Here is a 56361-nt window from a genome sequence, read left to right as displayed (position 1 = left end):
TGATGGGCACCGGCCGCGCCTCGCGGTCGATCAGCCAGGCCTCCAGCTCCAGCCCGATCACCCGGTCACGGGTGGAAAAGGCTCCCTCCCGGAACCATTGCGCCAGCTGGCGGGTCTCGTCCTGCATGCGGGTACGGAAGCTGTCGAAATCGGCCGCGGTGAAGTGGTACTGCTGAATCTCCTGGCCCATGTCAGTCCCGCTCCCCCGCCGTTCCGGTCAACTCACGATCCAGCTCGCGCAGCCGTTGCGGGGTGCCGATATCGAACCAGCGGCCGGCGAAGTGTTCACCACTGACCCGTCCGGCGGCAATGGCCCGGCGCAGCAGCGGCGCCAGCGGGAAACGGCCGGGCTCGCAACCGGTAAACAGTTCCAGATGATAGACGCCGATGCCGCTGAAGGTCAGACGCTCGCCACCGGCTTCATGCACCCGGCCGTCCGAGTGGAGATGGAAGTCGCCGTCGGGGTGCTGCGGCGGGTTGTCCACCAGTACCAGGTGCGCCAGCCCCTCGAGCGTCTGCGGCAGCCGGGCATAGTCGTAGTCGGTCCAGATGTCGCCGTTGATGACCACGAACGGCTCCGGCCCGAGCTTGGGCAGCGCCTGCAGGATCCCGCCGCCGGTCTCCAGCGCCCCCTCGGGCTCCGGTGAATAACTGATGCGCAACCCGTGCCGGCTGCCGCTGCCGATTGCGGCCTCGATCTGTGTACCCAGGTGGGCATGATTGATCACCACCTCATGCAGCCCGGCCCGGGCCAGCGCCTCGAGGTGATAGTCGATCAGCGCCCTGCCGGCAACCGGCAGCAACGGCTTGGGGGTGTGGTCGGTCAACGGCCGCATGCGCTCGCCGCGGCCGGCGGCCAGGATCATGGCTTTCATGGGGTCAACTTAACCACAAAACGGGGGGGCAGGACAAAGGCATGGTGGTATTCGAGCCACGGGTGGACACAGACATGAAAAAGCCTTGAACCGCAAAGGCGAATAAGGCGCGCGAAGAAATGATGGAATTTGCTGTTTGTGTCGCGCAGACCGGAATAACGGCCACGAGGCCCGTTTCCGGCGTAAACTGAATTGCCGGGAACACTGCGCTTATCCCGGCCTACGAGCTCATCCCGTTTATAACCTTTGCGCGCCTTTGGCGCCTTTGCGGTTCAAAGCTTTTTATATATCCGTGTTCATCCGTGTTCATCCGCGGCTGAAATTCCACCCAATCCCGGCAATACCCGCTCGCGGATGAACTCGCCCAGAGGCCGAAGCTCGTCGTAATCCGGTGCCACCTCGACGATATAGCCCAGGGTACGGGGAATATCCTGCAGATAGCCCGGTTTGCGGTCGCGCAGGTTGAGGCGGGCGAAGATGCCGGCAGCCTTGAGGGTGGCTGCACCCCCATCCAGTCGAACCAGCGCAGGAAGTCCCGCTCGGCCGCCGTGTCAGCCGCCAGCACGCCGGCGCGGATGGCGAGATCGCGATAGCCCAGCGCCCAGGCATTGACGCGCTCGCGCGGCCAGGCGATGTAGCAGTCACGCAGCAGCGAGACCAGGTCGTAGGTCAGCGGGCCGCGCACGGCGTCCTGGAAATCGATGATGCCCGGGTTGTGGGTGGGTTGCAGCATCAGGTTGCGCGAGTGGTAGTCCCGGTGCACGAACACCTGCGGCTGTTCCAGCGCAGTACCGATCAGGCGGCCGAAGGCGGTCTCCAGCAGGTCGCGCTCGGCAGCGGTCAGTTCGAGGCCGAGCTGGCGCTGCACCAGCCAGTCCGTGAACAGGCGCATCTCCCGCTCCAGCAGTTCGGCGTCGTAGGGCGGCAGCCCCGCGGTATCACCGCGGGCCTGCATGGCCACCAGGGCCTCGAGGGCGTCGCCGTACAGCCGCTCGACGGTGTCCGCGTCCAGGGCGTCGAGATACAGGGTATGGCCCAGATCGGCCAGCAGCACGAAGCCCTGGGCCAGATCCTGCGCCAGCACCCCGGGCACGCTGACCCCGGCCTCCTGCAACCGGGCGGCGATATCGACAAAGGGCGCGCTGTCCTCCTTCTCGGGCGGGGCGTCCATGACGACGCGGGTGGACTCACCGTCGGTCAGGCGGAAATAACGGCGGAAGCTGGCATCGCCCGAGGCCGGCTCGATGGCGTCGAAGGGCTGGCCGATGTCGGCCAGCCATTGTTTGAGTTGTTCGAGGCGTTCGTCCATTCAGATAAAGCACTCTTGTTTGAGCGACACTGACTTAACCCGGAGGATTCCGTCATTGCGAGGATGCCTTGACCCGCAGGGTAAGGTACCCATGATGAACCCCGCAGGGGTTCTATGGGGGAAGTGACGCGGCAATCTCCAACCGGTTGATTCAGCAGTACGAGATTGCCACGGCGCTATCGCGCCTCGCAATGACGGTGATATTCAAGCTTTCGCCGGCAGCCACCGCCCCCTGACCCTGGCGCGCAGGTCATCGGCAATGAGATAGAAACAGGGCACGCCGACCAGGATCAGCGCCGTAGCAAACATTAACCCGAATCCCAGGCTCACCGCCATGGGCGAGAGGAAGGCGGTCTGGCCACTGGCGAAGAAGATCAGCGGCGAGATACCCAGGAAGGTGGTCACACTGGTGAGCAGGATGGGCCGGATGCGCACCCGGCCGGCCTCGACCAGCGCCTGGATGCGGTCCAGCCCGGCGGCGCGGCGTTTCTTGGCGAAGTCCACCAGGATGAGCGAGTCATTGACCACGATACCGGTCAGCGCCAGGAAGCCGATCACTGACAGGAACTGCAGGTTGTAGTCGAACAGGGCGTGCCCGAACACCACCCCGACCAGACCAAAGGGGATCGCGAACATCACCACCAGCGGGTCCAGGATGGAATTGAACAGGGCGGCCAGGATCAGAAAGATGATGAACAGCGAGATGATCAACGCCCGCCGGGCGTCGGCCATGGAATCGGCCGCCTCCTTCTTCTCACCCAGGAACAGCAGCCGGTAATCGCTGTCGGCGCGGTCCAGTTCCGGGAAGGCCGCGCGCAGGCCGTCTGCCACCTCCAGCGAGGTATTGATCCGGCTGTCGACCTCGGCGGTGATGGTGGCCAGGCGCTGGCCGTCGCGGCGGTGAATGGTACTCAGGCCGCGGTCCAGCTCCAGGCTGGCGACATCGCCCAGGTAGACCAGCCGGCCGTCGGCCAGCACCACCGGCAGCGCCTCCAGCTGCGCCTGCTCACGCACAGCCTCGGTATAGATGACCCGCGCCGGGATACGCTCCTCGCGGTGGGTGACCTGCACCACTTCCTGGCCCAGGTAGCCGGTGCGCACCGCCTGCGCCAGCTGCTCCTGGGCGATACCCAGCTCGCGCCCGCGCGCGTTCAGCCGGTACAGGTATTCCAGCTTGCCGGTCTCCAGGTCCTGCTGCACGTCATACACGCCGGGCTGACGGCGCAGCCAGTCCATAACACGCTCGGCCTCGACCCGCAGCCGGTCGATGTCGCGCCCCACCACCCCGACCTCGATGTCGGCGCCGGCCGGACCGCCCTGCGGACGCAGGATGGACATGCGCTGCAGCCCCGGCAGACGCTGCAGGCGCTGGCGGATGTCGTTGATGATGGCCTCGGTCCGGCGCTCGCGTTCACCCTCCCAGCTGAAGCTGAGATTCACCACCGGATTGACGAAACGTTCAATGAAACCGCGCGGCCGGGGCTTTTTCAGGTCAATGATGAGCTGGATGTAATGACTGCCCATTTTCGAGCGGTTGAAATCGATCAGGCTCACGCCGACGTTGGTGAGCAGGGTGTCCAGTTCATGCTCGTCCAGGGTCTCGAACACCACCCGCTCCATGTCGCGCGCCAGCCGTTCGGAGTCCTCCAGACTATAGGTGTTGGGGGCCTCGGCGTTGACGAAGAACTGGCCGATATCGACATTGCCGAACTGTTCGTAGGGCAGGCGCGTCAGCGCATAAATGAGCGCCACCACCAGCACCAGAACAGCGAACAGAGTGACGAAGTAGCGGTTGCGCAGGCTCCAGTCCAGCACCCCGAGATAACGTCGCAGCCAGGCCTGCCAGTCGACACGGCGACGCCGCCCGCCCGGGGGGCTGACTCTGAGCAGTTCATTGGCATGCGAGGGCAGTACGCCGAAGGCCTCCCACAGCGAGCCGATCAGGGCGGCGCTGACCACCACCGGGATGACCTGGATGAAGGCGCCCATGGTGCCGCCGATGGCGAACATGGGAATGAAGGCGGCCACGGTGGTGGCGGTGGCGGCCATCACCGGCCAGAACACCTCGCGCGCGCCCATCTCGGCCGCTTGCCGGGCGGGCCGGCCCTCCTCCATGTGGCGATAGATGTTCTCGTTGACGATGATGGCATCATCGACGATCAGGCCCAGGGCGATCAGGAAGGCGAACAGGGACACCATGTTGATGGTGAAGCCCAGGTAGTGGATGGCGGCCACCGCCACCAGGAAGGAGATCGGGATGCCCAGCGCCGTGATGAGCGCGATGCGGAAATTGAGCAACAGGTACAGCGACAGCAACAGCAGCACCAGACCCACGGCGCCGGAGGATTTGACCGTGTCCAGGCGGTTCTTCACATACACCGAGAGATCGCTGAACAGGCCGGTGCGGATGCTGGGCGGCAGTTCGCGGTCGAGCTGCGCGGCCAGGGCACGGATGCGTTCGGAGACATCGATGGTGGAGGCGTCGGCGGTCTTGGTCACCGTCAGGTTGACCGAGGGCTTGCCGTTGAAGCGGCCCAGTGTCAACGGCTCCTCCAGCCGCAGTCCGACCTCGGCCAGCATGCCCAGGGTGAGCTGGCCACCGCCGGTGCGCGAGCGCACCACGATCTGCGCCACCTCGTCCGGCGTCGGCCGGGCGCCCTTGCCGCGCAGCAGGATGTCGCCCTCGGCGGCCTCGATCGAGCCGCCCGGCAGATCGCGCAGGTTCTCGCGCACCGCCCGCACCACGTCGGTGACCGCCACCCGGTAGGCGGCCAGCACATGCGGGTCGATCTCGATCCACAGCTCCCACTCGCGGTCGCCGGCCACGCCCACCGCCGCCACGCCCGGCACGTTGAGCATGCGCCGCTTGACGTCCTCGGCCGCGTCGTAGAGGTAGCCGCGCGCCACCTCGCCGTACAGGCTCATGCTGATGACGGGGAAGCGCGTCTCCAGGCGGCGCAGTTCCGGCTCTTCGGCCTCTTCCGGCAGGTCGTCGATCTGGTCCAGCGCGGTCTGGGCATCGCGCATGAACTGGTCCACGTCGGCCGTGGGCTTGAGCTCGATGGTGACGGTCGACATGCCCTCGTTGCTGGTCGAGGTCAGGGTCTCGATGTCGGACATGCCGTCGAAGGCGTCCTCGATGGGCAGGGTCACCTGCTGCTCGACCTCCTCCGGCGAGGCACCCTCGAAGATGGTGTCGATGCGCACCATGTCCTTTTCCACCACCGGGAACATCTCCTGGGGCATGGCCAGCCAGGAGGTCACCCCGATGATCACCAACACGGCCAGCAGCAGGTTGATGATCAGAGGATGATCGATGGCGTAACGGATCATGGGCGGCGATTACCGGTCGGTGGCGCCGATGATCTCGACCGACTGGCCGTCGCTCAGCGCAGCCACGTCGCGGGCCACGATGAGCTGGCCCGCCGCCAGTCCGGCGGTGACGATATAGCGCGCCTCCAGGCGCAGCCCCAGCTCGACCCGGATCCGCTCCAGTCGTCCGTCGCGGACCCGGAACACGTAGCTGCGGCCCTCGTCACGCAGGACCGCGGTCACAGGGATGAGCAGGGCGGCTTCGCGCCGGCGCAGGGGGAACGCCGCCGTGGCCACCTGGCCGGGGGCTGCCTGGCCGCCGTCCAGACGCACCCGCACGGCATGGGTGAAGGTGGTCTCGTCCGGCTGCTCCTGCAGGGCCAGAATACGGCCTTCCAGGGGCCGGCCGTCAACACTGACCACCACGGTCTGGCCGCGCTCCAGGGCGCGGGCCACCTCGCCGCGCAGCTCGACATAGAAATCCAGCTGCGCGGGATCGATCAGCACCGCCGCCTCCCCCCCGGGGGCGACATAGTCGCCGGGCTCCAGCATGACCGCGTTGACCATCCCGGCGAAGGGCGCCTGCAGCACGCTGCGCGCGAGATCGCGCTCGGCCCGTTCCAGCGCGGCCCGGCGCAGCGCCAGGCGCGCCTCGGCGCTGTCCACGCCGGCCTGCAGCTGGGCCAGTTCCGATTCGAGCTGCAGCAGACGACCCCGGGCCGCATCCAGCTGACTGGCAGAGCCGAGGGAGCGCGAACTCAGCGACTCCAGTCGCTGCACTTCGGCGCGCTGCAGCGCCGCATTGTCACGCGCCAGCGCCAGCAGCCGCCGGTCGCGGGTCAGCTGGGTCTGCTCCTGGGACAACTGCGCCTCGGCCTCGACCACGGCGGTGCGGAAATCGCCGTCATCCAGCCGCAGCAGGACCTGTCCGGCGTCCACCTGCATGCCCGGCTCCACCTCGCGCGCCACCACCCGGCCGCCGACTTCGAACCGCAGCTGACTGCGCCGCGCCGCCTGCAGCCGGCCGGTGACCGTTTCCACCGGCGCCACGTCGACCTGATCGACCCTGACCACCTGTACCCGCAGCGGCGGTGGCTCACCGGCGGCCGGCGGCGGCTCCGGCCGGGTCAGCACCAGTGCGGCCGCGACCGCGACCAGGGCAAGCAGCGACAGGGGCTTGTACGGGAACTTGAATTTCGTCACGAAGCGGGAACCGGGCGGCACGAAAGCGGGCAGGATTTGAAGGAAACCTCATTCTATGCGATTTTACGGGGCGCCCGCCAGGAACCTTTGCAAACATAAAGATACAAGCCAACCGTGACCCGACCCCAGTTTCTGATCCTGCTGGCCTGTGCCGCCTGCAGCCCCCGCCTGCTGGCCGCCAGCCTCCCTGCCGACACCTGGCAGTGCCTGCCCGCAACCGACGGCGGTGGCTGGGACTGCCGGCCCGCCGGCTCGCCGGCAGGTACGGCCGGCGCCACGGCGCAGCCGGAGACCCCCGAGCCCCCGCCCATCGCGGCAGGCGAGTCCAGCCCCCGGACGCCGGCGGCCGCGGATGGCGCACGCCCGGCGCCGATTACGCCACCGCCCGACAGCGATCCCACCTGGCGCCTGTGCCGCCCCGCGCCGCGGCCTTCGGCGCCCCTGCCGGCGTCCGGTCAGACCCACACCTACCTGGAAGGCGACACCGCCGAGATCCGCCAGCAGGAGGTCTACATCCTCACCGGCAATGCCCTGGCCGAAAGCGGCGGTGAACGCATCCTGGCCGAGCGGCTGACCTACCGCGATGCCGACGGCCGGCTCGACGCCGAAGGCAGTCTGCGCATCGAACAGCCCGACATCCTGGTCCAGGGCGAATGGGGTCACCTCAACCTGGCCGAGGACACGGGCGAGATCCATCGGATCACTTACCAGATGCCGCAGCGCCACGGCCGCGGCGTGGCCGAAGTCGCCCACCAGGACTCGGACATACTCAAGCGTCTGGAAGATGCCACCTACACCACCTGCGACCCCGGCCGCGACGACTGGCACATCCAGGCCCGCGAGGTCTACCTGCACACCGACAAGGGCGAGGGCCGTGCCTGGCACGCCACCCTGCGTATCAAGGACGTACCGATCCTGTACACGCCCTACCTGAGCTTCCCGCTGGACGACCGGCGCAAGTCCGGCTTCCTGGTGCCCAGCCTGGGCGCCTCGGAGGAAACCGGGGCCGACATCTCCGTCCCCTATTACTGGAACATCGCACCGAACCATGACGCCACCATCACGCCGCGCCTGATGAGCAAGCGCGGCGTGCAGCTGATCGGCGAGTACCGTTTCCTGCAGCCGAACCATTCCGGTCAGCTTGACCTGGAAGGACTGCCCTCGGACCAGGAATTCGACGACAACCGCTACCTCATCGGCTTCGAGCACCAGGCCCGGCTGAGCCCGCGCCTGAGCACCCAGGTCGATTTCCTCGATATCTCCGACCGGCATTATTTCGAGGACCTGGGCAGCAACCTGGACGACACCAGCCGCACCTACATCCGCCGTTACGCCCAGGCCCGTTACCTGGGCACCGGTTGGAGCCTCACCGGCCGGGTCGATGATTATGTGATCACCGACCCCAGCATCAGCACTGAACCGTTCCAACGCCTGCCGCAGCTGCTGTTCAGAGCCCGCCCGGCCCCGGGCTGGAACCCCTGGGGACTGGATCTGCATTTCAACAGCGAACTGGTGCGTTTCGAGCATGACAGCCGTATCACCGGAACACGGGCCCACCTGGACCCGGTGCTGGAACTGCCCTGGCTGCGCAACGCCTATCACCTCACCCCCGGTGTGGGCGTGAGCCATACCCGTTACCAGCTCGACAACACCGCCACGGGCGACCCGGACGAGCCCGACCTGACCGTGCCCTATGGCTATCTGGATGCCAGCCTGTTCCTGGAGCGCGATATGCGCTGGGGTGAGGACGCGTATCTGCACACCCTGGAACCGCGGCTGTTCTATCTCTACGCACCCCATGAGAATCAGGACGACATTCCGCGCTTCGACACCGGCCTGTCGGACTTCCGCTTCTCGCAACTGTTCGCCGTCAACCGTTTCACCGGCCACGACCGCTTCGGCGACGCCAACCAGCTCGCCGCCGCCGTCACCTCCCGCATCCTGGATCCGCGTACCGGCTACGAGCAGCTGCGCTTCGGCATCGGCCAGCTCTATTATTTCCGCGACCGCAAGGTCACCCTCAACCCGGGCCAGGCCCCCGAGACGCGCGACAGTTCCAACATCGTCGCCGATCTCAACTGGAATCTGACCCGGGCCCTGTCCTTCAATGCCGGCATCCAGTACGACCCCGAGGCCGAAGGGATTGACCGCCAGAGCTACCGCCTGCAATACCGCCCGGATCCCCGCCACATCCTCAATCTGTCCCACCGCTTCCGCGAGGGCAGCCTGGAGCAGATCGACATCAACGGCTTCTGGTACCTGAACGAGCGCTGGCACGTCGTGGGCCGCTGGTACTATTCGCTGGAGGAGGACCAGCTGCTCGAGGCCCTGGCCGGAGTGGAATACGAAAGCTGCTGCTGGATCGCCCGGCTGGCGGTACGCGACTTCATCAACTCGGTCACCAGCGGCACCGCCGGCAGCACCGGCGAACGCAACCTGGCGATCATGCTGCAGTTCGAGCTCAAGGGCCTGACCAGCCTGGGCCAGCCGGTCCAGGAGCTGATCGAGCAGAGCGTGCTCGGCTATCGCCCCTGAGCCTATCCGAACGGATCACATCTGATATCATGGCCACCATGCATACGAGATTCCTGCCGATATTCCTGTTCCTGGGCCTGCTGCTGGGCCTGCCCGTCCAGGCCGCCGCCCAGGCCCTCAACCGGATCGTGGCCGTGGTCAATGACGACGTCATCCTCGCCAGCGAGCTGGAGGACAAGGTCCGGCTGGTGCGTTCCCAGCTGGCCCAGCAGGACACCCAGGCGCCCGACCCGGCCCAGCTGGAGCGCCAGGTGCTGGAGCGCCTGATCATGGAACGGCTGCAGCTGCAGGTGGCCGAGCGCAACAACATCGAGGTCGATGACGAAACCCTCAACGCCAATCTGCGCAATATCGCCGCCCAGAACGGCGTCAGCCTGACCGAATTCCGCCAGACCCTGGAAAGCGAGGGCATGGACTACGCGGCCTTTCGCGAGGAGCTGCGCAACCAGATCATGATCAACCGGCTGCGCCAGCAGACGGTGATCAACCGCATCGACATCAGCGACCAGGAGGTCGACAACCTGCTGGCCAGCCAGACCGCCTGGAGCGACCAGACCCGGGACTATCACCTGGGCCATATCCTGATCGCCACCCCCGAGGCCGCTGCGCCGGAACAGATCCAGGCCGCCGAGCGCGAGGCCGGCGAGGTGCTGGAACGGCTGCGCGGCGGGGCCGATTTTAGCGAAACCGCCGTGGCCGTCTCGGAAAGCGAAACCGCGCTGGAAGGCGGCGATCTGGGCTGGCGCAAGGCCGCCCAGCTGCCCAGCCTGTTCGCCGACGTGGTGCGGGACATGCAGCCGGGCGAGATCAGCGATCTGATCCGCAGCCCCAGCGGCTTTCACATCATCAAGCTGATCGAGGTGCGCGGTGACGAACGCCACGTCATCACCCAGAGCCGGGTGCGCCATATCCTGCTCCAGCCCGACGAGATGCTGAGCGAATCCGGGGTCCGGCTGCGCATCGAACAGCTGCGCGACCGGCTGGAGACCGGCGCAGATTTCGCCGACCTGGCCCGCTCGCACTCCACCGACAAGGTCTCGGCCTCCAACGGCGGCGATCTGGGCTGGGTCAATCCGGGCGACATGGTGCCCGAGTTCGAGGAGGCCATGAACCGGCTCGAACCCGGTGAAATCAGCGAGCCGGTCCAGACCCGCTTCGGTTGGCACCTGATCCAGGTGCTGGAGCGGCGCGAGCGTGACAGCACGGACGACTATCAGCGCTCCCGCGCCCGGGAAATGATCCGCCAGCGCAAGACCGACGAGGAGATGGAGCTGTGGCTGCGCCGGTTGCGTGACGAATCCTATATCGAATACCGGCTGGAGCCCTCCGCCGGCTGAGCCCACGCCATGACCAGCCCCGTCCACCTGGCCCTGACCGCCGGCGAACCCGCTGGCATCGGTCCCGACCTGTGCCTGGCCCTGGCCGCCTCCGAGCTGCCCTGCGCGCTTACGGTGATCGCCGATCCCAACCTGCTGGCACAGCGGGCGGACGAACTCGGCCTGGCGGTCGAACTCGCTACGGGCCCGGCCACCGAGACCCACCGCCCGGGACGGCTGGAGGTGCTGCCGATCTCACTGGCCCGACCCTGCCGCAGCGGTCACCTGGACCCGGCCAACGCCCCCTATGTGCTGCATACACTGGATGCCGCCATCGACGGCTGCATCGCCGGACGCTTCGATGCCCTGGTCACCGCGCCCCTGCACAAGGGCGTGATCAACGAGGCCGGCATCGCCTTCACCGGCCATACCGAATACCTGGCCGAACGCACCGGTACGGCCAACGTGGTGATGATGCTCGCCACCGAGGGCCTGCGCGTGGCCCTGGCCACCACCCACCTGGCCGTGAGCGATATCCCGCGCCACATCACCCGCGACGGCCTGCGGCAGGTGCTGCGCATCCTCCACCGGGATCTGCAGCGCTGGTTCGGTCTGGCGCGGCCGCGCATCCTGGTCGCCGGCCTCAATCCGCACGCCGGCGAGGGCGGGCATCTCGGGCGCGAGGAGATCGAGATCATCGCCCCGGTGCTGGAGGAACTGCGCAGCCGCGAGCACATGCAGCTCATCGGCCCGCTGCCGGCCGACACCCTGTTCACCCCCAGGTACCTGGACGAGGCCGACGCGGTGCTGGCCATGTATCACGATCAGGGCCTGCCGGTACTCAAGTACAAGGGCTTCGGCCGGGCCGTGAACATCACCCTGGGCCTGCCCTTCGCGCGCACCTCGGTCGATCACGGCACCGCGCTGGAACTGGCCGGCAGTGGCCGGGCCCGCGGCGACAGCCTGCGGCTGGCCATCGACACGGCGCTGGCCATGGTGGACCGGGGATGAACGCCGCCCACCGGCCGCGCAAGCGCTTCGGTCAGAATTTTCTCCACGATCCCGGCAGCATCGAGCGCATCCTTGCCGCCATCGACCCGCAGCCCGGCCAGGCGCTGGTCGAGATCGGCCCCGGCCGGGGCGCACTGACCTGGCAGCTGCTGGAACGCCTCGGCCGGCTGGAGGTCATCGAACTGGACCGCGACCTGTGCGCCCGTCTGGACACCGAACGCCATGCCCACCCCGGCGAACTGATCATCCACAGCGCCGATGCATTGAAGACCGATTTCTGCGGCCTGGAGCAGCCGCCGCCGCTGCGGGTTGTGGGCAACCTGCCCTATAACATCTCCACCCCGCTGCTGTTCCATCTGCTGGGCCAAGCCGGCTGCATCCGCGACATGCACTTTCTCCTGCAGAAGGAGGTGGTCGAACGCATGGCCGCCGCCCCGGGCGGCAGGGACTACGGCCGGCTGTCGGTGATGCTGCAGATGCTGTGCGAGGTCGAGCCGCTGTTCACCGTGGGCCCGGGCGCCTTCCATCCGCCGCCGAAGGTGGACTCGGCCTGCGTGCGTCTGATTCCGCTGCCCACTCCACGTTATGTCATCGACCCGGACACCTTTGCCGACAGGACGCGGCTGGCCTTCGCCCACCGCCGCAAGACCCTGCGCAACAACCTCAAGGGCGAACTGCACACCGAACAGCTGGAAGCCGCCGGCATCGATCCCGGCCGCCGCGCCGAGACCCTCAGCCTGGAGGAATTCGCCCGCCTGAGCACGCTGCCGTCCGGAGCCGAATGATTTCAACGCAGAGGCGCCCAGGCTTTCCCCGCCCGGGGACAGCCGATATACTCGAATCAGGCAATCAACGGAGGGAGGGCTCCGGCATGCCCAGGCGCAGGAAAAAGCCCACGGACATCCTCGTCATGCTGATCGGCTTCGGCCTGATCGTCGCCATCTTCGTTTTCGTGATCCTGTTCGCACCGAGCAACCCCTTCGAGGACAGCCAGTTCATCGAGGATGTCGGTGACGCCAACCGTCCACTCTGAACACCCCCTCATCATGGAGCCCGTCTGATGTCCGAGTATTCACATGTGCTGGTCGCGGTCGATTTCATGCCGGATTTCGAGCAGGTCACCCGGCGCGCCATGCAGATCGCCGCCCACAGCCAGGCCCGCCTGTCGCTGGTTCACGTGGTGGAATTCCTGCATCTGGACCTGGCCAGCGAACTGGTCCTGCCGGAAGACGTGACCCTGGAGACTCAGGTCATCGACACGGCACGCAACAAGCTGGCGGAGATGGCCGCCTCGATGGACTGGCCGGGAGAGATCAAACATCATCTGGAGACCGGCTCGACCAAGCACGAAATCCTGCGCGTGGCCGAGGAACAGGCAGTGGACCTGCTCGTGATCGGCAGCCATGGCCGCCACGGTCTGGGCCGGCTGCTGGGTTCAACCGCCAACGGGGTGCTGCAGGGCGCGCCCTGTGACGTCCTGGCGGTGCGGATCCAGCCGGCCTGAATCAGGGCCGCAGCGGCGGCGCCTGCTGGCTGAAGGCGGCCGGATCGGCAGCCGCGGCGGAGGTAATGGTGGCTGGCGCCGGGTCCGTGCCCACGGCCAGGGTGCCGGTGGTCACGACCACCCCCAGCCCGACGAAAAGCGCCAGCAGCACCAGTGGATCGGGTTTTCGGTAATGATGTCGCATTGGCCTCGCTCTCGGGTCAGTGTGATTGTCTGACCCCCTTATAATGCAAGGATCGGTCCGGCAGCACCGAAACTTGAGGAATTGCGACGGGATTTTAGGCCAATGAGCGCACGCCGCCGTGACGGGGATCACATTCCTCCCCGCCGTGCGGCCCCTGGTCGCGGCTCAGCTGCGGTATTTGGGGTCGACCCAGCAGCGCGGCAGCGCCTCGCCGGAGGGGAACACCAGCCCGGCCTTGGCGAAGCCTGCCGGATCCTGCATCTCCTCGCCGGCGTGCATGCGGCCGGTCACCTCCTCCCGGCAGGGGTCGAACAGCGCCCCCGTATCGAGAATCTCGATCAGGTCACCATGGAGCTTGTCTTTGAGGTACATGCCGCCTCCTTCGCGATGTTTGTATGAAAACTATAGCCCCTCGCCCTCCGTCCCGTGTTGACCCCCGTCAAGCCTGTGGTTTCTCCCCGCAGGGCTTTGTGCCATCATCTCCTTGATTGCGCGAAGACACGGAAATCCAATGCCTTTTCCGGATCCACCGCCACCAGCGGCCAACTCGACAGCAGCCGCAGCCAAGGCCGGGGCCGACATCCGTATACACAATAATCCGGAAGCCCTGAGTCGTGCCGCCGCCGAGCGGGTCACGGCCCTGTGTCGGGAAGCCGGATCCGCGCGCGGCAGCTGCCACCTGGCGCTGGCGGGCGGCAGCACCCCGCGCCGGCTCTACGAACTGTTGGCCGGGCCGCCCTGGTCGCAGCAGCTGCCCTGGCCGGCCCTGCAGATCTATTTCGGGGACGAGCGCGCCGTGCCGCCGGAACATCCGGACAGCAATTACGGCATGGCCCGCGCGGCCTGGCTGGACCGGGCCCCGCTGGCCGCCGGCCAGATCCATCCCATGCTGGCCGAGCCGGCCCGGATCGCACAGGATGCAGCCGACTACGCCGGATTGCTGGAGCGGCAACTGCCCCACAATGAGGCAGGCGTGCCCGTTCTTGACCTGATCCTGCTGGGCCTGGGCCCGGACGGACATACCGCCTCCCTGTTCCCCGGCACCCCGGTGCTGGAAGAACGCGCCCGCTGGGTCGCTCCGGTGCACGTGGAACAACACGACAGCTGGCGGCTGACCCTGACCTATCCCGTGCTCGAGGCCGCCCGGCAGCTGCTGTTCCTGGTCGCCGGCGCGGACAAGGCCGCCTGCATCGCCCGGGTGCTGGGCACGCCCGCGAACGGGGAGCTACTGCCGGTGCAGCGCATCGCCGCCCGGGGCCGGGTTGAATGGCACCTGGACGCGGCCGCCGCCGGGAGACTGGCACCGTGACCGGCACCCTGATCCTGGCCGGCGACATCGGCGGCACCCATACCCGGCTGGTGCTGGCCCCCGCCGACGACATCCGCTCCTGGCGCAACGAGCGTCGCTACGCCAGCGGCGACTACGCTGATTTCGACGCCCTGCTGGCGGACTATCTGCAGTGCTGCGAGTCACCGCCGGCACGCGCCTGCCTGGCCATCGCCGGACCGGTGCTGGGTCCGTCCGATCAGAGCCGGGCGCAGGTGACCAACCTGCCCTGGCAGCTGGACAGCCGCCGTCTCGCCGAGCGGCATGGCCTCGAGCGGGTGCATCTGGTCAACGACTTCGCCGCCATCGGCCATGCACTGGATGCCCTGCAGCCGGCCGATCTGGCCTGCCTGCAGACCGGTTGGCCCCGGACCGGCGCCAACCGGGCGGTGATCGGCGCCGGCACCGGACTGGGCCATGCCAGTGTGGTGGCCTGCGCCGGCGGCCTCGAGGTCCTCGCCGCCGAGGCCGGACATACGGACTTCGCCCCGCGCACCCCGTTGCAACGGGACCTGCTCCAGATGCTGGCGGCGGAACTCGACACCGTCTCCTGGGAACGGCTGGTCTCGGGGCCCGGCCTGGTGCGCCTGTACCTTTTCTTCTGCCGGCGCGGTGACGCTGTGCCAGGGATCGACCCGGAGGCCGCCGACGCCGCCGCCCGCATCAGTGCAGCAGCCATAGCCGGCACCGACCCCGCGGCCGCACAGGCCCTGCGCGAATTCGTCCGTCTCTACGGCGCCCAGGCCGGCAACTGGGCCCTGTGTACCCTGCCCTTCGCCGGCCTGTTCATCGCCGGCGGCATCGCCCCGCGCATCCTGGACTGGCTGCGCCGGCCGGACTTTCTCGCCGCCTTTCATGCCAAGGGGCCGATGCGCGAACTCATGCAGGGTCTCCCGGTCCACGTCATCACCCATCCCCAGCCGGGGCTGCTGGGCGCGCTGCAGCTGGCCGCCCGCACCTCCGCCTGAGCCGACCGGCGGGCCCACCCCCGGACTCCCTGCGGTTGTTTTTTGGCACAGGCCGGCTCGATCCGTATCCTATGCAGCTCCCGAACCGACAGGACAGACCATGAGCAGCACGCCCTATCATATCGAGGTCGAGGTGCAGACCACCTACATCGAGGAACAGTCCAGCCCGGAGGACAACCGCTACGTCTTCGCCTACACCATCACCATCCGCAATACCGGCAGCGTGGCCGCCAAGCTGCTGACCCGGCACTGGATCATCACCGACAGCAACGGCAAGTCCCAAGAGGTGCGCGGCGAGGGCGTGGTCGGCGAGCAGCCGCACCTGGAACCGGGCGGATCATTCCAGTACACCAGCGGCACCATGATCGAGACCTCGGTGGGCAGCATGCGCGGCAGCTACCAGATGATCGCCGACGACGGCGTCGAGTTCGACGCCGAGATCCCCGCCTTCACCCTGTCCATTCCCCGTACGCTGCATTGAGCAGCCTTATAGATCTCAACGCAGGAACGCAAAGGCGCAGAGGACGCCAAGAGAACCATTGGTTCCGGCGTGCGCCGGAATGGCCTGCACAGTATCGGATAGAAGTCACTGATACGGCCGCAATCATGCAACGAAAAAACTTTGCGTTCTCTGCGCCTTTGCGCCTCTGCGTTAAACACATAACACAGGAAACCCGCAATGGCCGTCTACGCCATCGGTGACGTCCAGGGCTGCCTGGACGAGCTGCAACGGCTGCTGGACCGGCTGCACTTCGACCCGGCCGCCGACCGGCTCTGGTTCGCCGGTGACCTGGTCAACCGGGGACCGCAATCGCTGGAGACCCTGCGCTTCATCCGCGCGCTGGGGGGGCGTGTCGTCAGTGTACTGGGCAATCACGACCTGCATCTGCTCGCCATCAGCCGTTACGCCGACCGGCTGAAGGCCAGAGACACCCTGCTGCCGATACTCGAGGCCCCCGACCGGGACGAGCTGCTGGACTGGCTGCGGCAACGCCCCCTGTTCCATCACGATGCCACGCTCGGTTACAGCCTGGTGCATGCCGGCCTGCCGCCTCAGTGGGACCTGGACCTGGCACAGTCCTGCAGCCGCGAGGTGGAAGCCGTCCTGCGCGACGATACGCACTGCCGGGACTTTCTTGCCCACATGTACGGTAATCAACCCGACACCTGGTCGGCGCAACTCACGGGGCATGACCGCCTGCGGTTCATCGTCAATGCCTGCACCCGCCTGCGTTACTGTACACCGGAAGGTATGATGGAATTCCGCCACAGCGGTCCGCCCGGCAGCCAGCCGCCGGGCTTTCTGCCCTGGTTCGAGGCGCCCGGCCGTGCCAGCCGCGGCCTGAATGTCCTGTTCGGCCACTGGGCCTCGCTGGGTACGGTCACCAGCCCCGGCGTCCATCCGCTGGACACCGGCTGCGTCTGGGGCCATCAGCTCACCGCCCTGCGCCTGGACACAGACAAGCCCGAACGCATCAGCATCGACTGTCCCGGCGCCCGCAGGCCGGGACAGGCTGGATGAAGTCGCTCAGCGCCGTAACCCATCACCATGGCCGATCCAATAATGGGTTGCGCTTCGTTCCACCCATCCTCCTCACTCGACAAATAAAAAAGGCCCTCCCCGAAGGGAGGGCCAAGACCTCAGTGCAGGCCAGAGGAAGCGTGTATTCAGTGTGATCCGTGGATATCAGTCGAAGGGCCACCACCAGCGCTTGGCCTTGCCCTGCGGCTCGCCATCGTCCTGGTGGATGCGGTCCCGGTCCCGGTCCTGGACCTGACCGCCCTTGCCTTCGCCGGCCTTGCCGTTGCCCATGCCATTGCCGTCACCCTTGGCCTTCGCCTTGGACTTCATGCTGTCGCGCTCGGCATCCGGATCGCGGTAACGCTCACGGTCCATATCGCGGTCATGTTCCAGCTTGCGCTGCTCGTTGCGCTCGCGAACCTCGGCGGCGCGCTCCTGTCCGTAATTGTCGTTCTCGTAGCCCTGTCCCTTGCCGTTGCCACCGCCACCGGCGGCAAGTGCAGCGCCGGTGCCGGCAACAGTCAGCGCGACCGCAAGGACGATTGTTTTCCATGCCGTGTTCATTTCGATTCTCCGTGCTTGCTGTTGATGATGGCTACAGGATGCGCCGGCAAGCTGAATTCAGGCTTAATTAATAGCAGAAGAAAACGGCTTCAGCGCGGTTGAGACAGGTGGCGTTGACGGATTTGTGATTCAGGTCACAATCGCTGGAAGATCGGGGACACAGTGGCGGAAAACCGCCACGGCAAAAGTCGTAACAGGCCGCGAGCGCACGCGAACGACTGCGACATCACTGCCTGCGTTCCAGCAACTCGAAACGATAGGGATAGGGGTTTCTGTCATCCGGCGCATGCTGTTCGCGACTGAGTTGCTTCCAGTCGTCCGGGTTCCATTCCGGCAGCCAGGTATCACCTTCAAACGTATGCTCGATCACGGTGAGATAGATGCGCCCGGCCCGGTGCAGGGTGCGCTCGAACAACTCGGCGCCGCCGATGACCATAACCTCATCGGCATCACCGGCCGCGGCCAGCGCGGCGTCGAAGGAATCGACCACATCGCAGCCGGCAGCGCGGTAGGCCGGGTTGCGGCTGACCACGATATTCTGTCGTCCCGGCAGCGCCCGGCCGATGGATTCATGCGTCCTGCGGCCCATGATGATGGGCTTGCCCATCGTTACCCGCTTGAAATGCGCGAGATCAGCCGGCAGGTGCCAGGGCAGACCGTTGCGGCTGCCGATCAGCCGGTTGCGATCCATGGCAACGACAAAAGAGATGATCACACCGCCACCGGCGCCCTGATGTGAGGGTGGTGTTCGTAACCGACCAGCTCGAAGTCCTCGAAACGGAAACCGAAGATATCCTTCACCCCGGGATTGATGCGCATCAGCGGCAGCGGATAGGGCTTGCGGGTGAGCTGCTCGTCGGCCTGCTCCAGATGATTGAGATACAGATGGGCATCGCCCAGGGTGTGAACGAAGTCCCCCGGCTGCAGGTCGCAGACCTGCGCCAGCATCAGGGTCAGCAGGGCATAGGAGGCGATATTGAATGGCACCCCCAGGAAGATGTCGGCGCTGCGCTGGTAGAGCTGGCAGGACAGCCGGCCCTCGGCGACATAGAACTGGAAGAAGGCATGACAGGGCGGTAGCGCCATGTGCTCGATGTCGGCCACGTTCCAGGCGCTGACGATGATGCGGCGCGAGTCCGGATTGTGCCTGAGCTGCTCGACCACCTGCGCGATCTGATCGATGTGACGGCCGTCCGGCGTCGGCCAGCTGCGCCACTGGTAGCCGTAGATCGGGCCCAGGTCGCCGTTATCGTCGGCCCACTCGTCCCAGATGCTGACCTTGTTCTCATGCAGATACCTGACGTTGGTGTCGCCCTGCAGGAACCACAGCAGCTCATGGATGATGGAGCGCAGGTGCAGCTTCTTGGTGGTGACCACCGGGAAGCCCTCGCCCAGATCGAACCGCATCTGGTGACCGAACACGCTGAGCGTGCCGGTGCCGGTGCGGTCCTGCTTCTTCACGCCGTGCTCGCGCACATGGCGCATGAGATCGAGATACTGCTTCACGTTGTTGCCTCTTGCTCGTGTGAGGAGTTAGGAGTGAGGAGTGAGGGGGTGTGAGAAACTCTGCCCGGTGCGTCATTCCGACGCATGCAGGCACCCGGATACCGCTGCGGCCACTGGATCCCCGCCTGCGCGGGGATGACGGGTAAAGGCGGACCGGCGGCCAGGGAAGGTATGACCGCCACTCTCACGATTCTCTCCTCACTCCTCACTGCTACGCCCCCGATACGCAAGCCACAGCAGCAACGCCCCGAACAGCACCATCGGCGCCGACAGCAGGTGCCCCATGGTCAGCCAGTCGAAGGCGATGTAACCCAGATGACTGTCGGGCTCGCGCACGAATTCCACCGCGAACCGGAATACACCATAGCACAGCAGGAACAGCCCCGAGACCGCCATGCGCGGCCGCGGCCGGGCCGAGAACCACCACAGGATGAGGAACAGCGCCAGCCCTTCCAGCAGGGCCTCGTAGAGCATCGACGGATGGCGCGGTTGAGCGTCGACGAAGGGAAACACCATGCCCCAGGGCAGATCGGTGGGCCGGCCCCACAGCTCGCCGTTGATGAAGTTGCCGATACGGCCCGCCCCCAGCCCGATGGGCACCAGCGGGGCAATGAAGTCGGTGACCTGAAAGAAAGTCCGGCCGGTCCGGCGTCCGTACAGCCACATCGCCAGCAGCACGCCCAGCAACCCGCCGTGGAAAGACATGCCGCCCTGCCAGATGCGCAGCAGCAGCAGCGGATCCTCGAGGAACAGGCCGAAGTTGTAGAACAGGATATAACCGATGCGGCCGCCCAGAATGACACCCAGAGCAGCATAGAACAGCAGATCGCCGATCTCCTGCGCCTGCCAGCCGGAGTCCGGCCGCCGCGCCCGCACCCGGCCCAGCCACCAGCCGCCGACAAAGCCGATCAGGTACATCATGCCGTACCAGTGCAGGGCGAAGTCGCCGAAACGCACGATGGCGGGATCGATGTCGGGGTAGGTCAGCATGGCTTCAGTCCCTCACCAGCCGGCAGTACAGGGCCTTGAGATAATCGGTCTCGACAATGGCGGGATGACGCGGATGATCCGCCGCCTGCTGGCCCCATTCCAGAATCTGCAGCCGCCGGTCCACATGACGGGCGGCGCGATGCACCGCCTGGCGGAAGGCCCCGGACTGCATGTGGTGGGAACAGGAGGCGGTGACCAGAAAGCCGTCCCGGCCCAGCAGCCGGATGGCAAGCTGGTTGAGCCGCTGGTAGGCCTCGGTGCCGGCCTCGATGTCCTTGCGCCGCTTGATGAAGGCCGGCGGATCCAGAATCACCAGGTCGAAACGCTCATCGGCCTCGCGCAGCGCCTTGAGCGCCTCGAAGGCGTCCCCCTGGCGCGTCTGCAGCCGATCGCCGACGCCATTGATCACGGCATTATGCGCGGCGCGCTCCAGGGCCTCGCGCGAGCTGTCCACACAGATGACCTCGCTCGCGCCGGCCAGTGCCGCCTGCACGCCCCAGGCGCCGACATAACTGAACACGTCCAGCACCCGCGCCCCGGCCGCGTAGCGGCGCAGGCGGCCGCGGTTGTCGGCCTGGTCGTAGAACCAGCCGGTCTTCTGGCCCGATTGCAGCGAGACCTCGAAGCGCGCGCCGTTCTCGCTCACCACAACCGGATCGGGGACTTCGCCCAATGTCTCCACATAGGTTTCCAGGCCCTCCAGCCGACGCACCTCCGTGTCGTTGCGCAGCAGGATACCCTGCGGGCGCAGCACCTGCTCCAGCGCGGCGATCACCGCCTCCCGGACCGCCTCCATGCCGGCGGTGGTCAGCTGCACCGCCAGGATGTCACCGTAGCGGTCGACGATCAGCCCGGGCAGGCCGTCGGCCTCGCCGTAGCACAGGCGGTAACAGGGCTGCTCGTACAGGCGCTGGCGCAGCGACAGGGCGACATTGAGCCGGTGCACCAGCAGCGACTTGTCCAGCACCTGGTCGGGATCCCGGCTGACCAGGCGGGCACAGATCAGCGAATGCGGGTTGACGTAGCCGCTGCCCAGGGGACGGCCGTTGTGGGCCTCGATCCGCACCGGCTGACCGGGCGCGAAGCCGGTCAGCGGCGTGGCGCCGGTGTCCACCTCGTTGCTGTAGACCCACAGGTGGCCGGCGCGCAGCCGGCGTTCCTCGCGCCGTTTCAGGCGCAGGGGAGCGAGCGGGGATGCGGTTTCGGCAACAGACATGGGGTGGGCCTTAGCGGTCAGGCCCGCCATTGTACAGAAGGTGGGCAACGCCATGGTAGGTTGGACAACCGGGGACAGACCCCAATTTTTGCTTTTCGAAAAATTGGGGTCTGTCCCGAATGGCACTTACATAAGCCGGATTTCAGTCTATCCGTCATTCCCGCGAAGGCGGGAATCCAGTGCTTGGCAGAGCAAATGAACGCTGGATCCCCGCCTTCGCGGGGATGACGGGCTAAAGTAAGTACCATTCGGGTCTGCCCCCCCGGTTTCCGGATTCCTCTCAGCCCAACCTGCCCCGGCGCCGCAGCGCCAGCGGCAGAAAGGCCAGCACGCACAGCACCTCCAGCCCGCCGACAATGACGAAGGCCGGGGTGTAGCTGCCGAACAGGCTCACCAGGCTGCCGCCGGTGAGCGGACCCAGCACGAAGCCGAGCGAGCCGGCGAAATTGAAACCGCTCATGGCCAGGGCCTTGTGCTCGGGCCGCGACAACTCGGCCACCAGTACCAGCGAGGGGGCGTACATGAGCGCGGCAGTAACCCCGCCGGCGAACATCAGCCAGGGAATGAATCCGCCCGGCACCAGCCCCACGGCCGTCAGCGTCAGGCCATAGGCCGCGCTTCCGGTCAGCATCATGGTCAGCGGATTCCAGCGCCGGGACAGCAGACCGGCGGGAAAGGTCAGCAGCGAGAAGGGGATCAGGAACAACGCCATGGTCAGGCCGATACCGGCCGCGTCCAGGCCGATGACCTGGCTCAGGTACAGCGACAGGGTGGAGACGATGAAGCCCACGGTCAGCCGGTCGATGAAGGCGAAGGCATAGGGCAGCAGCAGCGGCCGGTTGGCCGGCAGCGCCCGCAGCAGCGCACCCGGACCGCCGTGACTGCGGCCGACCGGCAGGTCGCGCAGTGCCAGCGCGGCCAGCGGGGTCAGCAGCAACATCAGCAGTGCACCGGCCTGCAGGACCCGTTCCGCCCCGCCGTCGACGCCGATCCATCCGCCGAGGGGCGCACCGCTGGCCACGCCCAGGCTGATGGCCGAACCCACCAGGCCCATCACCGCGCCGCTGCCGCGGCGCCGGGCATGGTCCGCGGCCAGGGTCATCAACAGGCTGAGCGCCGTGATGTGGGCACAGCCCTCGACGAACCGCCAGCCCAGGTAGACCGGATAGCTCCAGTCCTGCAGCAGCATCAGCAACGCCAGGGCGTTCAGCGCCAGTGCGCCGGCGATAATGGGCCGGCGCCGCTGCCACAGGTCCGACAGCAGCCCGGCCAGCGGCACGCACAGCAGGGCACCGAGCATGTTGGCCGACATGAACAGGTGCTGGGCGAATTCGCTCAGGTCCGGGTAGCGGCCGACGGTCAACTCGCGCAGCACCGGCACCATGCCGGTGACCGGCAGCATCAGCAGGTACAGGGCGAGCGCGATCAGGCCCAGCTGCATCAGTTCTCACCCCCGCCCTGGCCGGCCGCCTCCAGTGCGGCGACCAGGTCCGCGCCGCGCCACAGCGCCAGGTCGGCGGCCTCGCTGCGATAGGGCCAGATCGCGACCGCGCCTGCATCCAGCACCGGCCAGTCACCCTGGTAGAGGATCAGATACCCCTGCGGATGGGTCCGCGCCCAGTCCGCCGCCTGCGCCCGTTCAACCTCGGTCAGCGGCCATTGCAGCCGCCCCGGGAACTGAAACTGGCCGTGATATTTGCCCACATGCGCCACCGGCGCGCCGGCGGCCTGCAGGACCGCGAGGCGCCGGGCGGCGGGCCGCAGGTCGTAGGCCGGCGCGGCCGCCGGCAGCACGGCCAGATGGCCGGCGCCGATCAGCAGCACCGTGGCCAGGGCGGTCAGCCGGACCTGGCTAAGGCCTGACAGGGGCGGCAATGCCAGGGCCAGCAGGCCGATTCCGCCCAGCGCCAGACCCGGCCAGACCGGCAGCTCCGGCACCCAGAAGGCCAGACCGGGCCGCACCAGCAGGGGCGCCAGGGACAGCAGCCCGCCGCCGAGGATGAGTATCGCCGCCGCCAGCCACGGCCGCCGCGCCGTCCCGGGCGCGGCGACGGCCAGCCGCGCCAGTAGTAGCATGGCGGCCGGGAACAGGGGCAGCAGGTACTTGATCTGCTTGCCGCTGACCAGGCTGAAGGCGAGCAGCACCGGCAACAGCCAGGCCAGCAGGAAGCGCAGCGTCCAGTCACCACGCCAGCCGATCCGGCTCGCACCGCGCCAGAGCGGCCGCCACAGCAGCCAGGGCAACAGGATCAGGGGCAGCCAGGGCAGATACCACCACCAGGGCTGGCGGTGAGCGAAGGAATCCACCACCCGGCCGGCGGTCTGACCCCAGAAGATGGCGTCGCGGTAAGCCTCGCCGCCGGCAATTCCCGCCGGCACCGCCCAGGCCAGGGCGATCACCGCTCCCAGCGCCACCGCCCCGAGCAGAGCGCCATACCAGCGCCCCCAGGCAGGCGCGCGCGCCACCCACAGCGGGGCGAGCAGCGCTGCCGGCAGCAGATGCAGCAGGATCACCGGTCCCTTGCTGAGCACCCCCAGCCCGATCGCCAGCCCGAGAATCCCCCAGCCGCGACGCCGGCCTGCCGCCGCCTCCAGCAGGCCCAGCATCCCAGTGAGGGTGCAGGCCACCAGCAGCAGATCGAACTGCACCAGGGTGAGAAAGGCCGCCCACACCGGCAGGCCCAACAGCAACCAGGGTACGTAGCGGGCGGTCTGCGGCAGTTCCGGCCACAGACGCCGCGCCAGTCCGGCCGCCAACATCAGATTGAGTAGCGCCAGCAGCGGCGCCACCAGCCGCGGCCACCAGTCATTGACGCCGAACAGAGCCCAGCCGGCCTGGATCAGCCAGAACAGCAGCGGCGGCTTGTGGTGATAGACCTCACCGTTGAGATGCGGCACCAGCAGGTCCCCGCGCAGCCACATCTCCCAGGCGACCGCGACATAGCGGGTCTCGTCCACCGGCAGCAGCGGCCGCAACCACAGCACCAGCGCCATCAGTCCGGCATGCAGGGCCAGCAGGCCCGCCAGGTCCCGCAGCGGCAAGCTCGCCGATCTCATGCGTCCAGTTCCCGATCCAGGGATTCGTCCAGAGTACGGCCGCGGCGGTAGCGTCGATAGAGATAGATGCCCAGCGCGCCGGAGGCGAGGAACAGCACCATCGACAGCGTGGTGCGCAACACCGGCTGGATCGTCATACCGCTGCCCAGCAGAGCGAAGACCACCGTCTGCGGGATATAGCCGATCGCCGAGCCGAGAAAAAAGGGGGCCGGCCGCACGCTGGAGACACCGGCGGCGAGATTGACCATCAGGTTCCATCCTACCGGCAGCAGCCGTATCAGCAGGGTCATGGAAAAGGGATTGTCATGGATGAAGGCGTCGACCCTGCGAATGCGCTCTGACAGCCGCGGCCGCAGCAGCCGCCGGCCGGCCAGACGGCCGAAGCTGAAGGCCAGCATGCAGCCCAGCGCCGAGGCCAGCAGGGCGAACACCGCACCGGGGAGGAAGCCGAAGGCATAGCCGCCGAGGAAGGAGACGAACTGGCGCGACAGGCCGGCGCCGATGAACAGGGCACCGACCGCTACATAGGCCAGCCCACCCCAGGCGTGGCCGCGCACATGGGCGTCGATCCAGTCGGTGTTGAGATAGCGGCTCATCAGCAGGCCGGCCAGCACGAAGCCGGCCATCAGCAGCAGGCCGCGCAGCAGCAGACGCAGGCGCCGGTTCACTCCGCGTCCACCTCCGAGACCAGGGGACGCTTAGCCCGGCGCTGCAGCCAACTCACGCCGAACAGGTCGACGATGCCCACCCACAGGCGGTCGAACACCCCGTACTTGCTCTGCCCGCGCGCCCGCGGCCGGTGATTGACCGTCACCGACACCACGCGGCCGCCGGCACGCTGCACCAGGGCCGGCAGGAAGCGGTGCATGTGATCGAAACAGGGCAATTCCAGGAAGACATCACGGCGGAACAGCTTGAGCCCGCAACCGGTATCCGGCGTATCGTCGTCCAGCAGCCGGCGGCGCACCCCGTTGGCAACGCGCGAGGCCAGGCGCTTGACCGCGCTGTCCCGGCGCCGGCGGCGCCAGCCGGCAATCAGCCACAGGGGCGGATCGCCGGTATCGGCCCGCATCCGGGCCGAGAGGTTGGGGATATCGGCCGGATCGTTCTGCCCGTCGCCGTCCAGGGTCGCGATCCAGGACGCGCGCGCCGCCCGCACCCCGGTCCGGATGGCCGTGCTCTGGCAAGCTGGCGGCATGGTTCAGGATGCGCAGGCGCGGGAACTCGTACCGGCAGTCGCGCAGCTCACCCAGGGTGGCGTCGCGGCTGCCGTCGTTCACATAGATCACCTCGTAGTCGAGGTGGCCCTCCAGCGCGGTGCGGATCTCCTCCAGCAGGGGCCGGATGTTGTCCGCTTCGTTGAAGACCGGTACCACGACCGATAAATCCATGTGCCGTCTCGGTGTAATTGAGTCCGGCCGGAGCCGGCCGGTATAGTCGGGAGTCATTATCCCAAATCAGCCACGGAATCACACGGAAGGCACGGAAATACATGCTGTTATGCTCAGGGGCTCTATGATTAACTCGTCATTGCGAGGAGCGCAGCGACGCGGCAATCTCTAACTGATTGATTCTGCAGTACGAGATTGCTTCGCTACGTTTATGCCCTCTGGTTACTCGCAATGACAGGACTGTTTGAATTAATCAGAGGTTCCTCAGCGCCCCGCCGGTTGTTTCCGACCTTGGCCTTTTCCGCATGTTTCCGTGGCAGATAGTGGCTTCAGGATTATATAGAGAAGCCCCGGAGGCCGCATGACCGACGTCAAGACCAATCACCTGGCCGGCGAGACCAGTCCCTACCTGCTCCAGCATGCCGACAATCCGGTGGACTGGCATCCCTGGGGCGAGGAGGCGCTGGCACTGGCGCGTCGGGAGGACAAGCCCATCCTGCTCTCCATCGGCTATTCGGCCTGCCACTGGTGCCACGTCATGGCGCACGAGAGCTTCGAGGATCCCGGGGTGGCGCAGGTGATGAACGACCTGTTCGTCAACATCAAGGTCGACCGTGAGGAACGCCCGGACCTGGACAAGATCTACCAGGTCGCCCACAGCCTGCTCACCCAGCGCAACGGCGGCTGGCCATTGACCATGTTCCTCACCCCCGAGGAACGCATCCCCTTCTTCGGCGGCACCTATTTCCCCAGGCAGCCGCGCTTCGGACTGCCCGGCTTCACCGAGCTGCTGCAGCGCGTGGCGGACTTCTACCGCGAGCGCAAGGACGCCATCGCCAATCAGAACCAGGACCTGATGCGCGCCATGCAGGCCATCGCCGCGCCGCAGCGGGTCGAGGACGCCGAGCTGAGCCTGCTGCCGCTGGACGTGGCGCGGCGCCAGCTGGAAGAGCAATACGACGAGCAGCGCGGCGGCTTCGGGCAGGCGCCGAAGTTCCCGCATCCCGGCAGCCTGGAGCGGCTGCTGCGTCACTGGCAGCGCAGCCGGCAGCAGGACAACAGCGACGACCGCGCCCTGGAAATGCTCACCCGCACCCTGGAACGCATGGCCCTGGGCGGGATCAACGACCAGATCGGCGGCGGCTTCTGCCGCTACTCCACCGACGACGACTGGATGATCCCGCACTTCGAGAAGATGCTCTACGACAACGGCCCGCTGCTCGCCCTCTACAGCCAGACCCATGCCGCCACCCGGGAACCGCTGTTCGCCCGCACCGCCATGACCACGGCCGACTGGGTGATGCGCGAGATGCAGTCTCCCGAGGGCGGCTACTACTCCAGCCTGGACGCCGACTCCGAGGGCGAGGAAGGCAAATTCTATGTCTGGACCCCGGACGAGGTGCAGGCCGCGCTGAGTGCAGAGGAATACGCCGCTTTCGCCCCGCGCTACGGCCTGGACCGCGCCGCCAACTTCGAGGGCCGGTGGTATCCGCATGTATTCCGCTCGCCCGGGGACATCGCCGCCGATCTCGGCATCGATACGGCAGAGGTCGAACGCCGGCTGGACAGTGCCCGGGACAAACTCTTCACGCTGCGCGAACAGCGGGTGCGCCCCGGCCGCGACGACAAGATACTCACCGCCTGGAACGCCCTCATGATCCGCGGCATGGCCATCGCCGCCCGCCACCTGCAGCGCCCCGATTATGCCGAGTCCGCCGAACGGGCGCTGGGTTTCATCCGCAACACACTGTGGCAGGACGGCCGGCTGCTGGCCACCTGCAAGGACGGGCACGCGCATCTCAACGCCTACCTGGACGATCACGTCTACCTGATCGACGCCATCCTGGAGCTGCTGCAGGTTCGCTGGAGCAGCGCCGACATGCAATTCGCCCTGGAACTCACCGAGGTCGTACTCAAGCATTTTCAGGCCGACGATGGCGGCTTCTACTTCACCGCCGACGACCACGAGGCCCTGATCCAGCGGCCCAAGCCGGTGCATGACGACTCGCAGCCGGCAGGCAATGGCGTGGCGGCACGCGTGCTTGTCCGCCTGGGTCATCTGCTGGCGGAGCCGCGCTACCTGGACGCCGCCGAAGCCACCCTGCGCGCCCTGTGGCTGCCGATGGAACAGAACGCCTTCGCCTGCACCAGCCTGGTCGACGCCCTGGAGGAATTCCTCGATCCCGGCGAGGCCGTCATCCTGCGCGGCGAAGCCGATGCCATACAGAACTGGCAGACGGACTGCGCCGCCGCCTGCGCCCCCAAGCGCCTGTGTCTGGCCATCCCGAATGACGCCGCCGATCTGCCCGAGGCGCTTGCCGAGAAAAGACCGCAGGAAGAAACGGTCGCCTATATCTGCACCGGCACCCGGTGCTCGCCGCCGATCAGGATGCGGGAAGAACTCCGCAAGGCACTGGCCTGATCAGGCCTTCTTCACAAACTCCGATTTCAGCTGCATGGCGCCAATGCCGTCGATCTTGCAGTCGATATTGTGATCGCCCTCGACCAGCCGGATATTCTTTACCCTGGTCCCGACCTTCACTACCGAAGAGGAGCCCTTGATCCTGAGGTCCTTGATCACGACGACGCTGTCGCCGGCCTGCAGGACATTGCCATTGGCATCCTTGACCACCTGACCCATATCAGCAGTCTCTGCCTCGCCATCAATTGACCACTCGTGCGCGCATTCGGGGCAGACGTACAGGCTGCCGTCAATGTAGGTGTATTCCGAGCCGCACTGCGGGCACCTGGGTAGCTCACTCATGGTTTTCACTTCATCCTGTCGAACGGATGGACAGTATAAGCCATCACCGATTGCGCCGATCCTGCAAATCCTGCGACTCCGACCCGCTCGCCGCCACGGGACAGGACCTGACGGAGGGTGAGTTCACGGCGAGCAGACAGACCTGCCATCTCTCCACTCTGCGCACACTTCAGACCCTGCCCCAGTACGCTCCCATACCGCGGTGACTTGACGGCTCGCCTCGCCTCATATAAGTTAGTAAACGCTCACTTATATGCAGGGATGTGTATGCATATATTTTCAACTCAATGAAATATATGGAGACATTTTATGGACAACTTCGATCAGGAACTCGACGCCCGCGGCCTTAACTGCCCCCTGCCCATTGTGCGGGCCAAAAAGGCCATCGCCCCCATGCAGACCGGACAGGTGCTCAAGATCGTAGCCACGGACCCGGGTTCGGTGAAGGACTTCGACGCCTTCTGCAAGCAGACGGGCAATGAACTGGTCTCGAGCAGCGAAGGCAATGGGGAATATGAATTCCTCATTCGCAAGACTTCATGACGCGAAGGCTGAAAGCGCCCGAACGCCGGGCCTCGATCCTGGCGGTGGCGAAGACGCTGTTTGCCGACCGGGGTATGCACGGGGTGTCCGTGGACGAGATCGCACGGCGGCTGGGCGTAAGCCCGGCTGTCCTCTATCGCCATTTCAATTCCAAGGAGGCACTGTACGAGGCAGCGCTGAGCGAGATCGCCGGTCAGCGCGAAAGCTACGTGGAGGCGGCCCTGAACGGGCCGGAGGATTTCGGCAGCGTACTGCTGCGCATGACGCGGGTTTATGCCGCTAGCGTGGCCCGGGATCCGGACTACCTGCGCATGGAGATGCACGGCATGCTCGCGGACGCGACGGCGGCGCAGCGTTTTTTCGAATCGCGCTGGAAGGGTTTTACCGATTTCATCGAGATCAGCCTGGCTGAACCGGCCCTGCAGGGCCGGGCCGGGCAGGTGGACGGCCGCACCGCCAGCCTGCTGTTCCAGGGCATGGTGCGCGAGGCGCTGTATGCCAAGTGCATCCTCGACAGTCCGCGTTATCAGGACATGGCGCTGGATGATCTGATCGAACAGCTGGTCCGGCTGTTCCTGAACGCCATTGGATACAGGACGGAATGACGACAACAACCCAACCGGCAGATACAACCGCACCGGTCGAAGTGCCGGTGACCTACCGCCGCGAATGGCAGGACGGCTTCGGCGCCCGCGGCTGGAAGCTGGACATCGCCATCGGCGATGAATTCGTCATCGCCAGCACCGCCTACACCGGCGGCAACATCCCCACCTCGGTGCTGATCCATGACATCGTCGATCATTATCTGTGCGGCTTCGGTCTGAGCGGTCACCGCGACGAGGCCATGGCCCTGATACAGCTGCGCGAACGCACCGGCACGGACATCGAACCCGATTATGCCCAGATGGTGGACGAGGACGTCGCCCGGGGTCTGATCAACGGCGAGCCGCTGGAGGAGTTTCTGCCGTCGGATCTGGCACAACAGCTGCCCGCACAGGGCACGTCAACCGAGCGCATGCGCGCACTGCGGGAACGGATCGGGGAACAGACACTGCGCCAGCGGCTCATCGCCCGCTTCTTTGAACTCGGCGAACAGGGACGGCAGCGCGCGCAGCAGGCCTGGCAGCGTCTGGGACTGGATTATGCAAAACGCCCCGCCATCGCCCTGGCGCTGCAGCATCTGCTGGAACGGGCCGATGCCTGCTGGATGCTGGAACAGGATATCGCTGCAATGCACGGACAGTTCGTGATCACGCCGACCCGGTGCCGGCTGGAAATGGACGGGCAGACGTGGAAGGAGAACCTGCAGTCGGGCCAGTGAGCAGGTCGGGTTACGCCTTTCAGTCTTGACCCGACCTACATTCTTCTCACGCCTCACGCCTCACGCCTCACGCCTCACGCCAAGATACCCGCACAGATCCTCCAGCCGCAGCGGCTTGCTGAACAGGTATCCCTGGCCGATGTCGGCGTCGTTGTCGCGCAGGAACTCGCACTGGGCCTCGGTCTCCACGCCCTCGCCCACCACCTGAATCCCCAGCCCCTTCGCCATGGCGATAATGGCCAGGCACAGGGCCGCATCGCCGGGGTCGGTCGTGATGTCGCGGACGAAATCCCGGTCGATCTTGATCTCGCTGAAGGGAAAGCGCTTGAGATAGCTCAGCGAGGAATAGCCGGTGCCGAAGTCGTCCATGGACAGGCGGACACCCATCCGGACCAGCGCATCCAGGCAGCTCATGGTGGCATCATCGTCCTCAACCAGCAGGCTTTCGGTGATCTCGATGAGGACGTCATCCGGCGCCAGCGCGTACCCGTCCAGATAATGCCGGAAGCGCTCCAGGAAGACCGGCTCCTTGAGCTGGCGCGAGGAAATGTTGATGGACACGGCCAGACGCCGGCCCAGAGCCCGGTGCAGGGCCGACATGTCCGCCAGCACCCGGTCGAGCATCCACTCGCCAATGGGATTGATCAGGCCGCTTTCCTCGGCCAGCGGGATGAAGCGGTCCGGAGGCACTTCGCCGAAGCGGCGATTGTTCCAGCGCATCAGTGCCTCGCAGCCGATCACCTCGCGGGTTCCGAGAGCGAGCTGCGGCTGATAGGCCAGGTACAGTTCACCGCGCTCGACGGCATGGCGCAGCTCGCTTTCCATCTCCAGGCGCTCGGCGGCATCGCGGTTCATCTCGGGGGTGAAGAAGCGGTAGGTATTGCGCCCGGCGGCCTTGGCCCGGTACATGGCGGTATCGGCATCGCTGAGCAGCACATCGGCAACCCGGCCGTCATCCGGATAAACGGCGATACCGATGCTGGCCGAGACGATCAGCTCGCGGCCTTCGATTTCCATGGGTGCGGTCATCGCCTGCAGGATACGCTCGGCGACGATCTCCGCCCGCTCCAGCCCCTCGAGTTCAGGCAGCAGGACCAGGAACTCGTCGCCGCCCCAGCGGGCCAGGGTGTCGGACTCCTCCAGCGGGTCCTGCAGCCGCCGCGCGGCCTGCTGCAGCAGCTTGTCGCCCACCCGGTGTCCGAGCGAATCGTTGATATTCTTGAAGTTGTCCAGGTCCACGAACATGGCGGCCAGCTGGCGGTGGCTGCGGGCGGCCCGTGCCAGTCCCACCTGCAGGCGGTCCATGACCAGGGCACGGTTGGGCAGGCGGGTCAGCGGGTCATAGTTGGCCTGCCGGATCAACTCCTCCTCGGCCCGCTTGCGCGCAGTGATATTGGAGGAGACATGCACCATGCCCGTCAAATCGGTATAGGAGCGGAAGGGGGTGAGCGAGTATTCGCGCCATTCCCCCTTCTCGTCCAGAAACTGCTCATAGTGCGATAACACCTGGCTGCTGTGGATGTGCTGGCAGACGACGCACTCATCCGGCGAATAGCGGCCGGAGTGGTACAGATCATGACAGTGACGGCCGACGACCGCCTCCGGCGGCCGGTTCACCACCGAGGCGGCGGCCCGGTTGGCCTGACGGATGACGCCAGCCGCATCGACCACGATGGTGGGTTCGGGAATGGCGTCATAGGTGCTGGAGCCGCGCGCCAGCAGCAGGTAGGGCTCGGTCAGGGTGGTGCGGACAACGGCATAGTAGATCAGCCAGAAGGACAGCAGCTTTAGGATATGCCCGACCAGGATGGGCATGCTGTACATGCTGTGATACAGGGTGAAGCTCAGCTCCGCCGCAACGGTGAGCAGTATGGCGCCGATCATCAGGACATAGATACGCCTGTCCATGTGAGCCCGGTAATGGCTCAGCACCCCGACCGCGGCCATCAGCAGCAGGATCACCACGTATTCGCTGACCACCTTGAACCGGGTCAGCCCCTCGCCCTCGACATAGGCAGCGGGGATCACGCCGGAAAACACCCAGCTGGCCAGCAGCCAGGCAATCAGACCGAACAGCAGCAGCAGCGGCACGGGCTGGACCCGCCGGGTGAAGAACAGCGGCCCGGTCAGCAGCAGGAAGGCCTCGAAATAGCGGGTCACGATCCAGAACTGAATCGACATCCCGGATCCGGTCGCCTGGATGATGCCCACACCCGGGAAACTCAGGGTATGCAGCAGGTCGAGAATGGCGACCCAGAAATAGCCCACCCCCAGGTACATCAGGTAATGATTGCGGGAGAATGCGTAGGTATGCCAGGCCACCACCGACAGGATGACGGCGACCATGACGGCGAACAGCTCGGCCAGGGTATGGAACAGGACGAAGTTGGTCTGGCTGACCAGCACCAGCAGCAGACTCAGACCCAGGGGCACGACCCAGCCACGCCAGCCAATGAAGGGGTCGACGAGATAATTCAGCCAGGTCGGCTGGAGTGCTTGTTCCAGGCGATCATTCATTATTTCAGCATGTTGAGAATATTCCAGGCTGCTGGCAGCCAGGTTTAACCATAATAATTATATGGATAATAACCCTGCCCGCCACCACCAGCAATATCGATGTTAACGGTTTGAAACAATTATAGCTTTAGGTTTTTGAAGTGAGGCGTGAGGCGTGAGGCGTGAGGCGTGAGGCGTGAGGCGTGAGGCGTGAGGCGTGAGGCGTGAGGCGTGAGGCGTGAGGCGTGAGCAAGTGTGTGGGCCGGCCCGCGGCCGTCAAGCCCGTTTTCACTTCTCGCTTCACGCTTCACCCTTCACGTTTTACGTCCTTTACCAGGCCAGACCGTGGCCGAAGCTCTCCTTGTAGCGTGCCTCGAATTCATTGCGGCTGAAGGTATGGTTCTGGGTACCATGCTTCTCGATCTTGATCGCCCCCATCATGGCAGCGATGCGGCCGGTGGTCTCCCAGTCCAGGTCGTTCATCAGGCCGTAGAGCAGGCCGGCGCGGAAGGCATCGCCGCAGCCGGTCGGATCGTTGATCTCGTGCGGTTTGGCGGCCGGGATGTCGATGCGCTTGTTCTTGAGGTAGATCTCCGAACCCTTGGCGCCGCGGGTGATGATCAGGGCCTCGACCCGCTCGGCGATCTCGTGCGGGGACCAGCCGGTGCGCTCCTGGATCAGCTCGCCCTCGTAGTCGTTGACACAGACATAGCTGGCCTTGTCGATGAAGTCCTTGAGATCATCCCCGCCGAACAGCGGCAGACCCTGGCCCGGGTCGAAGATGAAGGGGATGCCGGCCTCGGCGAACTGGGTGGCGTGCTCGATCATGCCGTCACGCCCGTCCGGCGAGACCATGCCCAGGGTCACGCCGCTGGCGTCCTGCACCCGGTTCTGGTGCGCCAGGTCCATCGCGCCGGGGTGGAAGGCGATGATCTGGTTGTCGTCCATGTCGGTGGTGATGAAGGCCTGCGCGGTATAGGTCTCGTTGATCTGTTTGATGTAGTCGCGCGGAATGCCGTGCCTGTCCATCCATTCGCCATAGGGGCCGAAATCGGCACCCACGGTACCCATCGGCTTGCCCTCGCCGCCCAGCAGCTTGAGGTTGTAGGCGATGTTGCCGGCGCAGCCACCGAACTCGCGGCGCATGTCCGGGACATGGAAGGCCACGTTCAGGATGTGGACCTTGTCGGGCAGGATGTGGTTCTTGAACTTGTCGTGGAACACCATGATGGTGTCGTAGGCCATGGAACCACAGATCAGTGCAGACATTCAGATACCTCCGTTACAGCTTCTATGAATTCGATAAAGAAACAGGGTGATGGCCACGGAATACACGGACAAAAGCATAACCATTCAATAGGCAAAACCCGGCAGAATACATGACTACAGTATTACAGCGTCATTCCCGCGCAGGCGGGAATCCATAAACCGCCGCGGCTGCTGGATCCCCGCCTGCGCGGGGATGACGGTGTTTCTGGTTCTGTAGCGGCTTGTTGGGTTACGGCGCTTCGCGCCTGACCCGACCTACATTGAATTGTCAGTGCTTTCCGTGTTTTCCGTGGCTATCTCAAAAAAACAGAATCAGCGCCCAGACCGCGCCGGCGGTCAGCAGGCTGGTCAGCACGGCCGCCGAGCCCATGTCCTTGGCGCGTCCGGCCAGCGGGTGATGTTCCTCGCTGATCCGGTCCACGGCCGTTTCCATGGCCGAGTTCAGCAGTTCGACGATAGGCACCAGCATCCAGCTGGCGATCATCAGGGCCTTCTCCACCCCGGTCTCTCCCAGCCACAGGGCCAGGGGCACGAACACCAGGGTGGCGGCCATCTCCTGGCGGAAGGCGGCCTCGTGGTGCAGGGCCGCGTGCCAGCCGCGCCAGGAGAAGCGGGTGGCATTGATCAGTCGGGTGAAGCCGGTGTTGCCATCCGGTTTGCCCACATTCAGTGCTCCGACCAGGCCAGGTCCAGTTCACGCGCAGCGCGCACGTCGTCCAGACGCCGCACCGGCTGGGTGTGCGGGGCTTCCTTGAGCACCTCGGCGTTGGTCTCGGCCTCTTCCTGGATCTTGATCATGGCCTCGACGAAGCCGTCCAGCTCCTCGCGCGCCTCGGTCTCGGTCGGCTCGATCAGCAGACACTCGGGCACCAGCAGCGGGAAGTAGGTGGTCGGGGCGTGATAGCCGTAGTCCAGCAGCCGCTTGGCGAAGTCCATCGCCGTCACATCGAGCTCCTTCTTCTGGCGCTTCAGCGTGACGATGAACTCGTGGGTGGCGCGCCGCTCCGGGAAGGCCAGGTCAAAGCCGGCCTCGCGCAGCTTCACCATCAGGTAGTTGGCGTTCAGGGTGGCGAAATCGGCCACCCGGTGCATGCCCTCGCGCCCGAGCAGCCGGGCATAGATATAGGCCCGCATGAGCACCCCGGCATTGCCCATGAAGGCCGACAGCCGGCCGATGCTCTGCGGCTTTTCCTTCTCGGTGATCCAGTGGTACCGGTCGCCGTAATTGCCCACCATGGGCACCGGCAGGAAGGGCTCCAGTCGCTCGGACACGCCCACCGGCCCGGCGCCCGGCCCGCCGCCGCCATGCGGGGTGGAGAAGGTCTTGTGCAGGTTCATGTGGATGACGTCGAAGCCCATCACGCCCGGGCGCACCTTGCCCAGGATGGCATTGAGGTTGGCGCCGTCATAGTAGAGCAGGCCGCCGGCCTCGTGCACGATGCGGGCGATCTCCTGGATCCTGCGCTCGAACACGCCGAGCGTGGACGGATTGGTGAGCATGATGCCCGCCGTCTGCGGGCCCACGGCCTGCTTCAGCGCCTCCAGATCCACATCCCCGTCCTTCATAGTGGGGATTTCGCGCACCTTGTAGCCGCACATGGTGGCGGTGGCCGGATTGGTGCCGTGGGCGGCATCCGGGACGATGATTTCGCTGCGCCCACTGTCGCCGCGCGCGTCGTGATAGGCGCGTATCATGGCGACACCGGTGAACTCACCCTGGGCGCCGGCGGCCGGGGTCAGCGAGACCGCCTTCATGCCGGTGATGTCCTTGAGCATCTCCTGCAACTCGTACATGCAGGCCATGAAGCCCTGACCGGTCGAGGCCGGCGCCAGCGGGTGCCGGGCCAGGAAGCCGGGCAGCATGGCATAGGTGTTACAGGCCCGCGGGTTGTACTTCATGGTGCAGGAACCCAGCGGATAGAACTGGGTGTCGATGGAGAAGTTCTTCTGCGACAGCCGGGTGTAGTGACGCACCGCCTGCAGCTCGGACACCTCGGGCAGGCCGGGCACGTCCTCGCGCAGCAGTCCGGCGGGGATGTCACTGACATCCGCCAGTTCGCGCGGCGAATGGCCAGGGGCCTCGCGGCCGGGTCGGGAATGTTCAAAAATCAGCATGATTCAATGCCTCATCAGTCGAAATCAAGAACGCCACGGAATACACGGAAAGCACGGACAAATTCATATTCATATTCATTCATGTCGGCTCAAGTCGCAGGTCTGATCAACTCAGCGTAACTGGCCTTCGAACTCATTACACAACAGTCAGATTATTGGCTACGACTCAGAAAAACCCCGTCATTCCCGCGCAGGCGGGAATCCATGTACCGCAGCGGCTACTGGATCCCCGCCTGCGCGGGGATGACGCTGCGTGAGTGCAGCCATATACCCTGGCCTGTGCGTAATATCTGTCCGTGTATTCCGTGGCGCTCTTGATCTTAAAAAATCACAACGCCGCGATGGCCTTGTCGTAGTCGGGCTCCTGGGTGATCTCGGGCACCTGCTCGGCGTGGACCACCCTGTCGTTCTCGTCGGCGACCACCACGGCGCGGGAGTTGATGCCGGCCAGGGGGCCGTCGGTGATCAACACGCCGTAGTCCTTGCCGAAATTGCGGTCGCGCATCATCGACAGGGTCTGCACCTTGTCCAGGTTCTCGGCGCTGCAGAACCGGCCCAGGGCAAACGGCAGGTCCGCGGAGACCGTCAGCACCACCACGTCGTCGCGCCCGCCGGCCAGCTCGTCGAATTTCCGGGTGGAGGCAGCGCACACGCCTGTGTCCAGGCTGGGCACGATGTTGATCAGCTTCTTTCTGCCCTTGTAGGCTGCCAGGCTGACATCGTTGAGGTCCTTGTCCACCAGCTTGAAGTCGGGCAGCTGGCTGCCGACGGCCGGCAGCTCGCCGATGGTGTTGATCGGATTACCTTCCAGCGTGATTTGTGCCATGGTCCACCTCCTTGCTCGTTAGTGTCCGCGATGTTAACGCTGAGACGCAAAGACCGAATCAGTGTCTAAAAAACCGTCATTGCGAGCGCAGCGTGGCAATCTCGTACTGCAGAGACTCGGTTAGAGATTGCCGCGGCGCTACGCGCCTCGCAATGACGGTACATCTCTGCGCCTCTGCGTCCTTTGCGTTGGCCTCGCTTCAGCCCACTGATCCAACTAAGCCATCTTCGGCTTCGCGGTGCGGCCGGTCGCGGCGTTGTCGCCGACAACCCGGTTCATCGCATCCGCATAGCGGTCCAGATCCTGCTGCGTCTTGGTCTCGGTCGCGCAGACCAGCAGGCAGTCTTCCAGTTCGGGATAGTCCTGCGCCAGGGCATAGCCGGCCAGCAGATTATCCTCGGCCAGTGCCGGCAGGATGGTATCCAGAGGTACTCCGACCTTGAGCACGCACTCATGGAAATAAGGCCGGTTGAATACGGGACCGACAGCCGGATTGTCGCGGAAGCGTTCCACCAGTGCACGGGTGTTGGCGTGGCTGGTGCGGGCGATGCGCTGCAGCCCGGCACCGCCGACGATCGACATGAAGATGGTCGAGGCGGTCACCAGCAGGCCCTGGTTGGTGCAGATGTTGGAAGTCGCCTTGGAGCGGCGGATGTGCTGCTCGCGCGCCTGCAGGGTCAGGGTGTAGCCGGTGCGGCCGTCGCGGTCGACGGTGCGGCCGACGATGCGCCCCGGCATCTGGCGCACATGCTCCTTGCGGCAACACATGTAGCCGTAATAGGGCCCGCCGGAGGCCAGCGGCACGCCCAGCGGCTGACCTTCGCCGCAGGCGATATCCACACCCTTCTCACCCCAGCGGCCGGGCGGGGTGAGCATGGCCGCGGCCATGGGATTGACCACGGCGATGGCCAGCGCCCCGTTGGCATGGGCCCAGTCGGTCAGATCGTCCACGTCCTCGAGGATGCCGAAGAAGTTGGGCTGGGCGATAACCAGGGCGGTGATGTCCTCGCCCTCGTACTGCTTCAGTGCCTCGACCGGGGTATGGCCGCCCGCCGGGTCATAGGGGACCTCGATCAGATCGATATCCTGGTTGTCGACAATGGTGCGGGTGGTGGCGCGATAGGCCGGGTGCACGGCCACCGGCATCAGCACCTTGCGCGACTTCGACTTGCGGTTGGCGCGCACGGCCATCAGCACCGCCTCGGCCAGCGCCGAGGCGCCGTCGTAGAGCGAGGCATTGGAGGCGTCCATGGCCATCAGCCGGGTCATCATGGTCTGGTATTCGTAGATCACCTGCAGCGTGCCCTGGCTGGCCTCGGCCTGGTAGGGCGTATAGGCGCTGTAGAACTCGCCGCGGGTGGTGATCTCCCACACCGCCGCCGGGATGTGGTGCTCGTAGGCACCGGCGCCGATGAAGTTCAGCGGCCGGCCGTCCTGCTCGGAACGCTCCAGCATCAGGCGGGCCAGCTCCGGCTCGCTCATCGTCTCGGGCACGCCATCCAGGTGCCTGATGCGCAGATCCGCGGGGATCTCGTCGAACAGGGCCTCGATGCTGTCGGCCCCGATGGCCTCGAGCATGGCGCGGATGTCATCTTCTGTGTGCGGTATAAAAGGCATGGTTAATCAGCTGCTGATTCCAGGTGTAGGATGGGTGAAGGCGTACAGCGCCCTCGACCATCGCGGGCCAGACAATGATGGGTTGCGCTTCGCTCCACCCATCCTGCCCCGACCATGAATTAATGCTCCTCGGACTCCAGGTAGGCCTGGTAGGCCTCGGCGTCCATCAGACCGTCCAGCTCGCTGCTGTCGCTCGGATTGAGCTTCATCAGCCAGCCATCACCGAAGGGGTCCTGATTGACCAGCTCCGGGCTGTCGGCCAGGGCGTCGTTGCCCTCGGTCACTTCACCGGAGATGGGCGCATAAACATCGGAGGCGGCCTTGACGGATTCCACCACGGCGCAGGCATCGCCGGCGGCGAAGCTGGTGCCCGCCTCGGGCGCCTCGACATAGACCATGTCGCCGAGCTGGTCCTGGGCGTGATCGGTAATCCCGACCACGACGCTGCCGTCGGCCTCGATGCGCACCCATTCATGGCTCTTGGTGTATTTGAGTTCGCCGGGTACTTCGCTCATCTATCTGTCCTCTTCGTTGTGAGGTGTAATTTAAAGAGCACCACGGAATACACGGAAAACACTGAATGTTTTGTTGTTATCGCCGGGTGCGTAGCGCCCAGGCGATGACACTAAGGGTGTTACATTTATTTTTTCCGTGCTTTCCGTGTATTCCGTGGCGCTCTTGATCTCTTGATCTTCAATCAAACCCTGACCTCGCCGTGGCGGACGAAAGGCGGCTTGACCACCCGCGCCGGGATGCGCTTGCCGCGGATTTCGACCTCGACGCTGTCACCGGCCGCGGCCGGGATGCGCGCCAGCGCAATCGAACCGCCGATGGTCGGTGAATAGCTGCCGCTGGTGACCTCGCCCTCGCCGGCCTCGGTGAAGACCTTCTGGTGATTGCGGATCACGCCCTTGCCCTCCAGCACCAGGCCGACAAGTTTGCTCGTCACTCCGGCCTCGCGCTGACTCTCGAGCGCGGCGCGGCCGATGAAATCACGCTCGGCCGGCTCCCAGGCCAGGGTCCAGCTCAGGCCGGATTCGAGCGGGGTGGTCTCCTCGGTCATGTCGGAGCCGTAGAGATTCATACCGGCCTCCAGACGCAGGGTGTCGCGTGCCCCCAGGCCGATGGGGCTGACGCCGTTGTCGGACAGGGCCTGCCACAGGCGCGGGGCGTCGGCTTCGGGCAGGACGATCTCGAAGCCGTCCTCGCCGGTGTAGCCGGTGCGGGCCACGAACCAGCCGGATTCCTGCATGCCGTTCAGGGCGGCGAAGAAGGGCTTGAGTTCGGCGGCAGCATCACGCAGGGTGGCCGGCAGCAGCTTCAGCACTTGATCGCGGGCGTTGGGGCCCTGAACGGCGATCATGGCCAGGTCGTCGCGCTCCCGGACCTCGACCCCGAAAGGCCCGGCCTGCTGGCGGATCCAGTCCAGGTCCTTGTCGCGGGTGGCGGCGTTGACCACCATGCGGAAGAAGTCCTCGCGGACATAATAGGTGATGAGATCGTCGATGACGCCGCCCTGCTCGTTGAGCATGCAGCTGTAAAGCGCCTTGCCGGGCGCCTGGAGACGATCGATGTTGTTGGCGAGCAGCTTGCGCAGAAGGGCGCGGGAATTATCGCCGTGCAGGTCCACCACCGTCATGTGGGAGACATCGAACATGCCGACGTCCCGGCGAACCTGGTGGTGTTCATCGACCTGGGAGCCGTAGTTGATCGGCATGTCCCAGCCGGCGAAATCGACCAGCTTGCCGCCCTGACGGACGTGCAGGTCGTACAACGGGGTATGTCTGCCCATTTGGTTGACTCTCGACTGCTTGGCCGCGGCGATAAAACAGGCGCGACGGGTTAATGGAAACCGTCGCCCCTCTGTCCACGGAAAGCCGGGCTTTCCAACCTGAGAGTGTAGGCGCCTGCCGGACGCCCCGCCCCTTCGGTGGGCCTGCCAGTCCGATGATCGGGGCAGACCGCTCTCCAGAGTCAACGTACCGCGACGGTCCCTTTGCCTGAGCGTTTCCGGGCGAGTTGCGCCTTCGGCGGCCCCCGGTGAATCGAGGGGCTCTCTCCCGCAGCGGTAATCAGTTGAGGGCCTGACTATACCCCGGCGATTGCGATAATCCAAGCCCGCCCCCCCCTAAAACCCTATTCCTGAGGAGTGTTTCCCCAGCGGTAGGCCCAGGTACGGCGTCCGGAGCGCCGGTCACTGCGCCACAGGTAGACCCCGTTGACCGGATCGAAGGCCAGGGCATAGTCGCTCGCCGTTCCCACGGGATGACCGGAATCCGTTTGTATTTCAGCGCTGTACCAGGCCTCCCGGCGCGGATCGAAGGCGAAGAAGCGCCCCCCCCGGACCCCGCCGCCGATCAGCTCATGGACCGGGTCGTAGGCCCAGGCGTGGCCGGTCTCACCGGGCGAATCCGGATCCAGACGGCGGATACGGCTTTTCGACCAGTCGCTGCGGTCAAGCGTGATCTCGTAGACCCCTTCGAGCACCTGTTCGCCCTTCGCACGCCCGCCCTGCAACATATAGTAGAAGCGATCCAGCGGCGGGAAATAGACCAGGCTGCGGGCCCAGTGCATATCGGGATGGTTGAATTCCAGGTGCGTGCTCATGCGGCCGCTGGCCGGGTCGAAGCTGCGCAGACTGCGCCGGTCCACCAGCAGCACCCGGCCGCTGACCGGATCGGTCTCGGCAGCGAAGGGATAGCCCACGGACGGGGCCCGGGTGTAGCGCCAGCGGCGACGGTCCGGGTCGTAGGCCGCCACCCGGCCCTCGGCGATGACGTAGGGCTGGCCCTCGGGCAAGCGATGGCAGCCCCGGCCCCGGCCCTGCACCTTGGCGAACAGGAACAGCTCGGCGGCCTCGCCGGCGATGGCCAGCAGGTCGTAGCTGTGGCGGGCGATGGGGTGATTGCTGCTGATCCAGCGCCCGGCCTCGACATCCACATTGTCCAGCCGGCGGTCCTCACAGGGGGTCGGCGCATAGGCAGAGCGCCATTCCAGGCTGGCCAGATCGAGGATCTCGACGTCGTCGCGGTAGGTGGCGGCATGGCCGCCGCCGAACAGCAGCAGCTGGTGGCGGGTCGGGTCATGGACCATCCCGCTGTAGTCGGTGATGGTGGCGCAGTTGCTGGTGTCCCGATCCTCGCCGTTGGGGCATTCATAGCGGCCCAGATCCAGTGCCTGATTCGGGCCCAGTGCCTGCAGCCGGGGGTGCGGGCGCGGCGGCTCGGCCGCCGCGACGGAGGCAATCAGGCACAGACAGAAACAGAGGCAGAGGCCGCGCATGCGGCAAGTGTAGACGATGCATGGCCTGTCGCGACGACTGTCGGGTCAGCCCGAAGGGCGTAACCCGGCACTCTGTACGCGTTACTTGCTGGTACAGCCCAGCAGACCCTCCAGCGGCTCGGGCCGGTGGATACCGTAACCCTGAGCGAAATCCACGCCCAGTTCAACCAGCTCACGCAGGGTATCGGCATCCTCGGCATACTCGGCGATGGTCTGTTTGCCCAGCAGGTGGCCGATGTCGTTGATGTTGCCCACCAGGGTGCGGTTGACCGGATCGCTGGCGATGCCGCGCACGAAGGTGCCGTCGATCTTGAGGTAATCCACCGGCAGGTTCTTCAAATAGGAGAAGGAGGACAGCCCGGAGCCGAAGTCATCCAGGGCGAAGCGACAACCCATGGCCTTGAGATCGCGGATGAAGCGCAGCGCGGCCTGGAAGTTGGAAATGGCCGTGGTCTCGGTGATCTCGAAGCAGAACAGATGTCCAGGCAGGTTGTGCAGGCTGAGCTGGGACTGGATGAAGGGCAGCAACGTCTCATCACCCAGGGTGCCGCCGGAGAGGTTGATGGCGCAGTGGCTGATGAAATCGGCCCCGTTGTCGGCCACGCATTCGGCGACCAGGGAGAAGGTGCGGGTGATGATCCAGCGGTCTACGATCGAGATCAGATCGAAGCGCTCGGCCGCCGGCAGAAACACCCCCGGGGCGATGAGCGTGTCGTCGTCACCGCGCATGCGCACCAGCACCTCGAAGGCCAGCCCGGGCGGTACCCGGTCATCGTCCAGACGCTGGATACGCTGGCCATAGAGCACCAGCCGGTCCTCCTCGACTGCGTCGTTGATGCGCGCAGCCCAGTCCATCTCGTTGCGGTGGCGCTGCATGTGCACATCATCGACCTGGTAGACGTGGGTGCGCCGGCGTCCGGCGTGCTTGGCCGAGTAGCAGGCCAGGTCGGCCGCGCTCATCAGGTCGGTGAGCGAGGTCTCCCCGGGACGGAACTCCAGCACACCGATGCTGGCGCCGACCCGGAACAGGCGCTCGTCCCAGCTGAACTTGAAGTCTTCCAGCGCCTGGTGAATGCCGTCGGCCACACGCATGGCATGGTCCAGGTCGCAGTGGGTGAGGATCACCCCGAACTCGTCGCCACCCAGACGCGCCAGCATGTCGGTCTCGCGCACCTGGTGAAGCATCAGACCGCTGATCTGCTTGAGCATCTCATCGCCGGCGGTATGGCCGGCGATGTCGTTGACCACCTTGAACTGGTCGAGATCGATGTAGAGCAGAGTGTGATGGTCATCCCCGGTGGGGTGTTCGGGATAGCGCACCAGCTGGCGCAGGCGCTCCTCGAAGGCCATGCGGTTGTACAGACTGGTCAGGGCATCGTGGCTGGCCTGCCAGCTCAGGCGGTTGGCCATCTCGCGGGCCTTGGTAACGTCGTGGAAGACCAGCACCACACCGATGACGCTGCCGTCGTTGTCGCGGATGGGAGCGGCGGAATCCTCGATGGCGAACTCGTGGCCGTCGGTGCGCACCAGGATGGTGTGGTTGGCAAGGCCGACGATGCGGCCCTCACGCAGGCAGCGTTCGACCGGGTTCATGGCCGGACGGCGGGTCAGCTCGTTGACGATGCTGAACACCTCGGTCAGGGAGTGACCCCGCGCATGGGCGGCCTTCCAGCCGGTCAGGTACTCGGCGATCGGGTTGAGGAAGCGCACCCGGCCTTCCATGTCAGTGGTGATCACCCCGTCCCCGATGGAGGACAGGGTGACCTGGGCCAGTTCCTTCTCCTGCGCCAGCCGCCGTTCCAGGTTGCGGCGCTGCTCCAGCAGCACCCGGAAATCATCGGCCAGCACCCCGAGTTCGTCGGTGGAGTGTCCGCCCGTGATCCTCAGCGGCACCTCCGGGTTCAGACCGGAACGCACCACCTGCTGCAGCGGTGCCAGCGACTGACCGAAGCTCCTGACGAAGATCAGGCTGCCGCCGATGGCCAGGATCTCCAGCAGCAGCCACATAAAGAAGGTCTCGACGGTGAAAAAACCGGTCCGGGTCCAGTAATACTGCACCAGCATGGTATCGATCAGCAGCGGCACCAGGGCCCCGATCAGGAACACCTTGGTTCTGAGGGTGACATGCGGGCGTTCCAGTCGCAGGCCGGACAGCGACTGGCCGAACAGGTCCAGTACCCGGAAGAAGATCGGCAGCCCGACGATGATGGAGACGATCAGCGCGACCAGGTGGATCCGGAACCAGTCCACCGGCGCCGGCGAATAATCGGTGTACCAGGCCGCCGAGAGCATCACCGAGGCCGGCGCCAGCAGCAGGTAGATGAGGAACACCACCCAGAAATCGAGGGGGAAGCGGCGCATGCGTGCCAGCGCCTGCTGCCCCGTGGCCGGACCGGGTTCGGCAAGATAGTCCCGTATCGGCCGGATGAAACGCTGAAAATACAACAGTGCAAAGACCAGCGTGCCGAGGATGAAGGCGGGCTCCACCGGCGCGGCGAGGATCCGCGCGAGCTGGCCGGGTGTGAGCAGGTGAATGAACAGGATGAAGGCCAGCCCGAGCACCGGCGGGAGGGTCCAGGCCAGCAGGATGCAGGACATGAATCGCCGCTGGAACTGCTGTGGCGTCATGGCCGGGGAGACGGAAACGGCGGAATTTTTGTTTTCGTTGGTCGCAGAAACCTGCACATTGCGCTCCAACCACAGGCAATGGAACAAGCATACGGGAAGCCTGCGGGAAAAATCCACTGTTCACGTGACCGCCAGGCCAGGCGGGTGGATGATGGGCTTCGCCCTGCTCAGCCCGACCTAAGAACTACGATCGGGTATCCGGCCGCACCAGGCGCGGCAGGTCACCGGCCCGGCCCATGGCATGACGGGCCAGCAGGGATTTGATGGGGCTCAGACGGTCCACCGTGCCCAGGCCCAGGTTGCGCAGCAGGCGCACCGGTGTGAGCTGACTGGCGAACAGCCATTTGAAGCCGTCCATGGCCGACTGCATCAGGGCATTCTCACCGCGGCGCCAGCGCTCGTAGCGGCGCAGATTGGCATGGCTGCCGATATCGCGTCCGGCCACCCGGGCCGCGGCGACGACCTCGGCCAGAGCGGCCACGTCCAGCAGCCCCAGGTTCACGCCCTGCCCGGCCAGCGGATGGATGACATGGGCGGCATCGCCGACCAGGGCCAGTCGCTGCTGTACATAATCCACGGCATGCAGCCGGCGCAGCGGGAAACCGCCCCGCGCGCTCACGCCGGTGATCGCACCCAGCTGGTAATCGAAGGCCTGGCCCAGTTCGATGCAGAAATCATCCTCCGGCAGGGCGAGCAGGCGCTCGGCCTCTTCCGGCACGGTGGACCAGACAATCGAGCAGCGCCCGTCGCGCAGCGGCAGGAAGGCCAGCGGCCCGGTCGGGAGGAAGCGCTGCCAGGCGGTTTCGGCGTGCGGCCGCTCGGTGGCGACCACCGCGACCACGGCGGTCTGTGCGTAATCGTGCGCCTGCACCCCGATGCCGGCCAGCTCGCGCACCCGGGAGCCGGCGCCGTCGGCACCGACCAGCAGGGCGGCACTGAGCTCGCGGCCGTCCTCAAGGCGCACCGTCACCTGCGTGTCCCCGACGCTGAAGTCGGCCAGCACGGCCGGGCAGAAACGCTCCAACCCCTCCAGGCGCTGCTGGCCCTCGAGTAGCGCGGCCTGAATGACGCGCTGCTCGATGATGTGACCCAGCAGCGGCTCGCCCAGTTCGGCGGCGTCGAAATGGATACGGCCGGGGCCGGCGGCGTCCCAGACCTGCATCTCGAGATAGGGGCTGACCCCGCGCGCACGGATGCCGTCCCAGACCCCGAGCCGCTCGAACAGGGTCTGGGAGGCACGGGTGATGGCATAGACCCGCTGGTCGATGCTGTCGGCCGGCCAGTCGGTCACCGGCTCGCGGGCATCGATCAACGCGACCCGCAGCCCGGCGTCGGCCAGGGCGCAGGCGAGGCTGGCGCCGACCACGCCGCCGCCGGCGATGATAACGTCATAGGAGCGTTCGCTTGTCTGCATCTGTCACCTGCCTGGACGCTGGGTTGCGCTGCGCTCCACCCATCCTACGCATGCCCTGTAGGATGGGGAAGGCGCTTCGCGCCGAAACCCATCATGGCCTTCACAACGCCACTCCGCGCGCCAGCCGCGGCAGCCGGCCGCTGCGTCCCATGGTCAGCCGGCCGAACAGGCGCTTGGCCGGAGGGCACAGGTCCATGGCCAGCATGCCGGCATCGCGCAGCAGCGCGATCGGCGCGAGCGGGTTGGTGAACAGCCGGGTCAGGCCGTCGGTGAAGGCGATCACCCGGCGGTGATCGGCACGGCGCCAGTCGGCGTACTGCTGCAGCACCATGGTGTCGCCGATGTCCCGCCCCGCGCGGCGGGCGTCGCAGATCACCTCGGCCAGCGCGGCCACATCGCGCAGGCCCAGGTTGAAGCCCTGGCCGGCGATGGGATGCAGGGTATGGGCGGCATTGCCGATCAGGGCCAGCCGCGGGCGGATGGATTCCCGCGCCCGCACCAGTGCGAGCGGATAGGCATCGCGCCGGCCGATGCGCTCGAAGCGCCCCAGCCGGTAGCCGAAGCGTTCCTGCAGCCGGGCCAGACAGGCGGCGTCGTTAAGCGCCATGACCGCCTCGACCTGGGCCGCGGGCAGGGTCCAGACCACCGAACAGCGGCCCTCGGACATGGGCAGCAGGGCGATCGGGCCCTGGTCGGTGAAGCGCTCATAGGCCACATTGCGATGCGGCTGCGCGGTGCGGATATTGGTGATGACCGCGGTCTGGCGGTAGTCCCATTCGGTCACCTCGATGCCGAGCGCCTCGCGCACCTTCGAGCGGGCGCCGTCGGCTGCCACCACCAGGTCGGCCGTCACCTCAGCCGGCCGGCCGTCCCGGCTGAGACTCACCCGCGCCGGCGAGACGGCATTGTCGATGCCGGTGACCTCGGCCGGCGTGATCAGCTCGACCGCATCCAGCGCCTGCAGCCGCCCGGCCAGCACCCGGCCGAGGTCGCGGCTCAGGACCACATAGCCGAGCGCAGGCACCCCCTCCTCGCCCCGGTCCAGGCGGGTGAAGCCGAAGCGGCCGCGGTCGGAGACATGGATGCGTTCGATCGGCGTGGCGCTGGGCGCGATGGCGTCCCACAGCCCCATGCCGGCGAAGATACGCTGCGAACCGGCGGCGAGCGCAATGGCGCGGTCATCGAAACTGGCCTGATCGCCGGTACCGAAAGGCGCGGCCTCGACCACGCCGATGCGCAGGCCCTGATCCGCCAGCGCACAGGCCAGGCTGGCCCCGACCAGGCCGCCGCCGACGATCAGGATGTCGTAATGCTCAGCCACTGCCGACGATGGCCTCGATCTCGTCCACGGCCTTGGGCGCGCCGGTACTGAGGATCTCGTAGCCGTCCTTCGTCACCGCCACATCGTCCTCGATGCGGATGCCGATGTCCCACCACTTCTTCGCCACGCCCTTGGTGCCGGCGGGGATGTACAACCCCGGCTCCACGGTCATGACCATGCCCTTCTCCAGTACCCGCCACTCGCCGCCGACCTTGTAGTCGCCGACATCGTGCACGTCCATGCCCAGCCAGTGGCCGGTGCGGTGCATATAGAAACGCTTGTAGGCCTCGTCCTTGATCAGTTTGCGGACATTGCCCTTGAGGATACCGAGTTGCACCAGCCCTTTGGTGAGCACCTTCACCGCCGCATCGTGGGGGTCGTTCCAGTGATTGCCAGGCCGCACCTCCTCGATGGCCGCGTACTGGGCGTCCAGCACCAGTTCGTACAGGGCGCGCTGGGCCTTGCTGAAGCGGCCGCCCACCGGGAAGGTCCGGGTGATGTCGGAGGCATAGTAGTCGTGCTCGGCGCCGGCATCGATCAGCAGCAGTTCGCCGTCGTTGAGCCGGGCGTTGTTCTCGGTGTAGTGCAGGATGCAGGCGTTGGCCCCGCCGCCGACGATGGGCGAATAGGCGTGCTCGCAGCCCTCGCGGCGGAAGGCGTGGGCGAATTCGGCCTCGACGGCGTACTCCATCAGTCCCGGGCGGGTGGCCTGCATGGCACGCACATGGGCACTGGCGGCGATCTTCGCCGCCCGCCGCATGGTGCGCAGCTCGGACGCGCTCTTGTACAGGCGCATGTCGTGCACCAGGTGCTCCAGGGCGATGAATTCGTCCGGGGTGCGCTCGCCGCCGCGGCTGCCGGCGCGGATGCGGTTGAGCCAGCCCAGCATGCGCTGATCGAAGTCGCCGCGCAGGCCCATGGTGTAGAAGACCCGCTCGCGGCCTTCCATCAGCCCGGGCAGGATGTCGTCGATGTCGCCGATGGGAAAGGCGTCGTCGGCACCGTAATCGTTGCAGGCGCCCCCGGGGCCCACACGGCGGCCGGTCCAGGTCTCCCTGACCGGATCGCGCTCGCGGCAGAACAGGATGAACTCGCCGTGCTCACGCCCCGGCGCCAGCACCATGACCGCCTCGGGCTCGTGAAACCCGGTGAGATAATAGAAGTCGCTGTCGGGCCGGAAGGGGAACTCCACGTCCCGGTTGCGGATGCACTCGGGTGCGGTGGGCAGGATGGCCACCGAGTCCGGCCCCATCATGCGCATCAGCTGGCGGCGGCGGCGGGCGAATTCCTTCGGAGTCATGGCGGGGTTCCTTGGCAGGAAGCGCGCGGCGGACCGGAACGTGACATCGTTCCCGTCATTGCGAGCACCCGAAAGGGCATGAACGCAGCGCGGCAATCCCGTACTGGAAAATCAATTGGCTGGAGATTGCCACGTCGCTACGCTCCTCGCAATGACGGGCCTTTATTGCAGCCGCGGCGGCGCCTGCAGGGGTTGCAGGGTCTCGGCGATATAGAGCACGCCCACCCGCAGGTATTCCACGATCTCGGTCAGCGCGGCCTCGTCCTCCTCGCTGCCCTCCTCGCCTTCCAGGCTCAGGCGCGCGATCTCGCCCATGTCGCGCAGCAGCTCGCGCACTTCCTCGGAACGGATCTCCTCCTGGCGGATACCGCCTAGGCCCAGCCCGAACAGAAAGCCGTGGCACCAGCTACCCAGCGCCTCGGTGCGATCCCCCAGCGGGGCCTCGTCGTCCGGCAGCATCAGCTGCAGATCCATCTCCCCCGAATACATGGAGGTGCGCAGGCCCTCGGCCATGCTGTTGAGCTCCCGCCGGCACTGCTCGACGGCGGCGTCACCGGCGTCGGCGCCGTCCTCGAAGATCTCGCCCAGCCACTGGGCCTCGTTCACCCGGCCGGAGGCGCACAGCAGGCCGCAGAACAGGCCCTGGGCCTCGGCGGCATCCAGTTCGGAGCGGGCCCGGGCCAGGCTGGCCTCCAGGCGTTCGTAGTTATCGGCGGTCGTGGTCATGGCGGGAATCAAGATTCGGCGGACTTCGCCGCCATTATGGCATATCCTGCCCGTTATCGCGCCGGGCAATTGACCCTGTCAGGCCACCGATCTATAGTGAACGCCATGGAAAAGGACAGCGCACAACAAATGGCGGAACAGGAACTTAAGCGCCTGGAATTCCGCCTGGACGAATTGATCAAGACCGTCGAGCGTCTCAAGGAGGAGAACCGTTCGCTGCGCGCCCAGCAGCACAGCCTGACCTCCGAGCGCGCCCAACTGGTCGAGCGCAACGAAATGGCCCGCAGCCGGGTCGAAGCCATGATCAGCCGCCTCAAGGCCATGGAGCAGAGCACATGACCGACGGCGCCAAGGCCATCACCGTCAAGATTCTCGATAAGGACTACCGTATCGCCTGCCCCGAAGAGGAGCGCGACGGCCTGATCGCCTCGGCCGAGTATCTCAGCGCGAAAATGCGCGAGATCCGCGACAGCAGCAAGATCATCGGGACCGACCGCATCGCCGTCATGGCCGCGCTGAACCTGGCGCATGAACTGCTTGAGAACAAGAACCGCAAGCAGGACTACTACCAGAACATCAGCACCCGCATCCGCAGCCTGCAGGAAAAGATCGAGCTGGCCCTGAACAAGGGCAATCAGCTGGAATTGTGATTTTTCCGCGATAATAAAAAGCGCCACGGAAAACACGGAAAACACGGACAAAACCAAAGCGAACACATTTCATTCATTGCCGGGCGCATAGCGCCCCGGCAATGAAATACAGGGATTTCCGTGCTTTCCGTGTATTCCGTGGCGCTTTTGATCACCCCTTGAGAGCCCCGCCCCCGGATGCGTTATACTGTCCCTACGGCACCCCCTGCGCTACAGGTCAGCGGTCAGGTAATTCTTGAGCCGACAATCTTTGACCTCGGGAACAGGCTTCAGCGGCCGGTGTGCATGACCGCCATGCGCGGTAAGCCTGAAGGACGCTGCGAAGTTCCCAACTTGAACTTACGGTTCAAGGTCAACGGCCGCGACGGTACGGGCGGAGGGTGCCGCCTTTATTTATATTTCAAGAGCGCCACGGAATACACGGAAACCACGGACAAAAATAATGTGGTTGCAGGTCGGAGTAGCCCACAGAGTGTAACCCGACATCGCCTGCGAACCCGACCTACTATGCAGACAACAATGATTATTTCCGTGCTTTCCGTGTTTTCCGTGGCGCTCTTGATCTTTCACACAAAAACATGACCGATCGCAAATCGCTGCGCCGCCGCATGCGCCAGGCCCGGCGCGTCCTCGCCCCCCGTCAGCGGCAGCAGCTCGCCAAGGCCATCGACCGCTGCGTGCACCGACACAAGCTGTTCTATGCCAGCCGCCACATCGCCGCCTACCTGGCCGTGGACGGCGAGGTCGACGCCACGCCGCTGATGCAGCGCGCCTGGTCCATGGGCAAGACCCTCTATCTGCCCGTACTCCTGCCCTATGGGGAGAACCGGCTCTGGTTCGCCCCCTACACGCCGGAGGACAGGCTGGTCCCCAACCGCTTCGGCATCCTGGAACCGGCCCGTGCCGCCCATACCCGCGTCTCACCCCACCGGCTCGACCTGGTGCTGGCTCCGCTGGTCGCCTTCGACCACCAGGGCAACCGCCTGGGCATGGGCGGCGGCTTCTATGACCGCAGCTTCGCCTATCTGGCCCGTCACCGCAGTTACCGCCGCCCCAGACTGCTGGGACTGGCCTACGAATTCCAGCGCCAGCCGCAACTCGACCACCAGCCCTGGGACGTGCCGCTGGCCGGGGTGGCGACGGAGGCGGGGTTGATGTTATTCAAATAAAAACACTTAACCGCTAAGGCGCACAAAGGCGAATTAAGGAGTAGAGAACAGGTCTATTCCTCCCCCTTGATGGGGAAGGTCAGGAGGGTGTGTACTGATTCGATTACCCTCCCCCAGCCCTTTATGCCCTGTGGGTGCCCCCCATCAAGGGAGGGGAGACCATATTCCTTCGCGCGCCTTCTTCGCCTTGGCGGTTTAATCTTTTTCAATACCCGGGAGACCAACATGAACTATTGGCTGATGAAATCGGAACCCGACGTCTTCGGCATCGACCACCTGAAACAGGCCCCGAAGAAGACCGAGCACTGGGACGGGGTGCGCAACTACCAGGCGCGCAACATGATGCGGGACGAGATGAAAAAGGGCGACCAGGTCTTCTTCTATCACTCCAACTGCGACGAGCCGGGCATCGTCGGCATCATGAAGGTGGTCAGGGAAGGCTACCCCGACCACACCGCCTTCGATCCCGAGGCCAAGTACTACGATCCCAAGAGCGATCCGGACAATCCGCGCTGGTACATGGTCGACGTGCAGTATGTGCGCAAGCTCAAGCGCAACATCCCGCTGGCGGAGCTGAAGCAGTACAAGGAGCTGGAAGACATGCCGCTGGTGCGCAAGGGCAACCGGTTGTCGATCATGCCGGTCACCAAGGCGCAGTGGAATTTCATCCTCGGGCTGGAATGAACAGCAAAAAGCGCCACGGAATACACGGAAAGCACGGAAAAGAACGACAGATTGCCGGCGAGCCTGTCGCTTGACCCGGCCTCCGGCCTCTACTATAGGAAGGTAAAGGCATCCCGGTCGATGCCGGCGATCGCGCCCGCAAGGCGCAGGAGGCCGTTATGACGCATACCATCTATATCCATATCGACGAGGAACTCACTCCGGAACAGCTGCAGGAACTGCATGAGACGATCGGCGGCCTGTCCTTCGTCACCGACGTCGAGGTCAACAGCCGGCTGCCGCATGACCTGCTGGTGGAATACGAGCCGCAGCGGGGCATGCCCATGCCCATCATCAACCAGCTCAACCGGATGGGCCTGCATGCGGATGTGACGTCCTGCTGACCCGCAGGCAGATTTTCGTCATTGCGAGGAGCGAAGCGACGAAGCAATCTCCCAATGCCTTGCAGCAGACGTCACGAGATTGCCGCGTCGCTTCGCTCCTCGCAATGACAGGTCATATTTGACTCAGGTAAGCTCTATTCAACTGCGGCTATATTGTTTTTGTCCGTGCTTTCCGTGTATTCCGTGGCGCTTTTTGCTCTTGATCTTCACCCCAGGAACAGCTCATAGGCCGGGTTGCCGTCCTCTTCCCAGTAGGGATAGCCGACCTTGTCGAGGTATTCACGGAAGCGCTTGCGGTCCTTCGCCGGCACCTGGATGCCGGCCAGCACCCGGCCGTAGGCCGCGCCGTGATTGCGGTAGTGGAACAGGCTGATGTTCCAGTGCTGGCCAATCGCGGTGAGGAACCTGAGCAGCGCGCCCGGGCGCTCGGGGAACTCGAAGCGGTACAGGATCTCGTCCTCGAGCCCGCCGGCATGGCCGCCGACCAGGTGGCGGATGTGCAGCTTGGCCATCTCGTTGTCGGTCATGTCCAGCACCGGGTAGCCCTCGGCCTGCAGCCGTTCGACCAGTTCCCGGCGCTCCTCCTCGCCGCCGGTCATCTCCACCCCGGCGAAGACGTGCGCTTCAGCGGCATCGGAATAACGGTAGTTGAACTCGGTGATGCTGCGCTGGCCGATGGCCTTGCAGAAGGCGCGGAAGCTGCCGGGCCGCTCGGGGATGGTCACGGCCAGCAGCGCCTCGCGGCGTTCGCCCAGTTCGGCCCGCTCGGCCACGTGGCGCAGGCGGTCGAAATTGATGTTGGCCCCGCTGCTGATGGTGACCAGGTCCTGGTCCGTGGTGCCATTGGCCTCGACATAACGCTTCATCCCGGCCACCGACAGGGCGCCGGCGGGCTCGACGATGGAGCGGGTGTCGTCGTAGATGTCCTTGATGGCCGCGCAGATCTCGTCGGTGCTGACCAGGATGACCTCGTCGACCAGCTTGCGGGCAATGCGGAAGGGCTCCTTGCCGACGGTACGCACGGCCGCGCCGTCGGCGAAGATACCGACCTGCTTGAGGGTGACCCGGCGCTGGCGCTGCATGGCCGTGTACAGGCTCGGGGCCTCTTCCGGCTCCACCCCGACGATACGGATATGCGGGCGCAGGGTCTTGATATAGGCAGCAATGCCGGCAATGAGCCCGCCGCCGCCGACCGGGACGAACACCACGTCCGGATCGCCCGAGAACTGGCGCAGGATCTCCATGCCCACTGTGCCCTGGCCGGCGATCACCAGTGGGTCATCGAAGGGATGAATGAAGGTCAGGCCCTGCTTCTCCACCAGTTCCATGGCGTGGGTATAGGCCTCGTCATAGCTGTCGCCGTGCAGCACGATCTTCGCCCCGAAGCTGCGCACCGCATCGACCTTGATCTGGGGCGTGGTCCGGGGCATCACGATCAGGGCCTTGATACCCCGGTGCTGCGCCCCCAGCGCCACGCCCTGGGCATGATTGCCGGCCGAGGCCGCGATCACCCCCTTGGCGCAGGCTTCATCGTCGAGATGGGCGATGCGGTTGTAGGCCCCGCGCAGCTTGAAGGAGAACACCGGCTGCAGGTCCTCCCGCTTCATCCAGACCCGGTTGCCCAGCCGCCGTGACAGCCGTGGCGCCGGGTCGAGCGGGGTCTCGCGCGCCACGTCGTAGACGCGGGCGTTGAGAATCAGCTTGAGGGTGCGTTCCGGCATGGCGCTACGATAGCAGATAACATAATAAGAGCGCCACGGAATACACGGAAAACACGGAATAATTCATGCCATCAACCTTAGCAGAATGAGTCAGCCGCAGAGCAACCCGACAGGGTCAACGGAGAGCGTCGGGTTACGCCCTGCGGGCTAACCCGACCTACGACTACATTATTTTTGTCCGTGCTTTCCGTGTATTCCGTGGCGCTCTGGATTTTGACTTTTGTTTCAACCCTCTGCCGGGTTAAGATTCAGGGATTGCCACATCAGGAGTGGGACATGAACCAGGACGAACTCAAACAAAAGGTCGCCGAGGCCGCCATCGAATACGTCGTGCCCGGCACGGTCATCGGCATCGGCACCGGCTCGACCGCCAACCTGTTCATCGACGAGCTGGCGAAGATCAAGGGCAGGATCGAGGGCACGGTGGCCAGTTCCGTGGCCAGCACCGAGCGCCTCAAGGGCCACGGCATCCCGGTCTACGAGCTGAACGACGTCGACGAGGTCTCGGTCTACATCGACGGCGCCGACGAGGCCACCAGGCACCTGCACCTGATCAAGGGCGGCGGTGGTGCGCTCACCCGGGAGAAGATCGTCGCCGCGGTGGCGAAGAAGTTCGTCTGCATCGCCGACGGCTCCAAGCTGGTCGACGTGCTCGGCAACTTTCCGCTCCCGGTCGAGGTCATCCCCATGGCCCGCAGCTATGTCGCCCGCGAACTGTCCAAGCTGGGCGGCCGTCCGGAGCTGCGCGCCGGTTTCACCACCGACAATGGCAACGTCATCCTGGACGTGCACGATCTGCAGATCATGGAGCCGGCCAAACTGGAGGCCCAGATCAACAACCTCGCCGGCGTGGTCACGGTCGGCATCTTCGCCCTGCGCCCGGCGGACGTGCTGCTGCTGGGCACTGCCGATGGCGTGCACAAGCTCGGTGGCGGCGAGTAAAGATCAAGAGCGCCACGGAATACACGGAAAGCACGGACAGAGCTGATGCCATATATGGTTGCCGGTTAAGATTCGCCGTCATCCCCCGCGCAGGCGCGGGCCCAATAACCACTGCGGTATGTGGATCCCCGTCTGCGTGGGGATGACGGACTTAAGGTCAGACGAAGCCCCTTCGGTTCCTTGCAATAATATTTTCCGTGCTTTCCGTGTATTCCGTGGCGCTCTTGACCTGAAAAACCGAAATGCAACGCCTGCTCATCACAATCGGTATCGTGCTGGTGGTCCTGGGCCTGCTCTGGCCGCTGCTCACACGGCTGGGGCTGGGACGGCTGCCGGGGGACATCATGGTCGAGCGGGAGGGGTTCAGGTTCTATTTCCCGCTCATGACCTCCATCATCGTCAGCCTGGTGCTGACGCTGTTGTTCTGGCTGTTCCGGAAGTGAGAGATTAAGAGCGCCACGGAATACACGGAAAGCACGGACAGAACCGATGCAACGTCTCAGTGCTGGTTAAGATTCCCCGTCATCCCCGCGCAGGCGGGGATCCATTAACCACGGCGGCTTCTGGATTACACGCTGCGCTCGCCCTTCGGGCCGCCCTTTGGGCGTTCAACGCGCTTTGCGCTTTTGTCCGGCCTACGCCGGAATGACGGACTTAAAGCCAGACGAAGCCTCTTCGGTTTATTGCAATAATTTTTTCCGTGCCTTCCGTGTATTCCGTGGCGCTCTTGAATCACAACAGCACCCGCTCCACCCCACCTTCCTTCACCTGGTCAATGAAGCGCTTCTGCCAGCCCTCGCCCAGTATGCGGTTGGCGAGTTCCATGACGATGTAGTCGGTTTCGATGCCGGTGTCGTCGGCGTAGCGTGACAGGCCCTGCTGGCAGGCGGGGCAGGAGGTGAGCATCTTGACGTTGCCGTCGCGCACCCGCGTCTCGCCGGTGAGCTGCTCGATGCCCTTCTCGATCTCCTCCTGCTTGCGGAAACGCACCTGAGTGGCGATGTCGGGGCGCGACACGGCGAAGGTGCCGGCCTCGCCGCAGCAGCGGTCGGACAGGGTCACCTGCTGACCCAGCAGCTTCTCCGCCACCTGGGTGGGCTGATGCTTCTTCATCGGGGTGTGGCAGGGATCGTGGTACAGGTACTGCACGCCCTCCACGCCTTCCGTGGATATGCCCTTCTCCATCAGGTACTCGTGGATGTCGAGCAGCCGGCAGCCGGGGAAGATCTGGTCGAACTGGTATTCCATCAGCTGATCCATGCAGGTGCCGCAGGAAACCACCACCGTCTTGATGTCCATGTAGTTGAGGGTGTTGGCCAGGCGGTGGAACAGCACCCGGTTGTCGGTGGTGATCCTGCGGCCCTTCTCGGTCTGGCCGCCGGCCTTCTGCGGATAGCCGC

At 65.5% G+C, this 56361-nt stretch carries 53 protein-coding genes, 1 other RNA gene, 2 pseudogenes and 1 riboswitch (2 of these 57 only partly in view); of the genes and pseudogenes, 23 read left to right on the top strand and 33 right to left on the bottom strand.

Annotation, left to right across the window (positions count from 1 at the left end):
- The 5 genes from D6C00_RS16110 to D6C00_RS10475 all read right to left on the bottom strand — a co-directional run.
- Positions 1 to 190, bottom strand: partial view of a hypothetical protein gene (locus tag D6C00_RS16110; protein WP_241546850.1) — the start only. 278 nt of this gene lie to the left of the window's left edge; 190 of the gene's 468 nt are visible here — the first part of the coding sequence; it begins with the start codon at positions 188 to 190; the stop codon falls past the left edge of the window.
- A gap of 1 nt (position 191) precedes the next feature.
- The gene (gene murU / locus D6C00_RS10490) at positions 192 to 875 is read right to left on the bottom strand and encodes an N-acetylmuramate alpha-1-phosphate uridylyltransferase MurU (protein ID WP_125181678.1); all 684 of its coding nucleotides are present in this window, start codon (positions 873 to 875) and stop codon (positions 192 to 194) included.
- Positions 876 to 1095: 220 nt separating this feature from the next.
- The gene (locus tag D6C00_RS10485) at positions 1096 to 2184 is read right to left on the bottom strand and encodes an aminoglycoside phosphotransferase family protein (protein ID WP_241546849.1); all 1089 of its coding nucleotides are present in this window, start codon (positions 2182 to 2184) and stop codon (positions 1096 to 1098) included.
- A 204-nt stretch (positions 2185 to 2388) separates the two neighbouring features.
- Positions 2389 to 5517 carry an efflux RND transporter permease subunit gene (locus tag D6C00_RS10480; protein WP_125181677.1) on the bottom strand — a complete coding sequence of 1043 codons (3129 nt, stop codon included), beginning with the start codon at positions 5515 to 5517 and terminating at the stop codon, positions 2389 to 2391.
- Between the two features lie 9 nt (positions 5518 to 5526).
- Entirely contained in the window at positions 5527 to 6699 is a 1173-nt protein-coding gene (locus tag D6C00_RS10475; RefSeq protein WP_158675389.1) for an efflux RND transporter periplasmic adaptor subunit, read from the bottom strand.
- 114 nt (positions 6700 to 6813) lie between these two features.
- Between D6C00_RS10475 and lptD the strand changes: the two genes are divergently transcribed.
- The 6 genes from lptD (at position 6814) to D6C00_RS10450 (ending at position 13065) form a co-directional block, all read left to right on the top strand.
- Positions 6814 to 9234 carry an LPS-assembly protein LptD gene (gene lptD, locus D6C00_RS10470; protein WP_125181675.1) on the top strand — a complete coding sequence of 807 codons (2421 nt, stop codon included), beginning with the start codon at positions 6814 to 6816 and terminating at the stop codon, positions 9232 to 9234.
- Positions 9235 to 9272: 38 nt separating this feature from the next.
- Positions 9273 to 10571: a peptidylprolyl isomerase gene (locus tag D6C00_RS10465; protein WP_125181674.1), complete on the top strand. Its 1299-nt coding sequence runs from the start codon at positions 9273 to 9275 to the stop codon at positions 10569 to 10571.
- Between the two features lie 9 nt (positions 10572 to 10580).
- Positions 10581 to 11561, top strand: a complete 981-nt coding sequence (gene pdxA / locus D6C00_RS10460; RefSeq protein ID WP_125181673.1) for a 4-hydroxythreonine-4-phosphate dehydrogenase PdxA — start codon at positions 10581 to 10583, stop codon at positions 11559 to 11561.
- Positions 11558 to 12346 carry a 16S rRNA (adenine(1518)-N(6)/adenine(1519)-N(6))-dimethyltransferase RsmA gene (gene rsmA, locus D6C00_RS10455; protein ID WP_125181672.1) on the top strand — a complete coding sequence of 263 codons (789 nt, stop codon included), beginning with the start codon at positions 11558 to 11560 and terminating at the stop codon, positions 12344 to 12346. The genes pdxA and rsmA overlap by 4 nt, the downstream gene beginning before the upstream one ends.
- Before the next feature lie 86 nt (positions 12347 to 12432).
- Positions 12433 to 12594, top strand: coding sequence for a hypothetical protein (locus D6C00_RS15480; protein WP_158675388.1), 162 nt, complete (start codon positions 12433 to 12435; stop codon positions 12592 to 12594).
- A 27-nt stretch (positions 12595 to 12621) separates the two neighbouring features.
- On the top strand, positions 12622 to 13065 hold the full coding sequence (locus D6C00_RS10450; RefSeq protein WP_125181671.1) for a universal stress protein: 444 nt from the start codon (positions 12622 to 12624) through the stop codon (positions 13063 to 13065).
- A gap of 1 nt (position 13066) precedes the next feature.
- Here D6C00_RS10450 and D6C00_RS10445 read toward each other — a convergent pair whose 3' ends face one another.
- Complete coding sequence (locus D6C00_RS10445; protein ID WP_125181670.1) at positions 13067 to 13249, bottom strand: hypothetical protein; 183 nt, start codon at positions 13247 to 13249, stop codon at positions 13067 to 13069.
- Positions 13250 to 13414: 165 nt separating this feature from the next.
- A complete protein-coding gene (locus D6C00_RS10440; protein WP_125181669.1) occupies positions 13415 to 13621 on the bottom strand; it encodes an acetyltransferase in 207 nt (68 codons plus the stop codon).
- 139 nt (positions 13622 to 13760) lie between these two features.
- Between D6C00_RS10440 and pgl the strand changes: the two genes are divergently transcribed.
- The 4 genes from pgl to D6C00_RS10420 all read left to right on the top strand — a co-directional run bounded on the left by pgl (position 13761) and on the right by D6C00_RS10420 (position 17066).
- Complete coding sequence (pgl, locus tag D6C00_RS10435; RefSeq protein WP_125181668.1) at positions 13761 to 14558, top strand: 6-phosphogluconolactonase; 798 nt, start codon at positions 13761 to 13763, stop codon at positions 14556 to 14558.
- On the top strand, positions 14555 to 15544 hold the full coding sequence (gene glk, locus D6C00_RS10430; protein WP_158675387.1) for a glucokinase: 990 nt from the start codon (positions 14555 to 14557) through the stop codon (positions 15542 to 15544). Before pgl ends, glk begins: the two co-directional genes overlap by 4 nt.
- Before the next feature lie 100 nt (positions 15545 to 15644).
- Positions 15645 to 16025 carry a Co2+/Mg2+ efflux protein ApaG gene (apaG, locus tag D6C00_RS10425; protein WP_125181666.1) on the top strand — a complete coding sequence of 127 codons (381 nt, stop codon included), beginning with the start codon at positions 15645 to 15647 and terminating at the stop codon, positions 16023 to 16025.
- Positions 16026 to 16223: 198 nt separating this feature from the next.
- The gene (locus D6C00_RS10420; RefSeq protein WP_125181665.1) at positions 16224 to 17066 is read left to right on the top strand and encodes a symmetrical bis(5'-nucleosyl)-tetraphosphatase; all 843 of its coding nucleotides are present in this window, start codon (positions 16224 to 16226) and stop codon (positions 17064 to 17066) included.
- Positions 17067 to 17231: 165 nt separating this feature from the next.
- Here the strand turns inward: D6C00_RS10420 and D6C00_RS10415 are convergent, their stop codons facing one another.
- The 9 genes and pseudogenes from D6C00_RS10415 to D6C00_RS10370 form a co-directional block, all read right to left on the bottom strand.
- Positions 17232 to 17630 (bottom strand): hypothetical protein, encoded by a 399-nt coding sequence (locus tag D6C00_RS10415; protein ID WP_125181664.1) that lies wholly within the window; start codon positions 17628 to 17630, stop codon positions 17232 to 17234.
- A 226-nt stretch (positions 17631 to 17856) separates the two neighbouring features.
- On the bottom strand, positions 17857 to 18345 hold the full coding sequence (folA, locus tag D6C00_RS10410) for a type 3 dihydrofolate reductase (RefSeq protein WP_125181663.1): 489 nt from the start codon (positions 18343 to 18345) through the stop codon (positions 17857 to 17859).
- Complete coding sequence (locus tag D6C00_RS10405; RefSeq protein ID WP_125181662.1) at positions 18342 to 19136, bottom strand: thymidylate synthase; 795 nt, start codon at positions 19134 to 19136, stop codon at positions 18342 to 18344. The genes folA and D6C00_RS10405 overlap by 4 nt, the downstream gene beginning before the upstream one ends.
- A 198-nt stretch (positions 19137 to 19334) precedes the next feature.
- Positions 19335 to 20126 carry a prolipoprotein diacylglyceryl transferase gene (gene lgt, locus D6C00_RS10400; RefSeq protein WP_125181661.1) on the bottom strand — a complete coding sequence of 264 codons (792 nt, stop codon included), beginning with the start codon at positions 20124 to 20126 and terminating at the stop codon, positions 19335 to 19337.
- A 4-nt stretch (positions 20127 to 20130) separates the two neighbouring features.
- A complete protein-coding gene (locus D6C00_RS10395) occupies positions 20131 to 21342 on the bottom strand; it encodes a class I SAM-dependent rRNA methyltransferase (protein WP_125181660.1) in 1212 nt (403 codons plus the stop codon).
- A 280-nt stretch (positions 21343 to 21622) separates the two neighbouring features.
- Positions 21623 to 22783 carry an MFS transporter gene (locus D6C00_RS10385; RefSeq protein WP_125181658.1) on the bottom strand — a complete coding sequence of 387 codons (1161 nt, stop codon included), beginning with the start codon at positions 22781 to 22783 and terminating at the stop codon, positions 21623 to 21625.
- Positions 22783 to 24399 carry an ArnT family glycosyltransferase gene (locus D6C00_RS10380; RefSeq protein WP_125181657.1) on the bottom strand — a complete coding sequence of 539 codons (1617 nt, stop codon included), beginning with the start codon at positions 24397 to 24399 and terminating at the stop codon, positions 22783 to 22785. The genes D6C00_RS10385 and D6C00_RS10380 overlap by 1 nt, the downstream gene beginning before the upstream one ends.
- Positions 24396 to 25067 carry a TVP38/TMEM64 family protein gene (locus tag D6C00_RS10375; protein WP_206609547.1) on the bottom strand — a complete coding sequence of 224 codons (672 nt, stop codon included), beginning with the start codon at positions 25065 to 25067 and terminating at the stop codon, positions 24396 to 24398. Before D6C00_RS10375 ends, D6C00_RS10380 begins: the two co-directional genes overlap by 4 nt.
- Positions 25064 to 25790, bottom strand: a pseudogene (locus D6C00_RS10370) (glycosyltransferase family 2 protein). Before D6C00_RS10370 ends, D6C00_RS10375 begins: the two are co-directional and overlap by 4 nt.
- Positions 25791 to 26151: 361 nt before the next feature.
- Here D6C00_RS10370 and D6C00_RS10365 point away from each other — a divergent pair.
- Entirely contained in the window at positions 26152 to 28212 is a 2061-nt protein-coding gene (locus tag D6C00_RS10365) for a thioredoxin domain-containing protein (protein ID WP_125181656.1), read from the top strand.
- Here D6C00_RS10365 and D6C00_RS10360 read toward each other — a convergent pair whose 3' ends face one another.
- Positions 28213 to 28554, bottom strand: coding sequence for a zinc ribbon domain-containing protein YjdM (locus D6C00_RS10360; RefSeq protein WP_125181655.1), 342 nt, complete (start codon positions 28552 to 28554; stop codon positions 28213 to 28215).
- 309 nt (positions 28555 to 28863) lie between these two features.
- Here D6C00_RS10360 and D6C00_RS10355 point away from each other — a divergent pair, with 309 nt between their 5' ends.
- Genes D6C00_RS10355 through D6C00_RS10345 form a run of 3 tightly spaced genes read left to right on the top strand, consistent with a single transcriptional unit; the run spans position 28864 to position 30418 of the window.
- Positions 28864 to 29097, top strand: a complete 234-nt coding sequence (locus tag D6C00_RS10355; RefSeq protein WP_125181654.1) for a sulfurtransferase TusA family protein — start codon at positions 28864 to 28866, stop codon at positions 29095 to 29097.
- The gene (locus tag D6C00_RS10350) at positions 29094 to 29702 is read left to right on the top strand and encodes a TetR/AcrR family transcriptional regulator (RefSeq protein WP_125181653.1); all 609 of its coding nucleotides are present in this window, start codon (positions 29094 to 29096) and stop codon (positions 29700 to 29702) included. Before D6C00_RS10355 ends, D6C00_RS10350 begins: the two co-directional genes overlap by 4 nt.
- Positions 29699 to 30418 carry a hypothetical protein gene (locus tag D6C00_RS10345; RefSeq protein ID WP_125181652.1) on the top strand — a complete coding sequence of 240 codons (720 nt, stop codon included), beginning with the start codon at positions 29699 to 29701 and terminating at the stop codon, positions 30416 to 30418. Before D6C00_RS10350 ends, D6C00_RS10345 begins: the two co-directional genes overlap by 4 nt.
- A 60-nt stretch (positions 30419 to 30478) precedes the next feature.
- Here D6C00_RS10345 and D6C00_RS10340 read toward each other — a convergent pair whose 3' ends face one another.
- From D6C00_RS10340 to D6C00_RS10290, 10 genes are all read right to left on the bottom strand, one after another.
- On the bottom strand, positions 30479 to 32935 hold the full coding sequence (locus D6C00_RS10340) for a putative bifunctional diguanylate cyclase/phosphodiesterase (RefSeq protein WP_125181651.1): 2457 nt from the start codon (positions 32933 to 32935) through the stop codon (positions 30479 to 30481).
- 309 nt (positions 32936 to 33244) lie between these two features.
- Positions 33245 to 34183 carry a carbohydrate kinase family protein gene (locus D6C00_RS10330; protein ID WP_125181650.1) on the bottom strand — a complete coding sequence of 313 codons (939 nt, stop codon included), beginning with the start codon at positions 34181 to 34183 and terminating at the stop codon, positions 33245 to 33247.
- A 298-nt stretch (positions 34184 to 34481) separates the two neighbouring features.
- A complete protein-coding gene (locus D6C00_RS10325) occupies positions 34482 to 34847 on the bottom strand; it encodes a diacylglycerol kinase (RefSeq protein ID WP_125181649.1) in 366 nt (121 codons plus the stop codon).
- Positions 34848 to 34849: 2 nt separating this feature from the next.
- Positions 34850 to 36298, bottom strand: a complete 1449-nt coding sequence (gene gcvPB / locus D6C00_RS10320) for an aminomethyl-transferring glycine dehydrogenase subunit GcvPB (protein ID WP_125181648.1) — start codon at positions 36296 to 36298, stop codon at positions 34850 to 34852.
- A 328-nt stretch (positions 36299 to 36626) separates the two neighbouring features.
- Complete coding sequence (gene tpx / locus D6C00_RS10315) at positions 36627 to 37124, bottom strand: thiol peroxidase (RefSeq protein WP_125181647.1); 498 nt, start codon at positions 37122 to 37124, stop codon at positions 36627 to 36629.
- A 216-nt stretch (positions 37125 to 37340) separates the two neighbouring features.
- Entirely contained in the window at positions 37341 to 38741 is a 1401-nt protein-coding gene (gcvPA, locus tag D6C00_RS10310; RefSeq protein ID WP_125181646.1) for an aminomethyl-transferring glycine dehydrogenase subunit GcvPA, read from the bottom strand.
- A gap of 119 nt (positions 38742 to 38860) precedes the next feature.
- Positions 38861 to 39256: a glycine cleavage system protein GcvH gene (gene gcvH, locus D6C00_RS10305; RefSeq protein WP_125181645.1), complete on the bottom strand. Its 396-nt coding sequence runs from the start codon at positions 39254 to 39256 to the stop codon at positions 38861 to 38863.
- A gap of 182 nt (positions 39257 to 39438) precedes the next feature.
- Complete coding sequence (gene gcvT / locus D6C00_RS10300; RefSeq protein ID WP_125181644.1) at positions 39439 to 40533, bottom strand: glycine cleavage system aminomethyltransferase GcvT; 1095 nt, start codon at positions 40531 to 40533, stop codon at positions 39439 to 39441.
- Positions 40534 to 40719: 186 nt separating this feature from the next.
- Positions 40720 to 40814: riboswitch (glycine riboswitch) on the bottom strand.
- Between the two features lie 63 nt (positions 40815 to 40877).
- A complete protein-coding gene (locus D6C00_RS10295; RefSeq protein ID WP_125181643.1) occupies positions 40878 to 42023 on the bottom strand; it encodes a hypothetical protein in 1146 nt (381 codons plus the stop codon).
- Between the two features lie 81 nt (positions 42024 to 42104).
- Positions 42105 to 44621: an EAL domain-containing protein gene (locus D6C00_RS10290; RefSeq protein ID WP_241546848.1), complete on the bottom strand. Its 2517-nt coding sequence runs from the start codon at positions 44619 to 44621 to the stop codon at positions 42105 to 42107.
- Here D6C00_RS10290 and D6C00_RS15595 point away from each other — a divergent pair.
- A complete protein-coding gene (locus D6C00_RS15595; RefSeq protein ID WP_170165434.1) occupies positions 44620 to 44832 on the top strand; it encodes a hypothetical protein in 213 nt (70 codons plus the stop codon). The genes D6C00_RS10290 and D6C00_RS15595 overlap by 2 nt on opposite strands.
- 3 nt (positions 44833 to 44835) lie before the next feature.
- Here D6C00_RS15595 and D6C00_RS10285 read toward each other — a convergent pair whose 3' ends face one another.
- The 4 genes from D6C00_RS10285 to D6C00_RS10270 form a co-directional block, all read right to left on the bottom strand.
- On the bottom strand, positions 44836 to 46065 hold the full coding sequence (locus D6C00_RS10285) for a UbiH/UbiF/VisC/COQ6 family ubiquinone biosynthesis hydroxylase (RefSeq protein ID WP_125181641.1): 1230 nt from the start codon (positions 46063 to 46065) through the stop codon (positions 44836 to 44838).
- A 100-nt stretch (positions 46066 to 46165) separates the two neighbouring features.
- Positions 46166 to 47386 (bottom strand): 2-octaprenyl-6-methoxyphenyl hydroxylase, encoded by a 1221-nt coding sequence (gene ubiH / locus D6C00_RS10280; protein WP_125181640.1) that lies wholly within the window; start codon positions 47384 to 47386, stop codon positions 46166 to 46168.
- Positions 47379 to 48686 carry a Xaa-Pro aminopeptidase gene (gene pepP / locus D6C00_RS10275; RefSeq protein ID WP_125181639.1) on the bottom strand — a complete coding sequence of 436 codons (1308 nt, stop codon included), beginning with the start codon at positions 48684 to 48686 and terminating at the stop codon, positions 47379 to 47381. Before pepP ends, ubiH begins: the two co-directional genes overlap by 8 nt.
- Positions 48687 to 48848: 162 nt before the next feature.
- Complete coding sequence (locus D6C00_RS10270) at positions 48849 to 49412, bottom strand: UPF0149 family protein (protein ID WP_125181638.1); 564 nt, start codon at positions 49410 to 49412, stop codon at positions 48849 to 48851.
- Between the two features lie 129 nt (positions 49413 to 49541).
- Between D6C00_RS10270 and D6C00_RS10265 the strand changes: the two genes are divergently transcribed.
- From D6C00_RS10265 to D6C00_RS10240, 6 genes are all read left to right on the top strand, one after another.
- Complete coding sequence (locus tag D6C00_RS10265; protein ID WP_125181637.1) at positions 49542 to 49751, top strand: TIGR02449 family protein; 210 nt, start codon at positions 49542 to 49544, stop codon at positions 49749 to 49751.
- Entirely contained in the window at positions 49748 to 50062 is a 315-nt protein-coding gene (locus tag D6C00_RS10260; protein WP_125181636.1) for a cell division protein ZapA, read from the top strand. Before D6C00_RS10265 ends, D6C00_RS10260 begins: the two co-directional genes overlap by 4 nt.
- A 199-nt stretch (positions 50063 to 50261) precedes the next feature.
- A non-coding RNA gene (gene ssrS / locus D6C00_RS10255) (6S RNA) lies at positions 50262 to 50446 on the top strand.
- 194 nt (positions 50447 to 50640) lie between these two features.
- Positions 50641 to 51231 carry a 5-formyltetrahydrofolate cyclo-ligase gene (locus D6C00_RS10250; protein WP_125181635.1) on the top strand — a complete coding sequence of 197 codons (591 nt, stop codon included), beginning with the start codon at positions 50641 to 50643 and terminating at the stop codon, positions 51229 to 51231.
- 225 nt (positions 51232 to 51456) lie between these two features.
- Positions 51457 to 51915, top strand: a complete 459-nt coding sequence (locus D6C00_RS10245; protein ID WP_125181634.1) for an EVE domain-containing protein — start codon at positions 51457 to 51459, stop codon at positions 51913 to 51915.
- A 158-nt stretch (positions 51916 to 52073) separates the two neighbouring features.
- Positions 52074 to 52298, top strand: coding sequence for a hypothetical protein (locus tag D6C00_RS10240; protein WP_125181633.1), 225 nt, complete (start codon positions 52074 to 52076; stop codon positions 52296 to 52298).
- A gap of 206 nt (positions 52299 to 52504) precedes the next feature.
- On the opposite strand, the gene ilvA is transcribed toward D6C00_RS10240, so the two are convergent.
- Complete coding sequence (gene ilvA, locus D6C00_RS10235) at positions 52505 to 54019, bottom strand: threonine ammonia-lyase, biosynthetic (protein WP_125181632.1); 1515 nt, start codon at positions 54017 to 54019, stop codon at positions 52505 to 52507.
- 276 nt (positions 54020 to 54295) lie between these two features.
- Here ilvA and rpiA point away from each other — a divergent pair, with 276 nt between their 5' ends.
- A complete protein-coding gene (rpiA, locus tag D6C00_RS10230) occupies positions 54296 to 54961 on the top strand; it encodes a ribose-5-phosphate isomerase RpiA (RefSeq protein WP_125181631.1) in 666 nt (221 codons plus the stop codon).
- Between the two features lie 242 nt (positions 54962 to 55203).
- Entirely contained in the window at positions 55204 to 55404 is a 201-nt protein-coding gene (locus D6C00_RS10225; protein ID WP_125181630.1) for a DUF2905 domain-containing protein, read from the top strand.
- Positions 55405 to 55693: 289 nt separating this feature from the next.
- Here the strand turns inward: D6C00_RS10225 and D6C00_RS10220 are convergent.
- Positions 55694 to 56361 (bottom strand): annotated as a pseudogene (locus tag D6C00_RS10220) (DUF3683 domain-containing protein) (it continues 3186 nt past the right edge of the window).

Origin of the sequence: Thiohalobacter thiocyanaticus, assembly GCF_003932505.1 — a bacterium.
Lineage (GTDB): Bacteria > Pseudomonadota > Gammaproteobacteria > Thiohalobacterales > Thiohalobacteraceae > Thiohalobacter > Thiohalobacter thiocyanaticus.
Note: the sequence above shows the minus strand (reverse complement) of the source record. Positions and strands in the feature narration are given on the sequence as shown.

Bases quoted from the DNA above. Each gene is read 5' to 3' on its own strand.
- murU (WP_125181678.1), bottom strand. From the start codon at position 875: ATGAAAGCCATGATCCTGGCCGCCGGCCGCGGCGAGCGCATGCGGCCG.
- D6C00_RS10485 (WP_241546849.1), bottom strand. From the start codon at position 2,184: ATGGACGAACGCCTCGAACAACTCAAACAATGGCTGGCCGACATCGGC.
- D6C00_RS10480 (WP_125181677.1), bottom strand. From the start codon at position 5,517: ATGATCCGTTACGCCATCGATCATCCTCTGATCATCAACCTGCTGCTG.
- D6C00_RS10465 (WP_125181674.1), top strand. From the start codon at position 9,273: ATGCATACGAGATTCCTGCCGATATTCCTGTTCCTGGGCCTGCTGCTG.
- pdxA (WP_125181673.1), top strand. From the start codon at position 10,581: ATGACCAGCCCCGTCCACCTGGCCCTGACCGCCGGCGAACCCGCTGGC.
- rsmA (WP_125181672.1), top strand. From the start codon at position 11,558: ATGAACGCCGCCCACCGGCCGCGCAAGCGCTTCGGTCAGAATTTTCTC.
- D6C00_RS15480 (WP_158675388.1), top strand. From the start codon at position 12,433: ATGCCCAGGCGCAGGAAAAAGCCCACGGACATCCTCGTCATGCTGATC.
- D6C00_RS10450 (WP_125181671.1), top strand. From the start codon at position 12,622: ATGTCCGAGTATTCACATGTGCTGGTCGCGGTCGATTTCATGCCGGAT.
- D6C00_RS10445 (WP_125181670.1), bottom strand. From the start codon at position 13,249: ATGCGACATCATTACCGAAAACCCGATCCACTGGTGCTGCTGGCGCTT.
- D6C00_RS10440 (WP_125181669.1), bottom strand. From the start codon at position 13,621: ATGTACCTCAAAGACAAGCTCCATGGTGACCTGATCGAGATTCTCGAT.
- pgl (WP_125181668.1), top strand. From the start codon at position 13,761: ATGCCTTTTCCGGATCCACCGCCACCAGCGGCCAACTCGACAGCAGCC.
- apaG (WP_125181666.1), top strand. From the start codon at position 15,645: ATGAGCAGCACGCCCTATCATATCGAGGTCGAGGTGCAGACCACCTAC.
- D6C00_RS10420 (WP_125181665.1), top strand. From the start codon at position 16,224: ATGGCCGTCTACGCCATCGGTGACGTCCAGGGCTGCCTGGACGAGCTG.
- D6C00_RS10415 (WP_125181664.1), bottom strand. From the start codon at position 17,630: ATGAACACGGCATGGAAAACAATCGTCCTTGCGGTCGCGCTGACTGTT.
- lgt (WP_125181661.1), bottom strand. From the start codon at position 20,126: ATGCTGACCTACCCCGACATCGATCCCGCCATCGTGCGTTTCGGCGAC.
- D6C00_RS10395 (WP_125181660.1), bottom strand. From the start codon at position 21,342: ATGTCTGTTGCCGAAACCGCATCCCCGCTCGCTCCCCTGCGCCTGAAA.
- D6C00_RS10385 (WP_125181658.1), bottom strand. From the start codon at position 22,783: ATGCAGCTGGGCCTGATCGCGCTCGCCCTGTACCTGCTGATGCTGCCG.
- D6C00_RS10380 (WP_125181657.1), bottom strand. From the start codon at position 24,399: ATGAGATCGGCGAGCTTGCCGCTGCGGGACCTGGCGGGCCTGCTGGCC.
- D6C00_RS10365 (WP_125181656.1), top strand. From the start codon at position 26,152: ATGACCGACGTCAAGACCAATCACCTGGCCGGCGAGACCAGTCCCTAC.
- D6C00_RS10360 (WP_125181655.1), bottom strand. From the start codon at position 28,554: ATGAGTGAGCTACCCAGGTGCCCGCAGTGCGGCTCGGAATACACCTAC.
- D6C00_RS10355 (WP_125181654.1), top strand. From the start codon at position 28,864: ATGGACAACTTCGATCAGGAACTCGACGCCCGCGGCCTTAACTGCCCC.
- D6C00_RS10350 (WP_125181653.1), top strand. From the start codon at position 29,094: ATGACGCGAAGGCTGAAAGCGCCCGAACGCCGGGCCTCGATCCTGGCG.
- D6C00_RS10345 (WP_125181652.1), top strand. From the start codon at position 29,699: ATGACGACAACAACCCAACCGGCAGATACAACCGCACCGGTCGAAGTG.
- D6C00_RS10340 (WP_125181651.1), bottom strand. From the start codon at position 32,935: ATGAATGATCGCCTGGAACAAGCACTCCAGCCGACCTGGCTGAATTAT.
- D6C00_RS10330 (WP_125181650.1), bottom strand. From the start codon at position 34,183: ATGTCTGCACTGATCTGTGGTTCCATGGCCTACGACACCATCATGGTG.
- gcvPB (WP_125181648.1), bottom strand. From the start codon at position 36,298: ATGCTGATTTTTGAACATTCCCGACCCGGCCGCGAGGCCCCTGGCCAT.
- tpx (WP_125181647.1), bottom strand. From the start codon at position 37,124: ATGGCACAAATCACGCTGGAAGGTAATCCGATCAACACCATCGGCGAG.
- gcvPA (WP_125181646.1), bottom strand. From the start codon at position 38,741: ATGCCTTTTATACCGCACACAGAAGATGACATCCGCGCCATGCTCGAG.
- gcvH (WP_125181645.1), bottom strand. From the start codon at position 39,256: ATGAGCGAAGTACCCGGCGAACTCAAATACACCAAGAGCCATGAATGG.
- gcvT (WP_125181644.1), bottom strand. From the start codon at position 40,533: ATGGGCAGACATACCCCGTTGTACGACCTGCACGTCCGTCAGGGCGGC.
- D6C00_RS10295 (WP_125181643.1), bottom strand. From the start codon at position 42,023: ATGCGCGGCCTCTGCCTCTGTTTCTGTCTGTGCCTGATTGCCTCCGTC.
- D6C00_RS15595 (WP_170165434.1), top strand. From the start codon at position 44,620: ATGAATCGCCGCTGGAACTGCTGTGGCGTCATGGCCGGGGAGACGGAA.
- D6C00_RS10290 (WP_241546848.1), bottom strand. From the start codon at position 44,621: ATGTCCTGCATCCTGCTGGCCTGGACCCTCCCGCCGGTGCTCGGGCTG.
- D6C00_RS10285 (WP_125181641.1), bottom strand. From the start codon at position 46,065: ATGCAGACAAGCGAACGCTCCTATGACGTTATCATCGCCGGCGGCGGC.
- pepP (WP_125181639.1), bottom strand. From the start codon at position 48,686: ATGACTCCGAAGGAATTCGCCCGCCGCCGCCGCCAGCTGATGCGCATG.
- D6C00_RS10270 (WP_125181638.1), bottom strand. From the start codon at position 49,412: ATGACCACGACCGCCGATAACTACGAACGCCTGGAGGCCAGCCTGGCC.
- D6C00_RS10265 (WP_125181637.1), top strand. From the start codon at position 49,542: ATGGCGGAACAGGAACTTAAGCGCCTGGAATTCCGCCTGGACGAATTG.
- D6C00_RS10260 (WP_125181636.1), top strand. From the start codon at position 49,748: ATGACCGACGGCGCCAAGGCCATCACCGTCAAGATTCTCGATAAGGAC.
- D6C00_RS10250 (WP_125181635.1), top strand. From the start codon at position 50,641: ATGACCGATCGCAAATCGCTGCGCCGCCGCATGCGCCAGGCCCGGCGC.
- D6C00_RS10245 (WP_125181634.1), top strand. From the start codon at position 51,457: ATGAACTATTGGCTGATGAAATCGGAACCCGACGTCTTCGGCATCGAC.
- D6C00_RS10240 (WP_125181633.1), top strand. From the start codon at position 52,074: ATGACGCATACCATCTATATCCATATCGACGAGGAACTCACTCCGGAA.
- ilvA (WP_125181632.1), bottom strand. From the start codon at position 54,019: ATGCCGGAACGCACCCTCAAGCTGATTCTCAACGCCCGCGTCTACGAC.
- rpiA (WP_125181631.1), top strand. From the start codon at position 54,296: ATGAACCAGGACGAACTCAAACAAAAGGTCGCCGAGGCCGCCATCGAA.
- D6C00_RS10225 (WP_125181630.1), top strand. From the start codon at position 55,204: ATGCAACGCCTGCTCATCACAATCGGTATCGTGCTGGTGGTCCTGGGC.